Source organism: Sanguibacter sp. Z1732, from assembly GCF_051020515.1.
Classification (GTDB): Bacteria; Actinomycetota; Actinomycetes; order Actinomycetales; family Beutenbergiaceae; genus CALKWS01.
On the sequence record NZ_CP194857.1, the window covers coordinates 3,324,330 to 3,381,763 of the forward strand.

General features: G+C 70.3%; 45 protein-coding genes and 14 pseudogenes (2 of these 59 cut by a window edge). 47 read left to right on the plus strand and 12 right to left on the minus strand.

Annotated elements, in window-relative coordinates; all coding sequences use genetic code 11:
* Window positions 1-227 (minus strand): annotated as a pseudogene (locus tag ACRRRO_RS17345) (IS110 family transposase) (it extends 974 nt beyond the left edge of the window).
* Window positions 228-520: 293 nt separating this feature from the next.
* On the opposite strand from ACRRRO_RS17345, the gene ACRRRO_RS17350 reads away from it, so the two are divergent.
* The 14 genes and pseudogenes from ACRRRO_RS17350 to ACRRRO_RS17415 all read left to right on the plus strand — a co-directional run bounded on the left by ACRRRO_RS17350 (window position 521) and on the right by ACRRRO_RS17415 (window position 14,022).
* Complete coding sequence (locus ACRRRO_RS17350) at window positions 521-1,072, plus strand: hypothetical protein (RefSeq protein ID WP_434080643.1); 552 nt, start codon at window positions 521-523, stop codon at window positions 1,070-1,072.
* Window positions 988-1,911 carry a PrsW family intramembrane metalloprotease gene (locus tag ACRRRO_RS17355; RefSeq protein WP_434080644.1) on the plus strand — a complete coding sequence of 308 codons (924 nt, stop codon included), beginning with the start codon at window positions 988-990 and terminating at the stop codon, window positions 1,909-1,911. The genes ACRRRO_RS17350 and ACRRRO_RS17355 overlap by 85 nt, the downstream gene beginning before the upstream one ends.
* A 110-nt stretch (window positions 1,912-2,021) precedes the next feature.
* Entirely contained in the window at window positions 2,022-2,924 is a 903-nt protein-coding gene (pdxS, locus tag ACRRRO_RS17360; RefSeq protein WP_424796110.1) for a pyridoxal 5'-phosphate synthase lyase subunit PdxS, read from the plus strand.
* A 126-nt stretch (window positions 2,925-3,050) separates the two neighbouring features.
* A pseudogene (locus tag ACRRRO_RS17365) lies at window positions 3,051-3,308 on the plus strand (NUDIX hydrolase); the annotation flags it as partial.
* 181 nt (window positions 3,309-3,489) lie between these two features.
* Window positions 3,490-4,108 (plus strand): annotated as a pseudogene (gene pdxT / locus ACRRRO_RS17370) (pyridoxal 5'-phosphate synthase glutaminase subunit PdxT).
* A 17-nt stretch (window positions 4,109-4,125) separates the two neighbouring features.
* Window positions 4,126-4,881: a YebC/PmpR family DNA-binding transcriptional regulator gene (locus ACRRRO_RS17375; protein ID WP_424786007.1), complete on the plus strand. Its 756-nt coding sequence runs from the start codon at window positions 4,126-4,128 to the stop codon at window positions 4,879-4,881.
* Window positions 4,882-4,947: 66 nt separating this feature from the next.
* Window positions 4,948-5,571 carry a crossover junction endodeoxyribonuclease RuvC gene (gene ruvC, locus ACRRRO_RS17380; protein WP_424796113.1) on the plus strand — a complete coding sequence of 208 codons (624 nt, stop codon included), beginning with the start codon at window positions 4,948-4,950 and terminating at the stop codon, window positions 5,569-5,571.
* 33 nt (window positions 5,572-5,604) lie between these two features.
* A complete protein-coding gene (gene ruvA / locus ACRRRO_RS17385) occupies window positions 5,605-6,216 on the plus strand; it encodes a Holliday junction branch migration protein RuvA (protein WP_424796114.1) in 612 nt (203 codons plus the stop codon).
* Window positions 6,209-7,239: pseudogene (gene ruvB / locus ACRRRO_RS17390) on the plus strand (Holliday junction branch migration DNA helicase RuvB). The gene ruvA and the pseudogene ruvB overlap by 8 nt, the downstream one beginning before the upstream one ends.
* 73 nt (window positions 7,240-7,312) lie before the next feature.
* Window positions 7,313-7,705, plus strand: coding sequence for a preprotein translocase subunit YajC (gene yajC / locus ACRRRO_RS17395; protein ID WP_424796115.1), 393 nt, complete (start codon window positions 7,313-7,315; stop codon window positions 7,703-7,705).
* A gap of 69 nt (window positions 7,706-7,774) precedes the next feature.
* On the plus strand, window positions 7,775-9,844 hold the full coding sequence (gene secD / locus ACRRRO_RS17400) for a protein translocase subunit SecD (RefSeq protein WP_424796116.1): 2,070 nt from the start codon (window positions 7,775-7,777) through the stop codon (window positions 9,842-9,844).
* Entirely contained in the window at window positions 9,841-10,950 is a 1,110-nt protein-coding gene (gene secF, locus ACRRRO_RS17405; RefSeq protein WP_424796117.1) for a protein translocase subunit SecF, read from the plus strand. Before secD ends, secF begins: the two co-directional genes overlap by 4 nt.
* Complete coding sequence (locus ACRRRO_RS17410) at window positions 10,947-11,477, plus strand: adenine phosphoribosyltransferase (RefSeq protein WP_424796118.1); 531 nt, start codon at window positions 10,947-10,949, stop codon at window positions 11,475-11,477. The genes secF and ACRRRO_RS17410 overlap by 4 nt, the downstream gene beginning before the upstream one ends.
* Before the next feature lie 39 nt (window positions 11,478-11,516).
* Window positions 11,517-14,022: pseudogene (locus ACRRRO_RS17415) on the plus strand (RelA/SpoT family protein).
* Window positions 14,023-14,119: 97 nt separating this feature from the next.
* Here ACRRRO_RS17415 and ACRRRO_RS17420 read toward each other — a convergent pair.
* A complete protein-coding gene (locus tag ACRRRO_RS17420) occupies window positions 14,120-15,781 on the minus strand; it encodes a DUF349 domain-containing protein (protein WP_424796120.1) in 1,662 nt (553 codons plus the stop codon).
* Window positions 15,778-16,638, minus strand: coding sequence for a peptidylprolyl isomerase (locus tag ACRRRO_RS17425; protein ID WP_424796121.1), 861 nt, complete (start codon window positions 16,636-16,638; stop codon window positions 15,778-15,780). The genes ACRRRO_RS17420 and ACRRRO_RS17425 overlap by 4 nt, the downstream gene beginning before the upstream one ends.
* 163 nt (window positions 16,639-16,801) lie before the next feature.
* Between ACRRRO_RS17425 and hisS the strand changes: the two genes are divergently transcribed.
* Complete coding sequence (hisS, locus tag ACRRRO_RS17430; RefSeq protein ID WP_424796122.1) at window positions 16,802-18,160, plus strand: histidine--tRNA ligase; 1,359 nt, start codon at window positions 16,802-16,804, stop codon at window positions 18,158-18,160.
* Between the two features lie 69 nt (window positions 18,161-18,229).
* Here hisS and ACRRRO_RS17435 read toward each other — a convergent pair whose 3' ends face one another.
* Together ACRRRO_RS17435 and ACRRRO_RS17440 are read right to left on the minus strand one after the other, a co-directional pair.
* On the minus strand, window positions 18,230-19,471 hold the full coding sequence (locus ACRRRO_RS17435; RefSeq protein WP_434080645.1) for a helicase-related protein: 1,242 nt from the start codon (window positions 19,469-19,471) through the stop codon (window positions 18,230-18,232).
* A 151-nt stretch (window positions 19,472-19,622) separates the two neighbouring features.
* Window positions 19,623-20,168 (minus strand): annotated as a pseudogene (locus ACRRRO_RS17440) (DEAD/DEAH box helicase); the annotation flags it as partial.
* A gap of 292 nt (window positions 20,169-20,460) precedes the next feature.
* Between ACRRRO_RS17440 and ACRRRO_RS17445 the strand changes: the two are divergent.
* The 4 genes and pseudogenes from ACRRRO_RS17445 to ACRRRO_RS17460 all read left to right on the plus strand — a co-directional run bounded on the left by ACRRRO_RS17445 (window position 20,461) and on the right by ACRRRO_RS17460 (window position 26,557).
* Window positions 20,461-22,158 (plus strand): dynamin family protein, encoded by a 1,698-nt coding sequence (locus ACRRRO_RS17445; RefSeq protein WP_424796124.1) that lies wholly within the window; start codon window positions 20,461-20,463, stop codon window positions 22,156-22,158.
* A complete protein-coding gene (locus ACRRRO_RS17450) occupies window positions 22,155-23,876 on the plus strand; it encodes a GTPase (protein WP_424796125.1) in 1,722 nt (573 codons plus the stop codon). Before ACRRRO_RS17445 ends, ACRRRO_RS17450 begins: the two co-directional genes overlap by 4 nt.
* Before the next feature lie 58 nt (window positions 23,877-23,934).
* Window positions 23,935-25,783 (plus strand): annotated as a pseudogene (gene aspS / locus ACRRRO_RS17455) (aspartate--tRNA ligase).
* A gap of 234 nt (window positions 25,784-26,017) precedes the next feature.
* Window positions 26,018-26,557: a GNAT family N-acetyltransferase gene (locus tag ACRRRO_RS17460; protein ID WP_434080646.1), complete on the plus strand. Its 540-nt coding sequence runs from the start codon at window positions 26,018-26,020 to the stop codon at window positions 26,555-26,557.
* A 72-nt stretch (window positions 26,558-26,629) separates the two neighbouring features.
* On the opposite strand, the gene ACRRRO_RS17465 is transcribed toward ACRRRO_RS17460, so the two are convergent.
* The 3 genes and pseudogenes from ACRRRO_RS17465 to ACRRRO_RS17475 form a co-directional block, all read right to left on the minus strand.
* Window positions 26,630-27,487, minus strand: a complete 858-nt coding sequence (locus ACRRRO_RS17465; RefSeq protein ID WP_434080647.1) for an MMPL family transporter — start codon at window positions 27,485-27,487, stop codon at window positions 26,630-26,632.
* Between the two features lie 224 nt (window positions 27,488-27,711).
* Window positions 27,712-28,374, minus strand: a pseudogene (locus ACRRRO_RS17470) (MMPL family transporter); the annotation flags it as partial.
* Window positions 28,374-28,922, minus strand: coding sequence for a hypothetical protein (locus tag ACRRRO_RS17475; protein WP_434080648.1), 549 nt, complete (start codon window positions 28,920-28,922; stop codon window positions 28,374-28,376). The pseudogene ACRRRO_RS17470 and the gene ACRRRO_RS17475, both read right to left, overlap by 1 nt.
* A gap of 69 nt (window positions 28,923-28,991) precedes the next feature.
* Between ACRRRO_RS17475 and ACRRRO_RS17480 the strand changes: the two genes are divergently transcribed.
* Window positions 28,992-30,359: a replication-associated recombination protein A gene (locus ACRRRO_RS17480; protein ID WP_424796128.1), complete on the plus strand. Its 1,368-nt coding sequence runs from the start codon at window positions 28,992-28,994 to the stop codon at window positions 30,357-30,359.
* Window positions 30,360-30,417: 58 nt separating this feature from the next.
* On the opposite strand, the gene ACRRRO_RS17485 is transcribed toward ACRRRO_RS17480, so the two are convergent.
* Window positions 30,418-30,960, minus strand: a complete 543-nt coding sequence (locus ACRRRO_RS17485; RefSeq protein WP_434080649.1) for an MFS transporter — start codon at window positions 30,958-30,960, stop codon at window positions 30,418-30,420.
* A gap of 23 nt (window positions 30,961-30,983) precedes the next feature.
* A pseudogene (locus ACRRRO_RS17490) lies at window positions 30,984-31,718 on the minus strand (MFS transporter); the annotation flags it as partial.
* A 181-nt stretch (window positions 31,719-31,899) separates the two neighbouring features.
* Here ACRRRO_RS17490 and rpsD point away from each other — a divergent pair.
* From rpsD to ACRRRO_RS17535, 9 genes and pseudogenes are all read left to right on the plus strand, one after another.
* Window positions 31,900-32,525, plus strand: a pseudogene (rpsD, locus tag ACRRRO_RS17495) (30S ribosomal protein S4).
* A 123-nt stretch (window positions 32,526-32,648) separates the two neighbouring features.
* Window positions 32,649-33,002 carry a DUF948 domain-containing protein gene (locus ACRRRO_RS17500; protein WP_424785987.1) on the plus strand — a complete coding sequence of 118 codons (354 nt, stop codon included), beginning with the start codon at window positions 32,649-32,651 and terminating at the stop codon, window positions 33,000-33,002.
* Window positions 32,999-33,319, plus strand: coding sequence for a hypothetical protein (locus ACRRRO_RS17505; protein ID WP_424791069.1), 321 nt, complete (start codon window positions 32,999-33,001; stop codon window positions 33,317-33,319). Before ACRRRO_RS17500 ends, ACRRRO_RS17505 begins: the two co-directional genes overlap by 4 nt.
* Window positions 33,320-33,372: 53 nt before the next feature.
* Window positions 33,373-36,091 (plus strand): annotated as a pseudogene (alaS, locus tag ACRRRO_RS17510) (alanine--tRNA ligase).
* Window positions 36,084-36,605: a Holliday junction resolvase RuvX gene (gene ruvX / locus ACRRRO_RS17515; protein WP_424796131.1), complete on the plus strand. Its 522-nt coding sequence runs from the start codon at window positions 36,084-36,086 to the stop codon at window positions 36,603-36,605. Before alaS ends, ruvX begins: the two are co-directional and overlap by 8 nt.
* On the plus strand, window positions 36,602-37,786 hold the full coding sequence (gene mltG / locus ACRRRO_RS17520; RefSeq protein WP_424796132.1) for an endolytic transglycosylase MltG: 1,185 nt from the start codon (window positions 36,602-36,604) through the stop codon (window positions 37,784-37,786). The genes ruvX and mltG overlap by 4 nt, the downstream gene beginning before the upstream one ends.
* Window positions 37,787-37,789: 3 nt before the next feature.
* Complete coding sequence (locus tag ACRRRO_RS17525; protein ID WP_434080650.1) at window positions 37,790-38,536, plus strand: shikimate dehydrogenase; 747 nt, start codon at window positions 37,790-37,792, stop codon at window positions 38,534-38,536.
* Entirely contained in the window at window positions 38,518-38,643 is a 126-nt protein-coding gene (locus ACRRRO_RS17530; RefSeq protein WP_434080651.1) for a hypothetical protein, read from the plus strand. Before ACRRRO_RS17525 ends, ACRRRO_RS17530 begins: the two co-directional genes overlap by 19 nt.
* Complete coding sequence (locus tag ACRRRO_RS17535; protein WP_424796134.1) at window positions 38,643-39,287, plus strand: prepilin peptidase; 645 nt, start codon at window positions 38,643-38,645, stop codon at window positions 39,285-39,287. The genes ACRRRO_RS17530 and ACRRRO_RS17535 overlap by 1 nt, the downstream gene beginning before the upstream one ends.
* A gap of 44 nt (window positions 39,288-39,331) precedes the next feature.
* Here the strand turns inward: ACRRRO_RS17535 and ACRRRO_RS17540 are convergent, their stop codons facing one another.
* Window positions 39,332-40,018 carry an exonuclease domain-containing protein gene (locus tag ACRRRO_RS17540; RefSeq protein WP_424796135.1) on the minus strand — a complete coding sequence of 229 codons (687 nt, stop codon included), beginning with the start codon at window positions 40,016-40,018 and terminating at the stop codon, window positions 39,332-39,334.
* A gap of 3 nt (window positions 40,019-40,021) precedes the next feature.
* Window positions 40,022-41,884, minus strand: a complete 1,863-nt coding sequence (locus ACRRRO_RS17545; RefSeq protein ID WP_424796136.1) for a DUF294 nucleotidyltransferase-like domain-containing protein — start codon at window positions 41,882-41,884, stop codon at window positions 40,022-40,024.
* 125 nt (window positions 41,885-42,009) lie between these two features.
* Here ACRRRO_RS17545 and aroC point away from each other — a divergent pair, with 125 nt between their 5' ends.
* From aroC to coaBC, 18 genes and pseudogenes are all read left to right on the plus strand, one after another.
* Window positions 42,010-43,224 carry a chorismate synthase gene (gene aroC / locus ACRRRO_RS17550; protein WP_424796137.1) on the plus strand — a complete coding sequence of 405 codons (1,215 nt, stop codon included), beginning with the start codon at window positions 42,010-42,012 and terminating at the stop codon, window positions 43,222-43,224.
* Window positions 43,221-43,724 (plus strand): shikimate kinase, encoded by a 504-nt coding sequence (locus ACRRRO_RS17555; RefSeq protein ID WP_424796138.1) that lies wholly within the window; start codon window positions 43,221-43,223, stop codon window positions 43,722-43,724. The genes aroC and ACRRRO_RS17555 overlap by 4 nt, the downstream gene beginning before the upstream one ends.
* Window positions 43,721-44,812 (plus strand): annotated as a pseudogene (gene aroB / locus ACRRRO_RS17560) (3-dehydroquinate synthase). The gene ACRRRO_RS17555 and the pseudogene aroB overlap by 4 nt, the downstream one beginning before the upstream one ends.
* Window positions 44,813-44,821: 9 nt before the next feature.
* Window positions 44,822-45,292 (plus strand): type II 3-dehydroquinate dehydratase, encoded by a 471-nt coding sequence (locus tag ACRRRO_RS17565; RefSeq protein WP_434080652.1) that lies wholly within the window; start codon window positions 44,822-44,824, stop codon window positions 45,290-45,292.
* A 9-nt stretch (window positions 45,293-45,301) separates the two neighbouring features.
* The gene (locus ACRRRO_RS17570) at window positions 45,302-45,931 is read left to right on the plus strand and encodes a hypothetical protein (RefSeq protein ID WP_424796141.1); all 630 of its coding nucleotides are present in this window, start codon (window positions 45,302-45,304) and stop codon (window positions 45,929-45,931) included.
* On the plus strand, window positions 45,928-46,389 hold the full coding sequence (locus tag ACRRRO_RS17575; RefSeq protein ID WP_424796142.1) for a hypothetical protein: 462 nt from the start codon (window positions 45,928-45,930) through the stop codon (window positions 46,387-46,389). Before ACRRRO_RS17570 ends, ACRRRO_RS17575 begins: the two co-directional genes overlap by 4 nt.
* 34 nt (window positions 46,390-46,423) lie before the next feature.
* A pseudogene (gene efp / locus ACRRRO_RS17580) lies at window positions 46,424-46,986 on the plus strand (elongation factor P).
* A gap of 1 nt (window position 46,987) precedes the next feature.
* A complete protein-coding gene (gene nusB / locus ACRRRO_RS17585) occupies window positions 46,988-47,461 on the plus strand; it encodes a transcription antitermination factor NusB (RefSeq protein WP_424796144.1) in 474 nt (157 codons plus the stop codon).
* A 119-nt stretch (window positions 47,462-47,580) separates the two neighbouring features.
* Complete coding sequence (gene pyrR / locus ACRRRO_RS17590) at window positions 47,581-48,141, plus strand: bifunctional pyr operon transcriptional regulator/uracil phosphoribosyltransferase PyrR (protein ID WP_424785970.1); 561 nt, start codon at window positions 47,581-47,583, stop codon at window positions 48,139-48,141.
* Window positions 48,138-49,129: pseudogene (locus ACRRRO_RS17595) on the plus strand (aspartate carbamoyltransferase catalytic subunit). The gene pyrR and the pseudogene ACRRRO_RS17595 overlap by 4 nt, the downstream one beginning before the upstream one ends.
* A 4-nt stretch (window positions 49,130-49,133) precedes the next feature.
* Window positions 49,134-50,456, plus strand: a complete 1,323-nt coding sequence (locus ACRRRO_RS17600; protein ID WP_434080653.1) for a dihydroorotase — start codon at window positions 49,134-49,136, stop codon at window positions 50,454-50,456.
* The gene (gene carA / locus ACRRRO_RS17605) at window positions 50,437-51,663 is read left to right on the plus strand and encodes a glutamine-hydrolyzing carbamoyl-phosphate synthase small subunit (protein ID WP_434080654.1); all 1,227 of its coding nucleotides are present in this window, start codon (window positions 50,437-50,439) and stop codon (window positions 51,661-51,663) included. Before ACRRRO_RS17600 ends, carA begins: the two co-directional genes overlap by 20 nt.
* Window positions 51,663-55,025, plus strand: a complete 3,363-nt coding sequence (gene carB / locus ACRRRO_RS17610) for a carbamoyl-phosphate synthase large subunit (RefSeq protein ID WP_424796148.1) — start codon at window positions 51,663-51,665, stop codon at window positions 55,023-55,025. Before carA ends, carB begins: the two co-directional genes overlap by 1 nt.
* A gap of 65 nt (window positions 55,026-55,090) precedes the next feature.
* Window positions 55,091-55,915, plus strand: a complete 825-nt coding sequence (pyrF, locus tag ACRRRO_RS17615) for an orotidine-5'-phosphate decarboxylase (RefSeq protein ID WP_434081602.1) — start codon at window positions 55,091-55,093, stop codon at window positions 55,913-55,915.
* Window positions 55,916-56,027: 112 nt separating this feature from the next.
* Entirely contained in the window at window positions 56,028-56,339 is a 312-nt protein-coding gene (gene mihF / locus ACRRRO_RS17620) for an integration host factor, actinobacterial type (protein ID WP_424785964.1), read from the plus strand.
* On the plus strand, window positions 56,323-56,913 hold the full coding sequence (gmk, locus tag ACRRRO_RS17625) for a guanylate kinase (protein ID WP_434080655.1): 591 nt from the start codon (window positions 56,323-56,325) through the stop codon (window positions 56,911-56,913). The genes mihF and gmk overlap by 17 nt, the downstream gene beginning before the upstream one ends.
* 50 nt (window positions 56,914-56,963) lie before the next feature.
* Complete coding sequence (gene rpoZ / locus ACRRRO_RS17630) at window positions 56,964-57,227, plus strand: DNA-directed RNA polymerase subunit omega (protein WP_424796151.1); 264 nt, start codon at window positions 56,964-56,966, stop codon at window positions 57,225-57,227.
* A gap of 7 nt (window positions 57,228-57,234) precedes the next feature.
* Window positions 57,235-57,434, plus strand: partial view of a bifunctional phosphopantothenoylcysteine decarboxylase/phosphopantothenate--cysteine ligase CoaBC gene (gene coaBC / locus ACRRRO_RS17635; protein WP_424796152.1) — the 5' portion only. The gene runs 1,075 nt beyond the window's last position; the window shows 200 of its 1,275 coding nt (coding positions 1-200); its start codon is at window positions 57,235-57,237; its stop codon lies beyond the right edge, outside the window.

Consider the following 57,434-nt stretch of genomic DNA (forward strand, 5'->3'; position numbering starts at 1 on the left):
GCCAGCAATGCCAGCAACAGGCCCGACATCGTTCCGGTGACGTCCACAGCCCACGTCACATGAGCAGCACGAGAGCGGACCTCGTTGATCACCTCACAGATCGTGGTCTCGTCGTTGATCACCTTGCTCGACCACAACATCTCACCGGACTCATCGTTCAGAGACACCCAGTGATGCCCCTTGCCGACATCGACTCCAGCCCAGCCCTGAGAAACTGACTCTTCCATCCTTACCAACCCCTCCTTCGCCGACTCAACTTCATCATCGGCCCGAAGGGGGCTCCTCGCTGGCAGATCCGTAAACAGCGACCGAAACGCGCATCTCAATCAGCAGCCAAGGCACCCCGGAGGAGCCGGGCGGCCCATTCCACCGGAGCCACCCCAAAGGCGATCAAGGCTCAGCCACACCCGACCCTCCCGGGCCACCCAACAACTTACGGATCGAGGCTAAGGTATTCCCCATGTCGGAGAACCTGCCGCCCCGGCAGAACGGCTTGGGGGCGCGGAATGATGCGCCGAGCATGCATGAGGCACGCCCGGGGGCCGCGCATCAGCACGGGGATCAGCCCGCCGGGGCGCCCTACCCACCACCGGCCCCCGCGCCCGGGCCCACCGGCCAGCAGTACCCGCCGCCGCCGGTCCAGCAGACTCCCCAGCCACAACAACAGGGCGGGGTACGGTCGGCCGCTACCGGGCACACCTATCCCCGAGCGGTACGCCCCGGTGGGTTCGCCCCATCTCCGGCCCAGTACGGCAGCATGGCCGCCGGCCACGCACCGCCGCAGAACACCACCGGGGAACTGGAGCAGGTGTGGTGGTCCGGGCAGCCGGAGAGCAACCGGTGGGTCTTCAACTGGGTGGCCTACGCCGCCGGTGGGTTGATGATGCTGATCCTGATCGGGATCATCATGTACAACACCGGCACCTCGGCCACCCTGGCCGGCTTCCTGCTGGCGTTGGTTCCCCTGACGATCGTGCTCGCCGCCGTGTGGTGTGGCTGGACCGTTGGGAACCAGAGCCCAAGTCGCTGCTGCTGGTGGCCCTGTTGTGGGGTGCGGGCGTATCCACGCTGACCTCTTACTGGCTGAACACCGCAGTGGTCATCCGGATCTTCGAGGCTACCGGCGATCCGGAGCAGGCCACCCTCATGGGTGCGGTGGTCGTTGCCCCGGTGGTCGAGGAGATCACCAAGGGCCTGGGCATCCTGCTGATCTTCCTGCTCCGCCGCGAACACTTCGACGGCCCAGTGGACGGTGTGGTCTACGCTGCGACCGTCGGTGCCGGCTTCGCCTTCACCGAGAACATCCTGTACTTCGCCCAGAGCGAGGACGTGGTCTGGCTCGTGTTCGTGATGCGGGGCCTGGCTTCGCCGTTCGCGCACGCGCTGTTCTCCGCGTGCGTGGGTATCGCCCTGGGACTGGCGGCCCGCCGGTCCACCGCGGTTGCGGTCGGGCTCGCCTTCCCCGCCGGTCTGGTGGCCGCGATGGGCCTGCATGCACTGTGGAACGGCAGCGCCAGCCTGGGCAACACCTTCCTGCTGTTGTACTTCGTGGTGCAGGTGCCGCTGTTCATCGCGACCATCGTGCTCATGGTGTGGCTGCGACGGCAGGAATCGGATGTGGTCCGGGCCCGGTTGTCCGAGTACGCCCACGCCGGTTGGTTCGCCTGGCACGAGGTGGACATGCTCGCCTCGCTGCGCACCCGCAGCCAGGCCCGGCAGTGGGCAGGGACCTTCGGTGAGTCGGCCAAGCAGGCGATGAAGGCCTTCCAACGCGACGCCACCCAACTGGCCTATCTGCGTCAGCACGTGCTCACCGGGCGCGGAATGAAGCGAGCCCACCGCAGCGAGCACGAGATCCTCAACCAACTCCAGCAGGACCGGCACACGTTCGTCTCCCGCGCCCAACGCTGATCGGTCCGCCACCGCTGATCGGCCCCGCCCGGCGAGCCCCGGGCGGGGCGCAGTAGAGTAGTAGGTGGTCACCTACCCCCCCACATCAACTCACGCGGAGGTTCACACCCGTGGCAGACGTCCCTGTTTCCCCCACCACCGGCACCGCGCGCGTCAAGCGCGGCATGGCGGACATGCTCAAGGGGGGTGTGATCATGGACGTGGTCACCCCCGAGCAGGCCAAGATCGCTGAGGACGCCGGTGCGGTGGCGGTGATGGCACTGGAACGGGTACCCGCCGACATCCGGGCTCAGGGCGGCGTCTCCCGGATGAGCGACCCGGACATGATCGACGGGATCATCGAGGCGGTCTCCATCCCGGTGATGGCCAAGGCCCGGATCGGTCACTTCGTCGAGGCGCAGGTGCTGCAGGCCCTCGGCGTGGACTACATCGACGAGTCCGAGGTGCTCAGCCCGGCCGACTACACCCACCACATCGACAAGTTCAACTTCACCGTGCCGTTCGTGTGCGGGGCCACCAACCTGGGTGAGGCACTACGGCGCATCAACGAGGGCGCGGCGATGATCCGTTCCAAGGGGGAGGCCGGCACCGGGGACGTGTCCAACGCCGTGCAGCACATGCGCACCATCCGCACCGAGGTTGCCCGCCTGGCCTCCCTGCCGGCCGATGAACTATACGTGGCCGCCAAGGAGCTCCAGGCGCCCTACCCCCTGGTCCGCGACGTCGCCGAGGCCGGTCGGTTGCCGGTGGTGCTGTTCACCGCCGGGGGTATCGCAACCCCGGCCGACGCGGCCCTGATGATGCAACTCGGGGCCGAGGGCGTCTTCGTGGGCTCGGGAATCTTCAAGTCCGGTAATCCCGCCGAGCGCGCAGGGGCGATCGTCAAGGCCACCGCCGCCTACGACGACCCCGACGAGTTGGCGAAGGTCTCCCGCGGGCTGGGGGAGGCCATGGTCGGGCTCAACGTCGACGACATCCCGGCCCCGCACCGGCTGGCCGAACGCGGCTGGTGAGGCCCCGGGCAACCAACCTCGGCCCCGGCTGGAGCCTGGGCGAGGACGGGCTGTTCCGGCGCCGGGCCGCGCGGGGTGCTGCTGGTTGATGAGCACGACCGGTTACTGCTGGTGCGCGGCCATGACGTGGACCAGCCCGAGCGCACCTGGTGGTTCACCGTCGGCGGCGGCATCGACCCGGGGGAGAGCGCGCGGGAGGCGGCGGTGCGCGAGGTCAGGGAGGAATCCGGACTGGCCGTGAGCGCAGCGGACCTGGTGGGCCCGGTCCTGACCCGCTCGGCGATCTTCGACTTCCAACGAGAGCACGTGCGTCAGGACGAGGAGTTCTTCCTGGCCCGGATCGAGCGGGCCGGCGCCGTCCGCACGGACGGCTGGACCGCCGTCGAGCGGAGTTTCATGGACGAGGCGCGTTGGTGGGGTCTGGCCGAACTGGCTCGGGTGCAGGTGGAGGTGTTTCCGGAGAACCTCGCCGAGTTGACCGCGCAACTGTTGGGCGGGTGGGACGGCCGGGTGCGTCACCTCGGCCTGGCCACCGGGACCGACGACGCCGCCACCACGCCCCGCCGTGAGCACGCCACGGGTGGGGGTGCTCGCCGTCCAGGGGGACGTGCCCGAGCACCTGCGTGCCCTGGAGGCGGTGGGCGCACGTGCGGGCACGGTGCGCCACCGCGCCGACCTGGGGACCATCGACGCGCTGGTGCTGCCGGGCGGGGAATCCACCGCGATCGCCACGCTCCTGGTGCACCGGCAGATGATGCAGCCGATCCGCGAGGCGATCGCCGCCGGGATGCCGGTGTACGGGTCCTGCGCCGGCATGATCCTGCTGGCCGATGAGGTCCTGGACGGGGTTGCCGGCCAGCACGGTATCGGTGGCCTGGACATCACGGTGCGCCGCAATGCCTTCGGCTCGCAGGTGCACTCCTTCGAGACCGAGCTGCTCGCGCCGGAGGTCCTCGGAGGGCACAGCGACGAACCGCTGCGGGCGGTGTTCATCCGCGCGCCCTGGGTCGAGCGTGCCGGTCCGGAGGTGCAGGTGCTTGCCCGTGTGGGTGCCGGCCCTGCTGGGTAGAATCGTGGCCGTCCGCCAGGGTGTGTTGATGGCGACGGCATTCCATCCGGAGATCGGATCGGACCTTCGCATCCACCGCGCATTCGTCGACATGGTCGCCACGCACCTGGGTTGAGCGCAGGAGAGGAAGATATGGCCGGTCACTCGAAATGGGCCACCACCAAGCACAAGAAGGCAGCCAACGACGCCAAGCGTGGCAAGTTGTTCGCCAAGCTGGTCAAGAACATCGAGGTGGCTGCTCGCACCGGGGGTGGTGACCCGGCCGCGAACCCCACCCTGTACGACGCGATCCAGAAGGCCAAGAAGACCTCGGTCCCCAACGACAACATCGACCGGGCGGTCAAGCGAGGGTCCGGCCTGGAGGCCGGCGCCGCCGACTACGAGACCATCATGTACGAGGGGTACGCGCCCGGTGGTGTCGCGGTACTGGTGGAGTGCCTGACCGATAACCGCAATCGTGCGGCCTCCGATGTGCGGGTCGCCTTCACCCGCAACGGCGGCTCCCTCGCCGACCCCGGCAGCGTGTCCTATCTGTTCAACCGCAAAGGTGTGGTGATCGTTCCCAAGGCGGACGGCCTGACCGAGGACGACGTGCTGCTGGCGGTCCTGGAGGCCGGCGCCGAGGAGGTCAACGATCTGGGAGAGGCCTTCGAGGTGCTCAGCGAGGCCACCGACTTCGTGTCGGTGCGCTCCGCGCTGCAGGAGGCCGGGATCGACTACGACTCGGCCGAGGCGTCCTTCGTGCCGACCACCCAGATCGAGGTCGACGCCGACGGCGCCAAGAAGGTGCTCAGCCTGATCGAGGCGCTGGATGACTCCGACGACGTGCAGAACGTCTACGCCAACTTCGACGCCTCCGATGAGGTGCTCGCCGCCGTCGAACTCTGAGACCGCGGCGGGAATGCACCCGTGTCGCTGCGGCCCGGTGTGGGCGCGCGGTGACACAGTGCAGACATGACCTATCGCATCCTGGGCGTGGATCCGGGCCTGACCCGGTGCGGGATCGGGGTGATCAGCGTGGGCCCGGGCCGCAGCGTGCAACTGGTCGAGGTCGAGGTGCTACGCACCGACGCCGCCGACCCGCTGGCCCACCGTCTGACCGCGCTGGACCGGGCGCTGACCCAGTGGCTGACCCGGCTACGGCCGGACGCGGTGGCGGTGGAGCAGGTCTTCGCCCAGCACAACGTGCGCACGGTTACCGGGACCGCGCAGGTGGCCGGTCTGGCGATGGTGGCCGCCACCCGCGCCGACATTCCCGTGGCCACGCACACGCCCAGTGAGATCAAGGCCGCGGTCACCGGCAGCGGACGAGCCGGCAAGGACCAGGTCCAGGAGATGGTTCGGCGGATCCTGCGCCTGGCCGACAAACCCCGCCCGGCCGACGCCGCCGATGCCCTGGCACTGGCGATCACCCATGCATGGCGAGCGGGCGCCGCCGGGCCGCGGCCCGCTGTCACGATGACCCCGGCCCAACGTTCCTGGACCGAGGCCGCCGCACGCAGCCGTCGCACACCGGCCGCACCGCGCACCGGCGCCGGTGCGGCGGGTCGGCTACCCGCCGGCGGTGCGATCGGTTAGCCTCGTACGCATGTTCGTCGCTGGAAGTTCCTCATGATCGCCTCTCTGCGGGGGCCGGTCCGCCACATCGGGCTGGAGTCCTGCGTCCTGGATACCGGGGGAGTCGGCTACCGGGTGCACGCCACCCCCGGGACGTTGGCCACCCTGCGTACCGGCGCCGAGACCGAACTGGCCACCTCGATGGTGGTCCGGGAGGACTCGATGACGCTGTACGGGTTTGCCGAGCCGGACGAGCGGGATATCTTCGAGCGGCTGCAGAGCGTGAGCGGCGTGGGTCCGCGGTTGGCGCTGGCGATGCTCGCGGTGCACACACCCGATGGCCTGCGCGGCGCACTGGCCACCGAGGACGTCAAGGCCCTGACGAAGGTCCCCGGGATCGGGGAGAAGGGTGCCCGGCGCATCATCGTCGACCTGGGCGACAGACTCGGGCCACCGCGTTCCGGTGCCGCACCGGCACAGGCGGCTGTCCCGGGGGCGCGTTCGCGTGCCCAGGAGGACGTGTCGGCCGCGCTGGAGGGGCTGGGATGGCCCGCCAAGACCGCGGCCAAGGCCGTGGACAAGGTGTTCACCGAGGACCCCGGCTTGGAGACGGCAGCGGCGTTGCGCATCGCGCTACAGCACCTGGGAGGCGGCGGGAATGGCTGAGGAGGACACCGAGGGTCTGCTGGCCACCGAGGCCGACGAACTCGAACGCGCCGCCGAGGCGGCCCTGCGCCCGCGCCGGCTGGAGGAGTTCATCGGACAGGCCGTGGTGCGCGACCAGCTCTCCCTGGTCCTGGACGCGGCCAGGGCCAGGCGGCGCAGCCCCGACCACATCCTGTTCGCCGGCCCTCCGGGGCTGGGTAAGACCACCCTGGCCATGATCGTGGCGGCCGAGGTTGAGGGGTCCTTGCGGTTGACGTCGGGGCCGGCGATCCAGCACGCCGGCGACCTGGCGGCGATCCTGTCCTCCCTGATGGAGGGGGACGTGCTGTTCATCGATGAGATCCACCGCTTGGCCCGTCCCGCGGAAGAGATGCTGTACCTGGCGATGGAGGACTTCCGGGTTGATGTGGTGGTCGGCAAGGGCCCCGGAGCGACCGCCATTCCGCTCACGTTGCCACCGTTCACGGTGGTGGGGGCCACCACACGGTCCGGGCTGTTGCCGGCACCGCTGCGGGACCGGTTCGGGTTCACCGCACACATGGACTTCTACTCCCCGACCGAACTGGAACAGGTGTTGACCCGGTCCGCACGGCTGCTGGACGTGCACCTGCAGCCCGAGGCTGCCACCGAGATCGCCACCCGCTCCCGGGGCACCCCGCGGATCGCCAACCGATTGCTGCGCCGGGTCCAGGACTGGGCCCAGGTGCGCGGCACCGGGGCGGCGGACCTGCAGGCGGCGAAACGCGCCCTGGAGGTCTTCGAGGTCGACGCCGCGGGCTGGACCGGCTGGACCGGGCCGTGCTTACCGCGCTGTGTCGCCGGTTCGGTGGCGGTCCCACCGGTTTGGCCACCTTGGCGGTCGCGATCGGGGAGGAACCGGAGACGGTGGAGACCGTGGTCGAGTCGTTCCTGGTGCGGGAGGGGCTGATCGCCCGGACCCCCCGCGGCAGGGTCGCCACGCCCGAGGGATTCGCCCATCTGGGCCTGTCCCCACCGGCGCCGGAAGGGACCCTGTGGTCCTGACCGGCGCCCCGATGGCCTAGAATCGGCCAGACCCTTTCCGTTCGCTGGTGGAGACGTGCCCATGGATCCCGTAATGCTCATCTTCCTTGTTGTCATCTTCGGGCTGTTGCTGTTGATGATGAACAAGAATCGCAAGCGGCAGCGCGATGACCTGGAGATGAGGCGTTCGTTGTCGGTGGGCGATGAGGTGATGACCTCCTCGGGCATGTACGGCACCGTGACCTCCGTCGATGGCAACGTGGTCACGATCGAGTCGACCCCCGGGGTCCCCTCGCGCTGGTATCTCCCGGCGATCGGCAAGAAGGTCGACCCGGCAACCGAGTACGCCAGCGCCGATGATGAGACCACCGCATCGGAAGCGGAAGCCACCGAGTCCGATGCGGGCGGCACCGGGACCTCGACCCCGGACGGATTCCTGTCCGAGGACCAGGTGCGCCGCCCGTACCGGGACGACAAGAAGGACTGATCCACTCGGCCCGCCACCGGGCCGCTGACACCGGTACCGCGGGTGCCGGACGGGAAGAAGACGACGTTCGTGGCGAAACCAACTCCCTCAGCCGTGCGCCCGGTGCGCACGCTGGTGATGTTCTTCATCGTGTTCGGCATGCTGTTCGGCACCCTCACCGCCGGCACCGTGCTCAGTGACGCGACATGGCGGCCCAACCTTGCGCTGGACCTGGAGGGCGGCACGCAGATCATCCTGACCCCGCGCACCGATGACGCCGCCGAGATCACCGAGGAGCAGGTCGGCCAGGCCATCGAGATCATTCGCCAGCGGGTGGACTCCTCGGGTGTGGCCGAGGCGGAGATCTCCAGCCAGGGTGGCTCCAACATCGTGGTCGGGCTGCCCGGGGAGCCGACCGAGGAGACGCTGAACCTGGTGCGCCAGAGTGCGCAGATGCGGTTCCGGTCCTTCCTGGCCGAGACCGGCCCCGGACCGATCGACCCGGACATGCTGACCCAGGCTCCCGAGGACCTGGACCTGGGGGATCTCGACCCCGAGGACCTGGACCTGGGGGATCTCGACCCCGAGGACCTGGACCTGGAGGACCTCACCGGGTCCGACGGCGTCGAGGAGGAGCAGGGCACCGAGGACACCGGCGCCGATGGCGCCACCGGTGGCGTCGTGGCGGCCACCACGGAGGACCAGGGCACCGAGGACGAGAGCGTGGGGGAGGGGGCCGAGGAGGAGGCCGCACCGACACCGCCGACCCGAGAGGAGATCGAGGAAGCGGCTTTCGCGGCTGCGGACCTGGACGGTGACGGTGAACTCTCCGATACCCCGGAGTCAACCCCGACCGATGCCTCCGACCAGGCGTGGGTGACCGAGCAAATCCTGTTCGACTACTACACCCTGGACTGCACCGACCCGGAGAACCTGGTCGGTGGGGGCGGGGACGATCCCGATGCCGCCCTGGTCGCCTGCTCGGTGGATGGCACCTCCAAGTTCATCCTGGGGCCGATGGAGATCCCCGGTACCGACATCGAGAGCGCCAGTTCGGGCTTCCGCGTCACCGAGGGTGGCGTGGTGACCAACGAGTACGCGGTGTCGATGCAGTTCAACAGCGAGGGTGCGGCCACGTTCCTGGAGGTCACCCAGCGCATCTCCCAGCCGCAGTACGTCCAGTCCGGAACCCACCGCTTCGCGATGGTCCTGGATGGTCTGGTGCTGATGGCACCCACCGTGCAGAACCCGATCCCGGGCGGTTCGGCTGAGATCAGCGGCAACCTGACCCGGGAATCGGCCCAGCGCCTGGCCAGCCAGCTCAACTTCGGGGCACTGCCGATCGAGTTCGAGGTGCAGAGCGAGGAGCAGATCTCGGCCACCCTGGGTTCAGAGCAGTTGCAGCGAGGGCTGCTTGCCGGTCTGATCGGGCTGGGCCTGGTGGTGGTCTACGCCCTGATCCAGTACCGGGCGCTGGCGATCATCTCCCTGGCCAGCCTGGTACTCGGCGGCAGCCTGACCTACCTGGTGGTCGCGCTGATGTCATGGCAGATGGGTTACCGCCTGTCGCTGGCCGGCGTTGCCGGGTTGATCGTGGCGATCGGGATCATCGCCGATTCCTTCATCGTGTACTTCGAACGCATCCGGGACGAGGTCCGAGAGGGCAGACGCCTGGAGGACGCGGTCGATCAGGGTTGGAAACGTGCCCGGCGCACCATCGTGGCCTCCGATGCGGTGAACCTGATGGGTGCGGTGGTGCTGTACTTCGTGGCCGTGGGCGGGGTCCGCGGCTTCGCGGTCATGCTGGGCCTGATCACCCTGATCGACCTGCTCGTGTTCGTCTTCTTCACCCACCCGTTCATGAAGGTGCTCGTCCGCACCCGCTTCTTCCAGGAGGGTTCGAAGATCTCCGGGCTCGATCCCGAGCATCTGGGTGCGGTCGTCTCGGCCTACCGTGGCCGGGGCCAGATCCGCTCCCGCGCGGAGCGTGAGGCCATCAAGGACAACGCCGCGGCCGGTCAGGGGACCATCGCCGAACGACGCCGGGCCGAGGCCCTGGCAGCGGTCTCCGCACGTGCCTCGGCGAGCGCGGACGAGCCCATCGGCGCTGAACCCGAGGATCCGGATTCGGCCACCACGAGCGAAGGTGAGGACCGATGAGGAAGTTCTCCGAGTTGGGCAATGAGTTGTACACCGGGAAGAAGTCCTTCCCGATCGTGCAGAACCGGCGCCGGTGGTTGAGTATCGGTCTGATCCTGATCGTGGCCTCGCTGTTGGTGCTGGGCATCCGCGGGTTGAACCCGGGAATCGAATTCCGGGGTGGTTCGGAGTTCACCGTCTCCGGGACCCAGATCACCGACCAGCAACCCGCCCATGATGCGGTCGCGGAGATGGATTCCGGCCAGGTACCGCGTGTCTCCAACATCGGTTCCGACACCATCCGCGTCCAGACCGAGCAACTCGATGACGCCGAGACGACCCGGTTGCGCGAACTGCTCGCCGAGGCCTATGAGGTGCCGGTCAATGACGTGACCAGTTCGTTCGTGGGACCCACCTGGGGTCAGGACGTGACCGCCAAGGCGTTGCAGGGCATGCTGATCTTCCTGGTCCTGGTGGCGGTGGTGATGGCGGCCTACTTCCGGCACTGGAAGATGGCGGTCGCCGCCCTGACCGCACTGGTCCACGACCTGCTGGTCACCGTGGGCATCTACGCCCTGGTGGGCTTCGAGGTGACCCCGGCCTCGATGATCGGGTTCCTGACCATCCTGAGTTACTCGCTCTACGACACGGTGGTGGTTTTCGACAAGGTCCGGGAGAACACCACGCTGTACTCCGAGCAGACCAAGTACACCTACGCCGAGGCCGCGAACCTGGCGGTGAACCAGACCCTGGTCCGTTCCATCAACACCTCGATCGTGGGTCTGCTGCCGGTGGGTGGGATCCTGTTCGTGGGCGCCTTCCTGATGGGTGCCGGAACGTTGCGTGACATCGCGCTGGCCCTGTTCATCGGGTTGGCCGCCTCCACGGTCTCCTCGATCTTCATCGCCACGCCCATCGAGGTGGCGCTGCGCGAGCGCGACCCGGCCGTGCGCAAGCACACAGCCAAGGTCCTGGAACTCCGGGAGCGTCGAGTCGCCCAGGCCGAGGCCGAGGGCACAAGCGTGGACTCCTCACTGACCGCGGCCCGGGCCGGTGGCCTGGTCGCGGGGGAGCACCTTGGCCAGGCAGCCCAGCCCAGGCGCCGCAAACCTCGGGGGCGCGGGTGAGCCCCGATGCCCTGGCGGCCTCGATCCGTGCTGGGTTGCGCCAGGTACCGGATTACCCTGAGCCCGGCGTGCTGTTCCGCGACATCACGCCGCTGCTGGCCGACGCGAAGGCATTCGGCTCGGTGATCGAGGCCTTCGCCGGCTTCTTCGACGGACAGGTCGATGTGGTGGCCGGGATCGAGGCGCGCGGGTTCCTGCTCGCCGCCCCGCTGGCGGCGGTCCTCGGCACCGGCGTGCTCGCGGTACGCAAGGCCGGCAAACTGCCCCCACCGGTGCACCAGCAGCGTTATGACCTGGAGTACGGCAGCGCCGAACTGGAGGTCTCCGGCGTCGGGATCCGGTCCGGGCAGCGGGTCGCGCTGCTCGACGACGTGCTCGCCACCGGTGGCACCGCGCGGGCCGCGGCACAGTTGCTCGAGCGTATCGGCGCTCGGGTCCAGGGCATCGCGGTTCTGCTGGAGTTGGCGGAACTAGGTGGCCGGGGCAATCTGACCGACTGGCCGGTGCACGCGCTGCTGACGGACTGAGGCGGGCTCAATCGGCGCAAGGTTGCGTACCATGGGTAGATGGATGAACGCACCCCGGTGAGCACCACCACCCCCGCCCCGGCGGACCCGGTGGTGCCCGGATCGCGTGTGCGATCTGCGCTGGGCAGGTTCGGTGCCCGGACCACCACCACCCCGAAGGCGCTGGAGCCGCTGCTGGCCGTGGTGCGGTCCAACCATCCCAAAGCGGATCTGTCCCTGATCGAGCGCGCCTACCAGGTTGCCGCCCGCTCCCACGAGGGCCAGTCGCGCAAGAGCGGGGACCCCTACATCACCCACCCGGTAGCGGTGGCCACGATCCTGGCCGAGCTGGGGCTGACCCCGCCCACGCTGGCCGCCGCGCTGCTGCACGACACGGTGGAGGACACCAGCTACAGCCTGGAGCAGTTGCGGGAGGAGTTCGGCGACGAACTCGCGCTCCTGGTCGACGGCGTCACGAAACTGGACCGCGTCTCCTACGGCGAGGCCGCCCAGGCCGAGACGGTGCGCGATGGTGATCGCGATGGCGCGAGACATCCGGGTGCTGATGATCAAGCTCGCTGACCGTCTGCACAACGCCCGGACGTGGAAACACGTCTCGGCCAAGTCCGCGGCCCGCAAGGCCCGCGAGACGATCGAGATCTACGCCCCGCTGGCCCACCGGCTGGGCATGAACACCATCAAGTGGGAGTTGGAGGACCTGTCCTTCGCCACCCTCTACCCGAAGGTGTACGAGGAGATCGTGCACCTGGTGGCCGAGCGCGCGCCGGCACGCGAGGAGTTCCTGAACAAGGTCCGCACCCAGGTGATCGATGACCTCAAGGCGGCGAAGATCAAAGCCACGGTCACCGGGCGGCCGAAGCACTACTACTCGATCTATCAGAAGATGATCGTGCGTGGGCGTGACTTCGCCGATATCTATGACCTGGTCGGGGTGCGGGTGCTGGTGGAGTCGGTGCGGGACTGCTATGCGGTGCTGGGTGCGCTGCACGCGCGCTGGAACCCGGTGCCGGGGCGGTTCAAGGACTACATCGCGATGCCGAAGTTCAACATGTACCAGTCCCTGCACACCACGGTGATCGGCCCCACGGGCAAGCCGGTGGAGATCCAGATCCGCAGTTATGACATGCACCGCCGGGCCGAGTACGGCGTGGCCGCGCACTGGAAGTACAAGCAGGCTGCGCGCAGTGCGGGCAGGCGCAGCGACGAGGCCGACGAGATGCCGTGGCTGCGCCAGTTGGTGGACTGGCAGCGCGAGACCGCTGATCCCGGTGAGTTCCTGGACTCCCTGCGGTTCGAGATGTCGGGAACCGAGGTGTACGTGTTCACCCCCAAGGGGGACGTGCTGGCGCTCCCGTCCGGGTCCACGCCGGTCGACTTCGCCTACGCGGTACACACCGAGGTGGGTCACCGCACGGTTGGCGCCCGTGTGAACGGGCGGTTGGTGCCGCTGGAGTCCGGGCTGGAGCACGGCGACACCGTGGAGGTCTTCACCTCCCGGGCCGAGGGCCCCGGCCCGAGCCGGGACTGGCTGGGTTTCGTCAAGAGCCCCCGTGCCCGCAACAAGATCCGCCAGTGGTTCACCAAGGAGCGCCGCGAGGAGGCGATCGAACAGGGTAAGGGCGCGATCGCCCGCGCCCTGCGCAAGCAGAACCTGCCCATCCAGCGCATGCTCAGCCACGACACACTGATCGTCCTGGCCGATGAGATGCAGTACCAGGATGTCTCCGCGTTGTACGCGGCGGTGGGGGAGGGGAACATCTCCGCCAGCACCGTGGTGCGCAAACTGGTGGCGGGTCTGGGCGGTGAGGACGGTGCTGAGGAGGATATGGCCGAGGTCGCCCGCCCGGGGGCGGCCAGGACGCGATCCCGCACCGGGGAGTCCGGCATCATCGTGGCCGGTATGGACGACGCCGATGTCTGGACCAAGCTGGCGCGCTGCTGTACGCCGGTGCCGGGCGACCCGATCGTCGGGTTCATCACCCGCGGCTCGGGGGTCTCGGTGCATCGTGAGGACTGCGGCAACCTGGAGGGCTTGCGCGATCAACCGGACCGGATCGTGGCGGTGGAGTGGTCACCCTCGGCCCAGAGTGTCTTCCTGGTGCAGATCCAGGTGGAGGCACTGGACCGCAGCGCCCTGCTCTCCGACGTGACCAAGGTGCTCTCGGACAATCACGTGAACATCCTCTCGGCGAACGTGACGACCTCCCAGGACCGGGTGGCGATCCTGAAGTTCGTGTTCGAGATGGCCGAGCCGTCACACCTGGGCCACGTCCTGCGCGCGGTGAACCAGATCGACGGTGTCTTCGACGTGTTCCGTCTCACCGGAACCAAACCGGCCGGTCCGCCGCAACGCGCAAGCACCGGGGCTGAGGCGCCGGAGCGGCCGGAGTCGCCCGATCCACCTCCGGCGAAGGTGTCCTCTGGCGCCAAGGCGGACCAGGACAAGCCTGCCAAGAAGCCACAGGGTGCCGAGGGCGAGCGCGTTGTCCCGCCGGTGCGCACGCCCCGCGAGGTGCTCACCGGACGCAGCGTCGAGGAAACCTGAACCGGTTCGCCGGCGGGTGGGTCCGGTCAGCACCCACACCGGCCGTCGTCGCCGAACTGTGTCGCCGCTGCCGGTGCACCCTCTCAGCGGCGCAGTCTCAGCGGGCGTCGTCGGCGGCCTGCAGTACCTGTTCGAGCCAGGCCTTCCGGGCGGCCAGAGCATCGGAGGCCTTGGTGATCGCCTTCTCGTCGCCGCTCGCCTCGGCCCGGGCCAGGTCCTTCTCCAGGCCCTCGATCGCCGCCTCCAACTGGGCCGCGGCGCCTTCGGCACGGGCCCGCACCCTCGGGTTCGACTTGCGCCACTGCGCCTGTTCCACGTCCCGGATCGCCTGCTCCACCGCCCGGAGGCGCCCTTCGACCCGGCCGATATCGGCGCGGGGCACCTTGCCGGCGGCCTCCCAGCGGTCCTGGATGTCGCGCAGTGCCGCCTTGGCCCGGTCCAGGTCGCGCACCGGCACCAGGGCCTCGGCCTCGCTGAGCAGCTGTTCCTTGACCTTCAGGTTCTCGCCGTACTCGGCGTCGATCGCGTTGTTCGCGGCCTGCCTGGCCTCGAAGAACACGTCCTGCGCGGCGCGGAACCGTGCCCACAGGGCGTCGTCGTCCTTACGGGAGGCACGGCCGGCGCGCTTCCACTCCTCCATCAACTCACGGTAGGCGGCTGAGGTGCCGCCCCAGTCGGTCGAGGTGTTCATCGCCTCGGCGCGGGCGATCAGTTTCTCCTTGGTGGCCTTGACCTCGGCGTGGACGCGGTCGAGTTCGGCGAAGTACTGGCGCCGCACCCGGTCGAAATGGGTGCGGGCTGCGGAGAAGCGCTTCCAGAGCGCGTCCTCGGTGCCACGGTCCAGTCGTGGCCCCGAACGCTGGGCCTGCTTCCACTGCTCGAGCAGGTCCCGCAGTCGCTGCCCGTCCTGGCGCCACTGGATGCGGGCCGGGTCGCGCTCGGCGATCTTCTCCGCCCGCTCCACGATGGTGTTGCGTTCGGCCAGCGCCTTCTCCTTGGCTGCGGCACGGTCGGCGGCCAGTTCGGCCTTGCGCAGTTGGGCCTGGGCCTCCAGGGCGGCCACCTGGTCGCGGAGGGCCTGCAGATCGCCCACCACAGCGGGTTCGGCAATGGCCTCACCCAGGGTGGCCAGCGTCGCATCCAGGTCCTTGGCCCCGAGTTGACCCAACCGTGCGGCGAACAGGTCCACCTGAGCCTTCAGGTCCAGGTACCGGCGGATGTACAGTGCCATGGCCTCCTCGGCGGAGACTCCGGGGTACTGGCCCACCACCCGGTCACCTGAGGGTTCCTTGACGTAGACGGTGCCATCGTCGTCGATCCTGCCGAACTCCGCGGCCGCCGCGACCTGCTCGGGGTCCATCGGTGCCTCGGCACCGCCGGGCTGCGCGGCAGTGGCCCGAGCGGCAGGCGGGCTCGGAGCGGCCGCAGCCACCGGTGCGGGCGGACCACCGGGGCGGGGCCGGGCGAGCATGCTCGGCTTGGGTACCGAACTCGGCTTGGGCGTCGGCCTTGGCTCTCGCGCGGGCGACTCCTCGGCCGCAACCGGCTCGGCTCCTGCGTCCTCGGTGCCGTCAGCCTCGTCCGTGGCTGCGCCCGCTTCGGCGCCTGTGTCCTGCTCGGTGGCTGCGGCTACATCGCCTCCATCAGCCGGTGCGCTGACGGCGTCGGCATCGTGGATCACCTGATCTGCTCCGTCGTGTGTGGTTCCCAAGGGCTCGGGCTGCGCCTCGGGGGTGCTGGGGTGCTCCGGTGCACTCATTGGATCTCCACATTCTCGATGATCACGTCGATCGCAGGTCGTTCGCCCTCGGTCCCGAGTCCGGCGGCCCCGACCTCGGCAAGGAGATCCAGACCTTCGGTGACAGTACCGAACACGCTGTACCCACCGGCGTCGTCGGCCGGCAGCGGCACGTCGGCGAAGACGAGGAAGAACTGGGAGCCCATGGACTCCCCATCCCCGCCCACGCGGGCCATCGCCACGGTACCGGCGGGATAGACGTCGTCCTCGGGTGCGTTCTCGATGGGGCCGAAGCTGTACCCGGGCCCACCCGTTCCGGTTGCGGTGGGGTCACCGCACTGCAGGAGGGACTCGGGCAGCAGCCGGTGGCAGGCGGTGCCGTCGAAGTACCCGTCCGATGCCAGGTGCACGAAGTTGGCCACCGCCTGGGGTGCCGCAGCACCGTCGAGTTCGAGTTGGACCGTGCCCACACTGGTATCGATGGTGGCCTGCCAGGTCCGGTCCTCGGCCAGCGAGGCGTCCGGCGCGGCGTCGTACTGGGGGGCGTCGATGCTCGCCAGGGGCTCGGGATCGGCCGGTGGCGCGTCCTGGTCGGCTTCATCGATCGGATCGGTCTGCGCGCCGGGGTCGGTCGGGGTCTCGGCCTGATCGGAGTCGTCACCACCGAAGCCATAGGTAAGCAGAGCGATGACCAGACCGGACAGCACCAGGGTGCCCACCACCACGATTGCGATGGTGCGCTGACGCCGGACTTTGGCCCGTTGCTGGCGACCGAGGCGCTTGTCGTGCAACTGGCGCGCCCGTTCGCGCTCTCGTTTGCTGGGGCTCAAGCCCGGTTCCTCCTGTAGTGCGTCGGTGCTGGCGCTTGCTGAGCGCACACCAGTCTAGATAGACGCTGCCATATCTGCGGCCGCCACTAGCGCTCTTATGGGTCACGGGATGGTCACAAAGCACGGTGCGTGCCGGTACCGCCGGTTCCGGGCACGGCCCACGATGCGGCCGATGCGTCGGGGCCGGCCGCTTCGGTGCCAGAATGTGCCCATGGCCCGTCCCGCACCACTGTCCGGATTCCCCGAACGCCTCCCCGGCGAACGCATCGTGGAGGAACACATCACCGCCACCGTGCGGCGCGTGTTCAGCCTGCACGGCTACGCCGGCATCGAGACCCGGGCCGTGGAGCCCCTGGACCGGCTGGTGGCCAAGGGCGAGACGTCGAAGGAGGTCTACCTGCTGCGGCGGCTGCACGCGGACGAGACCGACACCACCGACGACCGCACGCTGGGCCTGCACTTCGACCTGACGGTGCCGCTGGCCCGCTACGTGGTGGAGAACGCCGCCCGGTTGCAGTTCCCGTTCAAGCGTTTCCAGATCCAGAAGGCCTGGCGCGGGGAGCGGCCCCAGGAGGGCCGCTACCGGGAGTTCCTGCAGGCCGATATCGATGTGGTCGGCGCCGATGAACTGCCCTTCCACTACGAGGTGGAGGCGGTGCTGGTGGCCGCGCACGCGCTGAACGCGCTCACCGGCGACGGCCTACCGGCAGTGCGCATCGGAGTGAACAACCGCAAGGTCTCCCAAGGGTTCTACGAGGGCGTCGGGGTCACCGACGTCGAGGGCACCCTGCGCACCATCGACAAACTGGACAAGATCGGCGACGACGGCGTACGTGCCATGCTGACCGACCAGATCGGGTTGACCCGGTCCCAGGCCGAGGCTGCCCTCGAACTGGCCCGGATCAGTGGCTCCGGCGCGGAGGTGGAAGCCCGGGTGCGCAACCTCGGGGTGAGCCACCCCCTGCTGGAGGAGGGCCTGGGGCAACTGCGCGCACTCGTCGACGCCGCCGAGGCCGAGGTGCCGGGCGTGGTCACCGCCGATCTGCGGATCGCCCGTGGCCTGGACTACTACACCGGGACCGTCTACGAGACGGTGCTGGTGGGGCACGAGGACCTCGGGTCGATCTGTTCCGGGGGCCGGTATGACTCCCTGGCCACCGACGGACGGCGCACCTATCCGGGGGTGGGCCTGTCCATCGGAGTGTCCCGGCTGACCTCCAGGGTCCTCTCAGCGGGCCTGATGCACGCCACCCGGTCGGTACCGGCCGCCGTGCTCGTGGCGGTCACCGATGAGGACGAGCGTGCCCGCAGCAACGCCGACGCGGCAGGGTTGCGTGCCCGTGGCATCCCGGCGGAGGTGGCTCCCAGCGCGGCGAAGTTCGGCAAGCAGATCCGGTACGCCGACCGGCGGGGCATCCCGTTCGTGTGGTTCCCTGCCGGGACCCAGCGCGAGCGCGCCGAGGTCAAGGACATCCGGTCGGGGGAGCAGGTCGCCGCCGACGCCGCCGCGTGGACACCGCCGGCTGACGACCTGTGGCCCCGGGTGCTGCCGGGACCGGCTCCGGCCTGATCGCAGGGCCCGATCCGGCGCAGCCGGCCGGGCATAACCCGCGGCCGCGCACACCGAACCCGCCCGTGGTCAGCGCTGCCGGCCGGGGCGCGTCCGCGCAGCGGTGTGCCGGGGCTTGCGGCCCTGCTTGGCGGCCGTGGGGGCTTTGGCTGCCCTCGCCGGCTTCGTCATCGCACGCCGTCCGCTGCCGGCGTCATGCCCGCGACGGGGCCGGGCGCCGCCCCGATCGCCGGTGCCGCCGGGTGCTCCGGTGTCGGGACGAAAGTGCATCGGCCGGCCGGCCACGACCGCGCGGTCGAGGCGACGAGAGGCCTCGTCGGTGACCTGTGCGTTGACCTCCACGAGCGAGAAGCGGGAGAAGATCTCGATCTTGCCCAGGTCGGATCCGCGCAACCCGCCCTCGTTCGTGATCGCACCGACGATCGCCTCGGGACGGGCGCCGTGGGTGTGCCCGACGGCAACCCGGTAGACCGTGCCCCGAGAGGTGCGCCCGGGGGTGCGCCGGGTCATGGGCCGGTCGGCCCCGGAACGGGCGGAGTCGAACCTGGCACGCGCCGGCCGCTCATCGCGGCCGCTGTGTGCCGATGCTGCCTCGGTGTCCTGGCGCCGAGCGGTGCCGGAACGCTCGCCGCCGGCCACCCCGACCGAACCGGACTCGCCTCCGGCGCGGTCCTGGCGGGGGGCCGGGCCGTCGTCACCCACCTGCAGTGCCAGCAGTGCCGCCGCCACCTCGAGGGGTTCGACCGCGCCGTCGTCGGTGTAGGCCTGTAACTGCTCGCGGTAGAGGTCCAGGCGGCCCCGGCCGATCCGCTCGCCCAGTTCGGCCAGCACGCGCTGGGCGCGGTGCTTGCTCACCTGGGCCGGAGTGGGGATGTCCACCTCCTGCAGCGAACTGCCGGTGACCCGCTCGATCGCGGTCAGCCGGCTGCGCTCGCGCGGGGTGAAGAACGTCAGTGCGGTACCGGAGCGTCCGGCCCGACCGGTGCGCCCGATCCGGTGCACGTAGGCCTCGACCTCGCGCGGCACATCGAAGTTGACCACCAGGCCGATCCGGTCCACATCGAGGCCACGAGCGGCGACGTCGGTGGCGATCAGCACGTCCAGGCCGCCGCTGCGCAGTCGTTGCACGATCCGCTCGCGTTCCCGCTGGGGCACGTCCCCACTGATCGACGCCGCGGGGGTACCGCGGGCGGTCAGCTCCAGGGCGACTTCCTCGGCGGTGTCGCGGGTGCGCACGAAGACCAGGGTGGCATCGGCCGCCGTCGTGGCCAGCACCCGGGACAGCGCCCCCACCTTGTGCCGGAACGGCACGACGGCGTAGGTCGGGTGTGATCATGGTGGTGGTGGAGGACGGAGCGGACGTGGCCAGTTCGACCGGGTTGTTCAGGTGCTCCCGGGCCACCTTGCGGATCGCGGAGGGCATCGTGGCGGAGAACAGGGCGACCTGTTTCGGGGTGTCGGTACCGGTGTGGGTGAGGATCACCTCGACGTCCTCGGCGAAACCCATCCGCAGCATCTCATCGGCCTCGTCCAGCACCAGATAGGAGACCCCGCTCAGGTCCAGGCTGCCGCGCTCGGCCAGATCGATCACCCGGCCGGGGGTGCCCACCACCACCTGTGTGCCGGACTTGAGGGCACGGAGCTGGGTGACATAGGAGGCGCCGCCGTAGATGGGAAGCACGTCCAGGCCGGGGGAGGTCGAGGCCATCTGGGTCAGGGCGTCGGCCACCTGGATCGCCAGTTCCCGTGTGGGGGTCAGCACCAGGGCCTGCACGCCCGCCAGGTCGGGGTCGACGGCGGCCAGCAGGGGCAGGCCGAAGGCGGCGGTCTTGCCGGTCCCGGTCTGGGCGACACCGGTGACGTCGCGTCCGGCCAGCAGCGGCGGGATGGCCGCGGTCTGGATCTGGGTCGGCTCGCGATAGCCCATCTCGGTGATCGCGATGAGCAGGTGCGGGGCAAGACCCAGGTCCGCGAAACTGTTCGTGGCAGGGGTGCGGGCGTCAGGCATGGCGGTGTCCAATCGCAGACGAGGTGGAACTGTGCGGACCCGGTTGGTCCGCGTCCGCCTCGGCCCGACGCCGCCGATGCGCTTCTCGCACCACGGTCGATGGCCACGAAGGTGCCATCGGAGGGCCTGTGCGCGGCTCGTGCGCTCCAGAAGCCACCACTGTATCGTCCAGCGCTCCGCCTGCCCCGGCAGTGTGCGCAACCTCACCGGCCTTCGCGCGGCCACATCGCAGGGCCGGCGAGCGGGTCGGCACGCGTGTGCCGCGACGACGCCCGGCTGGCATGATCGCAGTATGGAGGCAGCGCTGGGACAGTTGCGTGCGTCGATCGCCCGCGCGGAGTTTCCGCTGACCACCGCGACCAGTGCGGCGGCCACCCGGGACCGGTCGCGGCTGCTGGATCAGATCGACGACTACCTGTTGCCTCGTTACGCGGACGTGGACGCACCGCTGCTGGCGGTGGTGGGCGGGTCGACAGGGGCGGGCAAGTCCACCCTGGTCAACTCCCTGATCGGTGCCCCGGTCAGTGCCTCCGGAGCCCTGCGGCCTACCACCCGCAGCCCGGTGCTGATCCACCACCCGCAGGACCGGGAATGGTTCGCCGGGAACCGGGTGCTTCCGACCCTGGTGCGCACCCACGGCGAAGGGACCACCGCACAACCCGGCTCCGAGGACGTAGCCCCGGGGCGCGCCGCCCTGCGGATGGTGACGTCGGAGGCACTGCCCGCGGGTCTGGCGCTGTTGGACGCCCCCGACCTGGACTCGGTGGTCGAACAGAACCGGGAACTCGCTCATCAACTGCTCGCCGCGGCCGACCTGTGGCTGTTCGTGACCACAGCCCACCGGTACGCCGACGCGGTGCCGTGGGAACTCCTCAACCTGGCGGCCGAGCGCAACGTGGTTATCGCGGTGGTGCTGGACCGGATCCCGCCCCGGGTGCGGCAGGAGGTGCACACCGACCTGACCCGGATGCTCCGCGCCAACGGCCTGGCCGAGGCGACCCTGTTCGACATCCCCGAGTCCGACCTGACGAGCCAGGGCCTGCTGCCGGCCGGCGCGGCGCAACCGGTGCGCGACTGGCTGCACGGATTGAGCGCGGACGCCCAGGCCCGGGGTGAGGTGGTGCGCCGCACCCTCACCGGGGCCACCGGCCACGCCCTGGGCCAGGCCGAGACCCTGATCGAGGCACTCACCGACCAGGACGCCGCAGCCCAGCATCTACACACCCTTGCCACACAGGCCTACCGCACCGATGCGGTGCGCGAGGCCCTCAGCGACGGCGCGATGCTGCGCGGGGAGGTGCTGGCCCGCTGGCAGGACCTGGTCGGCGCCGGGGAATTCTTCCAGAAACTGCAGTCCCGGATCGGCCGCGCCCGGGACCGGGTCAGTGCCTATGTGACCCGGAGGCCCCCGCCGGAGCAGCAGGTCGAGGTGGCGATCACCGACGGGCTGCACGCACTGCTCACCGCCCACGCCGATGCCAGTGCCGAGCGGGCCCGCACGGCATGGGCCAGGGACGGCGCCGGACGTGATCTGGTTGCCCGGGCCCTGCCCGGGCGGGCGAGTGCGGACTTCTCCGAGCGGGCCGCCGAGCAGATCCGCGCATGGCAGCGGCACCTGCTCGAACTGGTCGGCTCCGAGGGTGCCGGGAAGCGCACCACCGCCCGGTTGCTGGCCTTCGGGGTGAACGGCGTCGGAGTGGCGCTGATGGTGCTCGTCTTCGCCTCCACCGGCGGCCTGACCGGAGGGGAGGTGGCCGTCGCCGGTGGCACCGCCGTCGTCGCCCAGAAGGTCCTGGAGGCGGTCTTCGGCGACGACGCCGTGCGACGGCTGACCACCGCCGCGCGTACTGATGTGCTCGCGCGGGTAGAGGACCTGATGGCCGCCGAGGTCGCCCGGTTCACCCAACTTGTGCCCACGGACCAGCCCCGAGACGCCCGCGCCCGGCTCACCGAGGCAGTGGCGCAGGTGCGCGCGAGGATGGACACGTGAGGCGCGGTCGCGACGACCTGACGTCGCGTATCGGCGCACTGGAGCAAGCCACCGCCCTGGTGGAGGGGTTGGACCCCGCCACCCTGCCCACACCCGGCCCGGTGCAGCAGGCCCGGGCGGTGCTGGAGCGGGTGGCGGCCCGGCAGGGTCTGTCCACCGCGCACACGGTCGTCGCCTTCGCCGGCGCCACCGGGTCGGGCAAGTCCTCGCTGGTGAACGCCGTCAGCGGAACCAAGGCGGCCACCGTGGGAGCCCGCCGGCCCACCACGGCCACCGCGGTGGGGGTCTTCTCCGGCGACGCCGAGGGGGCCGCCTTGCTGGACTGGCTCGCGGTGGACCAACGCCGGCACGAGCCCGACCTGGCCGAGGGCTTGATCCTGCTGGACCTGCCGGACGTCGATTCGGTCCACACTGACCATCACCGCATCGCCGACGCGCTGATCGAGGCGGTGGATGTGCTGGTCTGGGTGCTGGACCCCCAGAAGTACGCCGACGCTGTGGTGCACACTCGGTACCTGCGCCCGATGGCACAGCATGCTGAGGTCACGGTGGTGGTGTTGAACCAGATCGACACGCTCACCCCGGGAGACCTCAAGGCGGTGCTGGCGGACCTGGACCGACGCCTGGCCAAGGACGGGATCGCCCCGGCGCACGTGCTGGCCACCTCCGCAACCACCGGAACCGGCGTGGCGCGGCTGCGGCAGGTGGTCACCGACTTCGCCGGTGCCCGCACGGCGGCGCACGCCCGCCTGGCGGCCGAAGTGACCGCCGCCGCAGACGAACTCGCGTGGGCCTACCCGCCTCCGCCGTCGGCATCACTGAGCACGGCCCAGATGCGCGACGTGCACACGGCCATGGCGCAGGCGGCCGGGGTCGACCGGGTCGGTGCGGCCGTGGCGGGTTCGTTCCGGCACCGCTCCCGGGCGCGCACCGGGTGGCCGTTGACCCGCTGGCTGCGGCGGTTGCGACCCGACCCGCTCAGCAGGCTCCGCCTGCCCACCACCGAGCCGGACCGGGCCAGGCAGATCATGCCCCGGGGGCCTGACCGGAGCGAGGAGCAGGAACCGGTGACCACCGTCACCTCACGCCCGGACCCGGGGGCGGTCGAGGTGGCCCGGGTGGACGCGGCCCTGTCACGGATCGGACGCACCCTCGCCCAGGATGCGCACGAGCCCTGGTACACCTACCTGCGCACCGCAGCACAGGTGCCCGCTGAGGCGCTGACCGACACCCTGGACGCCGTGGTGGTACGCAGCACCCCGCGACCCCGGCCGGCCCGGTGGTGGCCGGCGGTCTCCTTGCTGCACTGGGTGCTGCTGGCGGTGCTGGCCGCCGGCGCGTTGTGGCTCGGTGTGCTGGCAGCGGCCGGCTACCTGCAGATTCCCACCGGTCCACCGCCCCGACTCGGCCCGGTTCCGCTCGGCCAGCACGGCGCCGTGCTGCCGGCGATCCCGTGGCCCACCGCACTGTTCCTGGCCGGCCTGGCCGGCGGTCTGCTCCTCGCCGGGATCTCCCGGATCGCAACCAGCATCGGAGCCCGACGGCGGGGCGCTCGCGCCGTGCGCGACCTCACCCGGGCGGTGGGTTCCCGGGTGGATGAGGCCGTCCTGGCGCCGGCCCGGCGCGCCGCGCAGATCGGGGCACGCTACGCCGAGGCGGTGCAGGCCGCCCGGGAGGGGCCACGGGCCGGACGGCGAGCCGGCTCGGCGGTGATCTAGGATCGTCGGTGCGCCGCGTCAAGCCGTGACCGGTGCACCGATGAGGAAGGACCACCCGTTGCTACGCACCCACTCCGCAGGTGCCCTGCGCACCACCGACACCGGTTCCCCGTGACCTTGGCCGGGTGGGTGGATCGTCGCCGTGACCACGGCGGGGTGGCGTTCATCGATCTGCGCGACGCCAGCGGCATCGTGCAGGTGGTGATCCGGGACGAGGAGGTAGCCCACCCCCTGCGGAGCGAGTACGTGCTCTCGGTGACCGGTACCGTCGGGGCGCGACCGGCGGGCAACGAGAACCCGGCCCTGGCCACGGGTGAGATCGAGGTCACCGCGACCGACGTCGTCGTCCTCAACTCCGCAGCCGCGCTGCCATTCCAGGTCTCCACGGCACTGGAGGAGAGCGCGGCGGTGGGGGAGGAGGCGCGGCTGAAGCATCGCTACCTGGACCTGCGCCGCCCGGGCCCGGCGCGCGCGCTGCGGCTGCGCTCGGCGGCGGGCGCGGCGGCCCGGGATGTGCTGGCCGCCCACGACTTCGTCGAGGTGGAGACTCCCACGCTGACCCGGTCCACCCCCGAGGGGGCGCGGGACTTCCTCGTGCCGGCGCGGCTGCAGCCCGGCTCGTGGTACGCGCTGCCTCAGAGCCCGCAACTGTTCAAGCAGCTGCTGATGGTGGCCGGGATGGAGCGCTACTACCAGATCGCCCGCTGTTACCGGGATGAGGACTTCCGCGCCGACCGGCAGCCGGAGTTCACCCAACTCGACATCGAGATGGCCTTCGTCAGCCAGGAGGACGTGCTCGCCCTCTCGGAACGGATCGTCACTGCCCTCTGGGCGCTCATCGACGTGCCCATCACCACCCCGCTGCCGCGGATCACCTACGCCGAGGCGATGGCCCGCTACGGCACCGACAAGCCGGACCTGCGCTTCGACCTCGAGCTGACAGAGTGCACCGAGTACTTCACCGACACTCCCTTCCGGGTGTTCCAGGCCCCCTACGTCGGCGCCGTGGTGATGCCCGGTGGCGCCGACCAGCCCCGCCGGCAGTTCGATGCCTGGCAGGAGTGGGCCCGCCAGCGCGGGGCCAAGGGCCTGGCCTACGTCACGGTTGGCACCGACGGCACCCTCGGAGGCCCGGTGGCCAAGAACCTCTCCGACACCGAACGGGACGGCCTGGCCGCACACGTGGGCGCCGCACCCGGGGACGCGATCTTCTTCGCCGCCGGACCGGTCAAGGCGTCCCGGGCCCTGCTCGGTGCGGCCCGGGTGGAGATCGCGCAACGGTGCGGGTTGATCGATCACGACGCGTGGTCGCTGCTGTGGGTGGTGGACGCTCCGGTGTTCGAACCCGCCGGTGAGGCCGTCGCTGCCGGGGACGTGGCGGTGGGTACCGGTGCCTGGACCGCGGTGCACCACGCCTTTACCGCACCGAAGCCGGAGTTCCTGGAGACTCTCGAGGACGACCCGGGCGCAGCCCTGGCCCACGCCTACGACCTGGTCTGCAACGGACACGAGATCGGGGGCGGCTCGATCCGGATCCACCAGCGCGAGGTGCAGGAGCGCGTCTTTGCGATCATGGGCCTGTCCGAGGAGGAGGCGAACGAGAAGTTCGGTTCCTGCTCGAGGCGTTCGCCTACGGGGCGCCCCCGCACGGCGGCATCGCCTTCGGCTGGGATCGGGTGGTGGCGCTGCTGGCCGGTAGCGAGTCGATCCGCGACGTGATCGCCTTCCCCAAGTCCGGCGGTGGGATCGACCCCCTCACCGACGCGCCGGCACCGATCACCGCCCAGCAGCGCAAGGAGGCCGGCGTGGACGCCCGCCCGGCACCGGCGGGTGCGCGTGGCGACGACGGGGATCGGGACGGCGGCAGGGACGAGGGCGCATCCGCTGGAGCAGGCGGTGGGCGGTAGCCCGACCCCGCCCGCACCACCCCTGACCGACCTGCCCGCGCAGTGGGCGCAGCACCCGTTCGTGATCGGGGACCGGTGGCGCTGGCACGAGGCCCGGTTCCTGTGCGCCACGGGTGCGCTGGTGGTGGGCATGGCTTCCCGGGCCGGTCACCACCCGGGGCGGGCCCGCTCGATCACGGCGCTCGGGGATCCCGGCGCGCGTGGGCCGAGTTGGTGGCGAACCGGAGCGAGGAGGTGCTGCACGGGTTCGCGCCGCAGAGCGTGTCCCTGCCACCGGGCGCTTGGGACCTGCTGCCGGCCGCTCTCCGTGACCGGTGGAACCTGCCGCGCCGGGGGCGCTGGGACTGGATGTGGACCGAGCAGGTACCACCGGCGCACCCCCTCGAGGACCAGGTGGTGCCCCTGGAGATCCCCCGGCACCTCGAGCAGATCCACGCGGTGCAGGCGGTGGCTTTACCCGGAACCCACTTCGGGCCGGACCGGCCCGGGAGCACCTGGTTCGGCATCTGGCGGGGCGCCGCCGAACTGGCCGCGGTGGCCGGGTCCTTCGACTGGGTGAGCGCGGTGCACCTGGGCGGCATCGGAACCCGCCCGGACCTGCGCGGCTCCGGCCTGGGCAGTGCCCTGACCGCCGCCATCACCCGCGCCGGGGTGGCCCGATTCGGGCGGGTCAGCCTCGGTGTGTACGCCGACAACCTTCGGGCCAAGGCGCTCTACGCCCGGATCGGCTACGCCGTCGGGCATGAGCTGGACTCCCGGCACGTCGCCGCCTGAGGCGGCGAGGCACCGCGACGGAACCGCGGGCACCTGAGGTGCCGCGGTCCACCTGGAGGTGGCACGGCGAGATCAGTGCGTGATGCCGAACCGGGCGTACAGGGCGCGCATCGGGCGCGGCGCCCACCAGTTGTAATGACCCAGCAGTGTCATCGAGGCCGGCACCAGCAGCATCCGGACCAGCGTGGCATCGATGAAGACCGTCACGGCCAGGGCCACGCCCGCCTGCTTGATGGCCAGCAGGTCACCGGTCACGAACCCCAGGAACACCACGATGATGACCAGTGCGGCGGAGGTGATGATCCGCCCGGACCGCTGCAGGCCGTACTTCACCGCGTGATCGTTGTCGCCGGTGGCGTCGTAGATCTCCTTGATCCGGGCGAGCAGGAACACCTCGTAGTCCATCGCCAGGCCGAACCCGAACGCCACTGCCACCGCCACCACGTAGGACTCCAGCCCACCCACCGAGGTGAAGTTGAGCAGGCCCTCCAGATGCCCCTCGGCGAAGATCCAGGTGGTGATCCCCAGCGAGGCAGCCAGCGAGAGCAGGTTCACCACCAGGGCCTTGGCCGGGATCAGCAGGGATCCGGTCATCAGGAACAGCAGGATGAAGACGGCCAGGACAACCACGGCGGCGGCGTAGGGCAGCCCGTCCAGCAGGGCCTGGGTGAAGTCAACCTGGTTGGCACCCTCCCCGTAGACCCAGAACGTCGGCAGCGACGGCTCGCTCTCGCGCAGTTGCCGGATCTGTTCGACCACGTCCGTGGCCAGGGGGCCACCGGGGTCGTCGGTATCCACACGCACCCCGAGCAACACGTAGTCCGCGCCGACCTGCTGGCCCGGGTCGATGCCCAGGACCTCGGGGATGTCGGTGATCCGGTCACCCAGGCCGTCCGCCTCGGCCTCGGTGCCCTCCACCAGCACCCCCATCGTGGGGGCGCTGCGGCCAGCGGGTAATCCTCGTTCACGATCGTCAGGAAGTCGCGCTGGTCGGAGTCGCTGGGCAGCAGCTCGGTGGTGGAGTTGCGCAACTGCAGGTTCATCAGCGGTGAGGCGGCCAGCACCAGCAGCATCGAGACCAGCACCAGCACCAGCCACGGACGGCGTTGCACCCGTCCGGCCAGGCGGGAGAACATCCCATCGGCCGGGGGCACGTCGCCCAGACCCGCCACGATCCGCCGCAGGCCGGGGACGCGCCGCAGCAGGGGCGGTTTCAGCATCCGCCGGCCCATGAGCACCAGGAGGGCCGGCACCAGCGTGATGGCGGTGAGTAGGGCGATCAACACCACCGCCACGCCGGCCGCTCCCAGGGAGCGCAGGATGTCCGGGCGCAGCAGTAGCAGGCCCAGGATCGAGATCGCGACGATCAGGGCCGAGTAACTCACCGTGCGGCCCGCAGTCCTCAGCGTGGCCCGGACGGCGGTCCGCACCACGTCATCGCCCCCGGTGGAGCGGCGCCGTCGCCGGCGGTCGGGTACGGCGTCGGCCGCGGCGGCCGCGGCGGACAGCTCGGCGCTATGGGCGTGGAAGAGTTCCTCCCGGAAGCGCGAGACCACCAGCAGGCCGTAGTCGATGGACAGGCCCAGACCCAGGATGGTCACCACGTTGACCACCACCGAGTCCAACTCGATCACGTGGCTGAACGCCAGCAGCGCTCCCAGTCCGCCGGCGATGGAGGCGAGCGCGCCGGCCAGGGGCATCCCCGCGGCCAGGAAGCCACCGAAGACCACCACCATGATCAACAGCGAGACCGGCAGGGCGACCAGCTCCCCGGTGATCAGGTCCCGCTCCATCTGGGAGATCACCGCCTCGGTCATCAGGTCGCTGCTGGCCACGATCCCGGAGGCCACCGGTGAGACCCGCCCGGGGAAGTCCCGCAACAGGTCGGTGACCTCGGCCACCGCGGCGTCGTGCACCTCGGGGTCCAGGCGACCTGCAGGGTGACTGTCAGCAGGAACCCGTCGGCGTCGGCCGAGGTCAGTGCCGCCGCCCGGGGATCGGACAGCCCGCCGGGGAACACGAACGGGCTGAGGACGCCGTCCACCCCATCGATGTTGAGCAACCGGGAGTTCAGCGTCGCTGCGGCCCGGCCGGCCTCGGCCACCCCGTCGGGGTTGTCCAGATCCAACCCCAGCACGATCAGGGAGATCTCCTCGCCGCTGGGGGAGTGCTCATCGAGGAGTTCGCGGGCCTCGGTGCTCTCCGAACCCGGCACGGTCGGCTCCCCGGAGTGCAGCCGCTCGAACAGGCCCTGGCCACCGAAGCCGGTCATCGTCAGGGTGAAGAGGAACGCCGTGAGGAGGAACCACGCCAGGACGATCCTGCGCGGATAGCGGGCTGCCAGCCGCCCCAGTCGGTCGAACACGATGTGATTCTATGGCGGCCGGGGCGCGCGCGGGACCGGTGCCGTCACGGGGCGGCCTAGGCTTGGGTCGTGGACCTGTTCGACTCAGTCAGCACCGATGAGGCCGGGGTGCCCCGGGTGGATGACCGGGCACCGCTGGCGGTGCGAATGCGCCCCGCCGGAATCGATGAGGTGCTCGGCCAGGACCACCTGCTGGCCCCGGGCGCCCCGCTGAACCGCCTGGTGACGCCGTCGGAGGCGGGCTCGCTGCCGCCGTCGTCGGTGATTCTTTGGGGTCCGCCCGGTACCGGAAAGACCACTATCGCCTACCTGGTGGCACGTGCCGGTGGGCGGCGGTTCGTCGAACTCTCCGCCGTGACCGCCGGGGTCAAGGACGTACGGGCGGTGATCGATGACTCCCGGCGCCGGCTGGCCGGCAGCGTGGAGACGGTGTTGTTCGTCGACGAGGTGCACCGGTTCTCCAAGACCCAGCAGGACGCGCTGCTGCCGGCGGTGGAGAACCGGTGGGTCACCCTGGTGGCGGCCACCACCGAGAACCCGAGCTTCTCGGTGATCTCCCCGCTGCTGTCCCGGTCGTTGATGCTCACCCTGCACCCACTCGCCCCCGAGCACGTCGACGAGTTACTCACCCGGGCCCTGGCCGACGAGCGTGGTCTGAAGGGCCGGTTCAGCCTGGCCGCCGACGCCCGGGCGCACCTGCGCCGGCTGGCCGGTGCGGATGCGCGCAAGGGCCTGACGATCCTCGAGGCCGCCGCGGGCACCGCCAGCGCCGGCGGGCAGACCGAGATCGACCTGTCCGCGGTGGAACGGGCCATCGACGTGGCCGCGGTGGCCTACGACCGGGCCGGGGACCAGCACTACGACGTGGCCTCGGCACTGATCAAGTCGATGCGTGGCTCCGACGTCGATGCCGCGCTGCACTACCTCGCCCGGATGGTCCACGCCGGGGAGGATCCGCGTTTCATCGCCCGGCGGATCGTGATCGCGGCGAGTGAGGAGGTCGGCATGGCCGACCCGAGCGCGCTGCAGACCGCGGTCGCCGCCGCTCAGGCGGTGGCGATGATCGGGATGCCCGAGGCCCGCATCATCCTGGCCCAGGCGGTGGTGCACGTGGCCACCGCCCCGAAGTCCAACCGCTCCTACCGCAGTATCGACGCCGCGCTGGCCGATGTGCGGGCCGGCCGGTCCGGTTCGGTCCCGGTGCACCTGCGCGACACCCACTACGCCGGCGCGGAGCGCCTGGGTCACGGCGCCGACTACGTCTACGCCCACGACCAACCGCACGCGGTCGCCGCCCAGGAGTACCTGCCGGAGGAGTTGCGCGGTGCGCGGTACTACCGGCCCAGCGACCGCGGGTACGAACGCTCCATCAGCGAGCGCCTGGAGAGGATCGAGACCTTGCTCGGCCGCACCGAGCCGGAGGCTCCCGACACCTAGTCCGATCGCACCGGGGTGAACGGGACCGATCCCGCCGGGTGGTGCGCCCCGGCCCCGCTCAGGGGTCCGTGCGACCCGGGTCGCGGGGGATGAACAGCGCGCCCAGCACCCCGATGATCGCGATACCGACGAACACCGGCAGCCGGGTGCCGGTGGCCTCGGTCACGAACCCGGCGATGACCGGGCCCACGGCCGAACCCAGTCCCCAGATCATCGAGTACAACCCCAGGAACAACCCGATCAGGCGCACCTGCACCACCTGGGCCGAGTAGATGCTCTCCAGGGTCGAGGAGGCACCGACGGAGGCACCGGCGACGACGGCGAAGGCCACGGCCACCACCACATTGCCCGAGACCAGCAGCAGCAGGGAGGAGACGCCCACCAGCGCCAAGCCCACCTGGAACACCTGCCGGGCGCCGTACCGGTTCACCAGCCACGGCAGTGGCAGCCTGCCGAGCAATTGGAACAAGCCACGCAGGCCGGCCAACGCCGACGCCAGGCCGAGGACGAGACCGGCGGAGACCATCGCCGGGACCTGGTAGAGGAACAGCACCGAGGAGGCCACTCCCGAGCACACCGCCACGTACAGCAGGCGGCGCATCGTCTCATCTCGGATCGATTCGGCAGAGCGGCCCGCAGTGTGCCCGCCTCGCCCCGGGAGACCCCGGTGCCCGACGGGCTCACCGCGGCCCCGAACAGGAAACTCCCCGTGACCAGCACCCCGGACAGCACCATCGCGGTTCGCCAACCCCAAGCCTGGGCAACGAAACCCAGCAGCGGCAGGAACACCGGGCTGGCGAAGGCGCCCCACATGGTGTTGACGGTGATCGCCCGGGTCCGATCGGCCGGGACCCGCCGGGCGATCGTCGCGTGCACCACGGTGTAGTAGCCGGCAGTGCCGACGAAGCCCTGGGTCAGGACCGCCCCGGCACCGAAGGCCAGGGGCGTGTGGGCGGTGACCACGAGGGCGGTGCCGGCGATCACTCCGGCCGCGGACACCACGAAGACAGGGCGCGGCCCAACGGTGTCCACCACCCGGCCGGCGGTGACGGTGCCCAGCCCCACCGCGAGCATGCCGATGCCGTAGGCCGATGACAGCACCGACTCGCTCCACCCGGTGTCGACGCGGATCGGTTCCAGTAGCACCCCGTACCCGTACAGCCATGAACCGAAGGCACAGATGACCACCAGGCCGAAGGCGATCGTGGTGGTCAGCGGGAGTCGATCCGGCCGTGCTTGCCTCACGCGGGCCACTATCGCACGGCCGTGGGCGGGTCCCGCGCTGGGGGATGCCGCCGGGCCGACCGGCCGGCCCGGGTGAGCACCACCACGTCCGAGGCTGATCGAACGGCGTGCCACGGTGCGCTAAACTAGGGAAGTTGCCCAGTCCGGGCACACCTGGGGTCCTAGCCAGCAGCGGCGAGAATCGACCGGCCGAGACAGCCGGTGTCCTTCCGCTCAGAGTCGGCCCCACACCCGCGCCGCCAGCGGATCCGCGGGTGTGACGTCACGAGAACACGACAGGAAGAACACAACACACATGGCCAGCAAGAACCAAACCCGCCGTCAGGTCCGGCTCTCCCGGGCCCTGGGTATTCCCCTGACCCCCAAAGCGGTCAAGTACTCGAGAAGCGACCCTACCCGCCGGGTGAGCACGGGCGCGCTCGCCGCCGGACCGAGTCCGACTACGCCGTGCGACTGAAGGAGAAGCAGCGTCTGCGCGCCCAGTACGGTCTGCGTGAGGCTCAGATGCGCCGCGCCTTCGAGGAGGCACGCCGCGAGCAGGCCCTGACCGGTGAGTCCCTGGTGGAGTTGCTGGAGATGCGTCTGGACGCCCTGGTGCTGCGCGCCGGGTTCGGCCGCACCATGGCCCAGGCCCGTCAGGCTGTGGTGCACCGTCACATCCTGGTGGACGGCAGGGTGGTGGACCGTCCCTCCTACCGGGTCAAGCCCGGTCAGGTGGTGCAGGTCAAGCCCCGCAGCCAGACCATGGTGCCGTTCCAGGTCGCCGCGGCCGGCGCCCATCGGGACGTGCTGCCCGAGGTTCCGGCCTACCTGGACGTGCAGTTGGAGAAGCTCAGTTTCGAACTGGTGCGCCGACCCAAGCGGGTCGAGGTCCCGGTCACCGCCGACGTGCAACTGGTGGTGGAGCACTACTCCCGCTGATCCCGCGGGCACCCGATCTGTCCGGCGCCCTGGTTCATGGCCCTTGCCGTGTACCGGGGCGCCGGTGTCTATAACCCGGGTAGTGTCTGACCAGTTGCCCGGATCGTGAGTATTGGAGGAGTCATGTCCGTAGGAGACATCGCCGGCCTGATCGCTGCCGTGGCGTTCGTGGCGTTGGTGGGGTTTCTGGCCGTGCCGATCCTCAAACTCGGGCGGGTGCTGGACGAGGCCCGCCTCTCGGTCCGGAACATCACCACCCAGACACTGCCGGTCATCGATGAGACCGCCGAGACGATCCGCTCCACCAACAGTCAGTTGAGCAAGGTGGACACCGTCACGACCGCGGCCGCGGAGGTGAGCACGAACGTCTCGGCCCTGACCTCCCTGGTGGCCGCCACCATCGGCGCTCCCCTGGTCAAGGTGGCCGCGTTCTCCCTGGCGGTCCGGTCCATGTTCGGCCGCAAGGGCACGCCGTGAAGCGCCTCTTCTGGATCGGAGTGGGAGTCGCGGCCTCGGTGGTGGTGCTGCGCAAGGTCCAGCAGGTGAACAGCCAGATCGGCGAGGTTGCCCACGCCGTCAGTCCCGCCGGCATCGCCGACTCGGTGAGTTCAATGGCTCGCAACCTCAAGGAGGCCGTCACCACCCTGCGTGAGTCGATGGCCGAGAACGAGGCGGCCCTGTCTGCGGCCCTGCTGCCCAGCGAAGCAGAACAGGAGCGCGCCCGGGCCCACCGTCGCTCCGCCCGGGCCGAGGAGCCCCGCGGCTGGGACGACGACGAGGACGCCTTCTTCTGACGCCGGGCCATCCCCCCTGACGATCGACAAACCAGAGCACCCATCGAGGACGTATGCGTACCGCCGAGATCCGCAACCGCTGGCTGGAGTTCTTCCGGCAGCGTGACCACGCGATCGTGCCGAGCACGTCGCTGGTCTCGCCCGACCCGTCGATCCTGTTCACGATCGCCGGGATGGTGCCGTTCATTCCCTACATCCTGGGCACCCAGAAGGCACCCTGGCCGCGCGTGGCCAGCGTTCAGAAGTGCCTGCGCACCAATGACATCGAGAACGTGGGCCGGACCACCCGGCACGGCACGTTCTTCCAGATGCCCGGCAACTTCTCCTTCGGTGACTACCACAAGGAAGGGGCGATCAACCTTGCCTGGGAACTGCTGACCGGCTCGGTCGCGTCCGGTGGTTACGGGTTCGATGCGGACCGTCTCTGGGTGACGTTGTGGGACCAGGACGCCGAGTCCTTGGAAGTGCTCACGAAGGGTCTGGGCCTGGACCCGGGCCGCATCGTGCGCCTGCCCCAGCAGGAGAGTTTCTGGGACACCGGACAGGGCGGCGGGCCGGCCGGTCCGACCGCGGAGTGGCATTACGACCGCGGCCCCGAGTACGGTCCCGAGGCGGCCGGTGGTGCCCAGGCGGTCTGGCCCGGCAGCACCGAGGGCGAGGACCGCTACATCGAGGTGTGGAACCTGGTCTTCGATGAGTTCATCCGGGGGGAGGGCACCGGCAAGGACTACCCGCTGGTCGGGACGTTGGAGCAGAAGTCCATCGACACCGGCGCCGGCCTGGAACGGATCGCCTACCTGCTCCAGGGCAAACAGAACATGTACGAGATCGACGAGGTCTTCCCGGTCATCTCCCGGATGGAGGAGATCTCCGGCAAGCGCTACGGCGCCGACCCCGAGAGTGACGTGCGGCTGCGGGTGATCGCCGACCACGTGCGTTCGGCCCTGATGGTCATCGGTGACGGCGTCCGTCCGGGCAACGAGGGCCGTGGGTACGTACTGCGGCGCCTGGTGCGCCGCGCCGTGCGGGCCGCACGGCTGCTCGGTGTGGACACGGCCGCGCTGCCCGAACTGCTCCCGGTCTCGCGTGACGCGATGAGCCCGTCCTACCCCGAATTGGCGCAGGACTTCGACCGGATCAGTCAGGTCGCCTACGCCGAGGAGGAGGCCTTCCTGCGCACACTCACTACCGGGACCACCATCCTGGACACCGCGGTGTCGCGCGCACGGTCCGAATCCGGCTCGGGAACCCCGGAACTGTCGGGAGACCAGGCGTTCGCACTGCACGACACCTACGGTTTCCCGATCGACCTGACCTTGGAGATGGCCGCCGAGCAGGGTGTCCGCGTGGACGAGGCCGGGTTCGCCGACCTGATGGCACAGCAGCGCCAACGCGCCCGTGCCGATGCCTTGGCGAAGAAGACCGGCCAGGTCGAGGTCGCCACCTACGCCGACCTGGCTCGCCGGCTCGATGCACCGGTGCAGTTCCTCGGGTACACCGACGCTGTGGCCGAGGCCCGTGTGATCGGGCTGCTGGTGGACGGCGAACCGGTGCGTTCGGCCCAGGCGCCGGCCGATGTGGAGGTGGTGCTGGACCGTACCCCCTTCTACGCCGAGGCCGGCGGTCAGCTCGCCGACCAGGGCACCATCAACTTCTCCGGCGGCGGGATCGATCGTCGACGTCGCCGACGTGCAGAGCCCGGTCACCGGGCTGTCGGTGCACCGTGGCCGGTTGCTGGAGGGCACCCTGGCGCTGGACGAGACCGGCGTGGCCGCGATCGACACCGAGCGCCGCCGCCAGATCGCCCAGGCCCACACCGCCACCCACATGGTGCACAAGGCGCTGCACGAGTTCCTGGGCACCCAGGCCACCCAGGCCGGATCCGAGAACGCCCCGTCCCGGATGCGGTTCGACTTCCGGCACGGCTCGGCAGTACCGGCTTCGGTGGTCTCCGAGATCGAGGAGCGGGTCAACCTGCGCCTGATCGAGGACCTGGACGTCACCGACGAGGTGATGAGCCAGGACGAGGCGCGCGACCAGGGGGCCATCGCGCTGTTCGGGGAGAAGTACGGCGACCGGGTCCGGGTGGTCTCCATCGACGGGGACTGGTCCAAGGAACTGTGCGGAGGCACCCACGTGCGCCGCTCCGGCGAGGTCGGGCAGGTGACCCTGCTCGGGGAGTCCTCGATCGGCTCCGGGATCCGTCGCGTCGATGCCCTGGTGGGTTACGGCGCCTACGCCCAGGGAGCCAAGGAGCGCGTGCTGCTGGGCCAGCTCACGCAATTGGTCGGGTCACGGCCGGAGGAGCTGCCCGAGCGGATCTCGGGCCTGCTGGGCAAGCTCAAGGAGAGCGAACGGGAACTGGACAAGATGCGTTCGGCCCAGTTGCTGGCCGGGGCCGGGGAACTGGCCGGACGCGCCCGGAAGGTCGGTACGGTGCAGGTGGTCGCCGCCGACACCGGACAGATCTCCGGTACCGACGCACTGCGCTCGCTGGTCCTCGACGTGCGCGAGCGGCTGGGCGCCGACACCCCGGCGGTCGTGGCGCTGGCCGGGGTCAGCAACGACCGTCCGGTCATCGTGGTGGCCACCACGGGGCCGGCCCGTGCTGCCGGCGTCAAGGCCGGCGCCCTGGTGCGTACCGCGGCCCGGGTGCTCGGCGGCGGTGGCGGCGGTAAGGATGAGATCGCCCAGGGTGGCGGTACCGACCCGGGGGCGGTAGGCGCCGCACTGTCCGCACTGATCAGCGATCTGGGCGGTGATGATGCCTGAGACGCCAGACCATCCGGCCCCGGTGCGCACCGGCGTGCGTCTCGGCGTGGACGCCGGCAAGGTCCGGGTGGGCCTGGCGTTGTCGGACCCCGAGGGCTTGCTCGCCACGCCCGACCGAACCCTGGTACGGGCCCGGGACGACGACGGCGTGGCCGCGATCGCGCAGCAGGTCGCCCAGGCCGGGGTGATCGAGGTCGTGGTCGGCCTGCCCCTGCACATGTCGGGTCGGGAGGGAACTGCGGCCCGGGATGCCCGGACGTACGCCGCACGGGTTGCAGCCGCGATCGCCCCCGTACCGGTGCGCCTGGTCGACGAGCGGTTGAGCACCGTCACCGCGCACGCCCAACTTCACAGCGCCGGGCGACGTCAGAAGCAACACCGCAAGGTGGTGGACCAGGTCGCGGCCACTGTGATCCTGCAGAGCGCCCTGGACGCCATGCGTGGCGGTCGGGAGGTCGGTGAAGTCGTTAAGGTGTGTGAGGATCCACCGGTCGATGAGGAGGCGCGGACGTGACCGACTTGTTCGATGAACAATTCGGCACCGAGGAGACCCCCGCTGCCGAGACATCCACCGGGCACCGCCGGGCCAGTCGGGAGCGTGCCGCGAAGCGCCGGGCCCAGCGGCGGCGCAACGCTATTACCTTCGTGGTGATGGTCGCATCGATCGCGCTGCTGTTGGGCGGTGCGTTCGTGTTGATCCGCCCCCTGTTCCAGGGGTCTCCGGAGGAGCCGGAGGTGACCGACTTCCCCGGTCCGGGATCCGGCGAGGTCGAGGTCGTGGTGAACACCGGCGACACTGGCACCGACATCGGGCGCACACTCGTGGAGGCCAACGTGGTGGCCACCGTCGGCGCCTTCACTGAGGCGTACAACAACAACCCCCAGGCCGTCCAGATCCAGGCCGGCACCTACACCATGCGCGAGGAGATGGCCGCGGTCGATGCGGTGCAGGCACTGCTGGACCCCGGCAGTCGCGCGGACCTGACCGTGACCATCCCGGAGGGCTGGCGGGCAACCCAGATCTACGAACGTGTCGCCGCCCGGCTGGAGGTGCCGCTGGAGGATGTGGAGGCCGCCGCCGAGGAGTTCGCAGCCTCCGAACTCCCGGATGCGGCCGAGGGTGAGATCGAGGGTTGGCTGTTCGCGTCCACCTACACCGTGGAGACCGACACCGAGCCGGCGGAACTGCTGCAGCAGATGGTTGACCTGACCGTGCGCCAGCTGGAGGAGCGGGAGGTCCCCGAGGACGAGTGGCAGGACACCCTGATCATTGCCTCCATCCTGGAACTGGAGGTGAACAACCCGGAGCACTGGGGCCAAGTGGCCCGCGTGGTCGAGAACCGCCTGGCCGGCTGCTCCGGTGACGGCACCCTGGGGATGGACACCACCTACGCCTACGGTCTGAACAAGCCGGCCTGGGAGATCACCCGCAGTGAGTGGCAGGAGGACCACCCCTACAACACCCGTCGCGTGGCGGGCCTGCCCCCCACCCCGATCGGTGCACCGGGCGAACCGGCTATCGACGCTGTGCTGAACCCGCCGGAGGGTGACTGGTGCTACTTCGTCACCGTCAACCCCAACACCGGCGAGACCCGGTTCACCGACGACATCGACGAGCACCGGCATAACCAGGAGTTGTACCGGGAGTGGCTCGCCCAGCAGGACGGGGACGAGGACGAGGACGGCGAGGACTGAGCAATGCCCGACCCGCGCCGCGCAGCGGTGCTCGGCCATCCGGTGGCGCACTCGCTCTCACCGGTGCTGCACCGGGCCGCCTATGCCGAACTGGGCCTGACCCACTGGACGTATGAGCGGCACGACGTGACCGAGGATCGGTTCACCGCTTTCCTTACCGGGCTCGATCCCAGCTGGGCCGGGCTGTCGGTGACGATGCCCCTGAAGCAGGTGGCGCTGCGCTCGGTGGATCACATCGAGCCGCTCGCCGAGGTGGTCGGGGCGGTCAACACCGTGCTGTTCCCCGGTGGCGGGGTCCGGGTAGGAACGAACACCGACGTATACGGCATCGTGACCGCACTGACAGAGGTGGCGCCCACACAGTGGCAGCCGCGTACCGGGGTGATCCTGGGTGGGGGAGCCACTGCGAGTGCAGCGTTGGCGGCGCTGGGCCAGCTGGGAATCACCTCCCCTGCGGTGGTGGTGCGCTCACCCGGGCGCGCAGGCGCCGTGGTGCGGGCCGCGGCACGGATGGGGGTGTCGCCGTCGTTGCTCACCTGGGGCACACCCAGGGCCGACGAGGCGCTGCTGCGCGCCGACGCGGTGGTCAGTACCGCACCCCGGGGCGCAGCAGACTCCCTGGTCCCGTTGATCGTCGAGGCCGACCTGCATCCCGGGCAGGTGCTGCTGGACGTGGTGTACGAGGGCTGGCCGACCGCGATGGGCGGGCGTGGGCCGCGCGGGGTGCGCCGGTGGCCGGCGGACACCTGATGCTGCTGCACCAGGGCGTGGAACAGGTGCGCCTGATGACCGGACGCAGCGCCCCGACCGAGGTGATGCGCGTTGCGTTGGAGCGGGCACTGGCGGAGCGGTCCTGATGGGGCCGGTGGTGGTCGTCGGGGTGGCCGGGCTGTTCGGCCTGACCGCGATGGCGCTCACCCCCTGGCTGGTCTCCCTGGCCCGGACCGAGTCGGTCTGGTTGCGCAGCGGGCTGCACCCGCTGTTGGCGACGCTGGGTGGTGCCGGGGCGGCCTCCTGGGCTGATAGCGTGTTGGAGCTTCTCGTGCTGGGTACAGTGGCACTGGCCTGTTCCCTGCTGGTGGTGGTGGACCTGGCCGCGCACCGGTTGCCCGACATCCTCCTCACTCCGCCCTATCCGATCGCGCTGGGCTGTTTCGCGGTGCTTGGTGTCGTGGAGGGGGACTACTCCGACCTGTGGCGTTCCGTCCTCGCCGGTGCGGCACTGGCCGCCGGCTACCTGGTGCTCGCGCTGATCTCTCCTTCCGGGATGGGGATGGGGGATGTGAAGCTCGCCGGCCTGCTCGGCGTGGTGCTCGGTTGGTACGGCTGGGAGGAGGTACTCACCGGCACGATCGCTGCGTTCGTGCTCGGGGGGTTGTTCGCCGTGGTGTTGCTGGTCACCGCCCGGGCCGACCGGAAGACCCAGGTGGCGTTCGGACCATGGATGGTCCTCGGGTCAGTGGTGGGCCTGGTCTGGGGCGGCGCGGTATTCGGCGGATGAGGAGACAAGGGCCATGACGGCGCACCGGCCCGCAAGCCGACGGCTCAGCGGAGCCTGAGCGTCCGCAGCGTCGGCCCGCCCGAGGTGCCCCAGTGGGAGAGTTGGGCCAGGAACAACTCGGCGCAGGCGATCGCGTCGGTCAAGGCGTCGTGGGCGGCGTACCGGGGCAGCCCGTACCGCCCGCGCGCCGCCGCCAGATTCAGGCCCGTGTTCTCCTGATCGCCCCGGTTCCAGCCCAGGATCCGGCGCTGCAGCGCGAGCGTGTCGATCACCGGCGGCACGAACGGGGCGCCGTAGAGCAGTTCGCACGCACGGGAGAGCAGGGTGGTCTCGATGGTGGCGTGGTGGGCTACCAGGACCCGTCCGGTGCATGCGTGCAGCATCTGTTCGACCGCCTCCGGCAGCGGCGCTCCCGCGGCCACCACATCGTCGGTGAGGCCGTGCACGGTCACGTTCGGCCCCACCTCCCGGCCCGGGTTGACCACCACCCGGCGGCCGCGGCCGAGCAGGATGCGCCGCTCCTGCACCGGCACCCAACCGATGCTGAGGATGTCGGCGGAGTCCAGGTCCAGACTCGTGCACTCCAGATCCAGGGCCAGCACGGCGAGGTCGCCGGCGGGGGTGGAGTCCGCGGGCGCCGGCTCGCGGTAGTAACGCGCCAGGGGACCGCGTGCATCCTGTGCGGCCCTGGCCCGGCGGCGACGCAGGGAGTCGGCGAACCAGGTGACCATGATCTAGGAGACCATCTCGGTGCGGTACAGGTAGGGGAGCGTGGCCTGGACGCGCCGCACCACGGCGAAGGCACCCTTGAGGTGGCGTCGTTCGAACGGGGACAACTGCGCGGGCAGCACCCGGGAGTTCAGCGACTGCCCGCGCGCATGCTGCTCGACCTGGTGCCTGGTGCGCAGGGCGGTGACGAACTCGTGGGCATCGACCAGATCCGCGGCGTGGTCCGCCGAGAGAACTCGGGTACCGGCTGCGGCCTGCAACCGGTCCACGGTGCTCAGCGCACGCCGTCCCAAGGCCAGCGCGGACAGCCGGGCGATCTGGGTGATCGGCGCCAGTGCGCCGGCCTTGATGTCCAAGGTGGCACGCTGCTCCCCCGAGCGCTCCAGGACGAACTCGCGGAAGAATCCCAGTGGTGGCTTGGTCCGCTGGGCGGCATGGGCGAGGTGGGCCAGGAAGAGCCGGGATTGCGGGGCCCGTTCGAGCTCGACCTGTCGGATCGGCTCGAACAGGGAACGATCGCCGGACACCGGGCGCATGTCGAAGAAGATCTGGGCGTGCAACAGGGCCTGCGGCTCCGGATCCCCGATCCAGTGAATGAGGTAGTTGCGCCACTGGTCCACCGGAACCCGGAACCGGGGGTTGGTGGCCATGATGTCGCCCGGGCACCTCGGGTACCCACTGGCTTCCAGGCCATCGACCACACGCTCGGCCAGTTCGGCGAAGTAGCGGCTCTCGGCACGGTCCGGCCTGCGGGCCAGGACCAGGGCGTTGTCCTGGTCCGAGTGCAACCCGGTCTCCATCCGGCCCTGGGACCCCAGGACCACCCAGCAGTACCGTATCGGGGGCGGGCCCAGGTCGGATTCGGCCAGGTGCAGCAACCGGCGGGTGACGCCGTCGGCCACCGCGGTGATCAGCCGCGACACATCACCCGGCGCGGCGTGCGTACTCGTGGCGGAACTGACCACCTGCGGCAGCCGCGAGACCACCGCCGCCAGGGCGCGCGTCGAGGTCTGCTTCGTGATCTCGGTCAGTAGCAGGGTGGGGTTGTCGCGGGCCAAGCGCATCAGGTCCCCGGCGGTGATGACACCGAGGAGCCCGCCGTTGTGGATCACCGGGAGGTGATGGAAGCCGTGCAGGGTCAACTCCGCCAGCGCCTCCATCGCCAGCCGGTCCGAGGGGATCGTGACCGGGTCGGGCGTCATCACCGTCGAGACCGCGGTGGAGACCGGCAGGCCACGGGCCACCACCCGCGAGCGCACGTCCCGGTCGGTGAAGATCCCGACCAGGTCCTGCTTCTCCGTGACCAGGAGCGCGGAGACCCCTTCTGCCTCCATCAAATCGGTGGCCTCGGCAACGGTGGCCGTCGGGGTGGTGGTGACCGGGGCGCGGTGCACGAGTTGACTGATCCGGGTCCGCAGCAATGCGCTGCCCGGGTCCTGCACGTGGACGGTGGGAACCGTATCGCGCAGCCGGCCAACCTGCTGGCGCATGAAGAACTGGGCGAACGCATCCGATCGCGCCATCAACCGCCGGAAGTCCCGGGCGGGCAGCAGGTAGCACAGCGAGTCCTCCACCGCCACGATCCGGTAGAGCGAGGGACCGGCGGTCAGCACCGAGGACAACCCGAACGAACTGCCCGGCTCGTCCCGATCGGCCAGGGCACCCAGGGAGTCCAGGATGTCCACGGCCCCGGAGCGCAGGATGTGCACGTAATCGTTCCCCGCTCCGAGCTCGACCACGACCGTTCCGCGTCGGAAGTAGGCCACCTCCAGGGACCGGGGCAGTTCGTCCAGCAGTTCGGGGGGGAGATCCTGGTACGGCTCGTGTGCGGCCAGGAAGTCCCGGATCTCGGCCAGTTCGGCGTCCATGTCCCGATCCAACCGCATCGATCGTGCCGGGGCGATCCGCCGTGCCGTCGGGAAGCCGGTACCGGCCTGGTCCACAGCGCGGACGGCGGGTGATCGGGCCGGCCCCGGCGTGGGAGGATGGACGGATGCTCAGATGGTTGACCGCAGGCGAGTCCCACGGACCGGCGCTCGTCGGGGTGATCGAGGGAATCCCGGCAGGGGTGGAACTGACTACCGCGCAGATCCAGGACCGCCTGGCCCGGCGCCGGCTGGGGTACGGCCGGGGCGCGCGCATGTCGTTCGAGGCCGATGAGGTGCGACTGCTCGGTGGGGTGCGCCATGGCCGGACCCAGGGTGGACCGGTGGCGATCGAGATCGGTAACAGCGAGTGGCCCAAGTGGGAGCACGTGATGGCGGCCGACCCTGTCGATCCGGCGCTGCTGCAGGTCGACGCCGGGACCGGCGACGCCCGCGAGGTGGCCCGCAACAGGCCGCTGACCAGGCCCCGGCCCGGCCACGCCGACCTGACCGGGATGATCAAGTACGGCTTCGACGAGGCCCGCCCGGTGCTCGAGCGGGCCTCAGCGCGTGAGACCGCCACCCGGGTTGCCCTCGCCACCGTGGCCGAAACCCTGCTGCGGCAGAGCGCCGGGATCGAACTGGTCTCCCAGGTGGTGGCCGTGGGTGAGGTGGAACTGCCGGACGACGCCGCGCGCCCCACCCCGGCGGACGTGCCGGCACTGGACGCCGACCCGATCCGGTGCTTCGACCCGGAGACCTCGGCGAGGATGGTGGCCGAGATCGACGCCGCGAAGAAGGACGGGGACACCCTCGGGGGAGTGGTGGAGGTACTGGCCTACGGACTGCCGCCCGGGCTGGGCTCCTACGTGCACGGGGACCGCAAGCTCGACGCCCGCCTCGCGGGCGCGCTGATGGGCATCCAGGCGTTCAAGGGCGTGGAGATCGGTGACGGTTTCGCCACCGCGCGACGGCGTGGCTCAGCGGCCCACGACGAGATCGAGCGGGTTGGTGGCCGCGTGCGGCGGCGCACCAACAGGGCCGGCGGCGTCGAGGGCGGGATGAGCAACGGGGAGGTGCTGCGGGTCCGTGGGGCGCTGAAGCCGATCTCCACCGTGCCTCGCCCGCTGGACACCATCGACACCACCAGCAGCGAGGCGGCCAAGGCCATCCACCAGCGCAGCGACGTCTGCGCCGCTGCGCCCGCGGCGGTTATCGCCGAGGCGATGGTGGCGCTGGTGTTGGCCGAGGCGCTGACGGAGAAGTTCGGCGGCGATTCCCTCCCCGAGATCCGCCGCAACCTCGAGCATTACCTGCAGACGATCCCGGAGCACCTGCGATGACCGCCGCGGTGCTGGTCGGCCCGCCGGGCGCGGGAAAGTCCACCATCGGACGCATGGTCGCCGAGGTGCTCGAGGTTCCGTTCGCCGACACCGACGCCATCGTGGAACAGACCTCCGGGCGGACCATCTCCGACATCTTCATCGTCGATGGCGAGGAGACCTTCCGGGAGATGGAACGCCGCGCGGTTCAGGAGGCGTTGGCCACCCACGAGGGCGTGCTGGCCCTGGGCGGTGGCGCGATCCTCGACGAACGCACCCGCGCCGATCTGGCTGCGCATACGGTGGTCTTCCTGTCCGTGGGCCTGGCCGATGCGGCCAAACGGGTCGGGCTGAACACCGCCCGCCCGCTCCTCCTGGGCAGCCCGCGCCGCCAGTGGCAGGAGTTGATGCAGGCCCGGCGCCCGCTCTACATGGAGGTGGCCGACGCGGAGGTCTCCACCGCAGGGTTGAGCCCCACCCAGTCCCGCGACGCGGTCCTGGCGGTGCTGGAGCACCGATGAACACCATCTGGGTCGATGCCGAGCACCGCTACCCGGTGCAGGTGGGAACCGGGTTGCGCACCGCGCTGCCCGGGCACCTGCCCGGCGCAGCCGCCCAGGTGCTGCTGGTGCACGCCCGGGCACTGGGCGGCGGCGCCGCCGCCGACCTGGCCGACCAGGTGCGGGCCACCGGTCGCAGCGTGGTGTCGATGGAACTGCCGGACGGCGAGGCCGCCAAGGAACTACCGGTGATCGCCCGGGCGTGGGATCTGCTCGGCGAGCACGCGTTCACACCCGCGCCGACGTCGTCGTCGGCCTGGGTGGGGGTGCGGTCACCGATGCGGCCGGGTTCATCGCCGCGTCCTGGTTGCGGGGCGTGGGGGTGGTGCACCTGCCCAGCACGTTGCTGGGGATGGTGGACGCTGCGGTGGGAGGCAAGACCGGGATCAATACCGCGGCCGGGAAGAACCTGGTGGGCGCCTTTCACTCACCGCTGGCGGTGTTGTGCGACACCGCCCTGCTGGGCACCCTGCCCGAGGCGGACCTGCGTGCCGGGATGGCCGAGGTGGTCAAGTGCGGATTCATCGCCGACCCGGCGATCCTGGAATTGATCGAGTCCGACCCCGCTGCGGCACTGGACCCGGCCGGTGCGGTCCTGACCGAGCTGGTGCACCGGGCGATCACGGTGAAGGCCCGGGTGGTCAGCGCCGATCTGCGCGAGGCCGACCAACGCGAGATCCTCAACTACGGGCACACCCTGGCCCACGCGATCGAGAACGCTGAGTCACCGGTGGCGCCACGGCGACGCGGTCGCGGTGGGGATGGTCTTCGCGGCCGAACTGGCCTGGCGCACCGGCCATCTTGGTGCGGACGTGCTGGAGCGGCACCGTCGGGTCCTGACGAGTCTCGGGCTTCCGATCCACTACGACGGGGCGCCCTGGACACGGCTGGCCGAGGCGATGCGCCGCGACAAGAAGGCCCGGGGTGGTGTGCTGCGGTTCGTGATCCTGGAGGGCATCGGTGCCCCGGTACGGCTGCAGGGCCCGGATGAGGAGGAACTCGTGGCCGCATTCGAGTCGGTCAGCACCTCCGGGGCTGTGGCGCCCTAGGATTCGAGGGTGGCTACCGTGCTGGTCCTGAATGGACCCAACCTGTCCCGGCTGGGCGCCCGGGAACCCGAGATCTACGGGCGCTGGGACGCCGAGCGCCTCCGTTCCGCCGTGACCGGGTGGGCCGCGGAGCTCGGCCTGAGCGTGCAGTGGCACCAGAGCGATGACGAGGCCAAACTGGTGCGGTTGCTGCACACCGCAGCCGATGACGGCACCGACGTGGTCATCAACCCGGCCGCCTTCACGCACTACTCCTATGCGCTGCGCGACGCGGCCAAACAGGTCACCGACGCCGGCGGGCGGTTGATCGAGGTGCACCTGTCCAACCCGGCGAGCCGGGAGGTCTTCCGACACACCAGCGTCATCGCCGGTGTGGCCTCGGGCACCGTAGCCGGGTTCGGGGCGCACTCCTACCGGCTTGCCCTGCATGCGTTGAGCGATCAAGGACAAGACGTTGATTCCATCGAATCAAGCCTCTAGCCTGCTCACATGTTTGTGATCACGGCTGACCAGGACGCCTCCAGCAGGACCGGTGACAAGGTCGAGCAGATCCTGAGGCGGATGGCCGGGACGATCCCGGCCCAGGACGTGGTGCTGCCGTTCCAGCGGACGGTGGGCGATGAGATCCAGGCGGTGTTCGACTCCGCGCCGGTGGTGCTGGCTTCCGCGCTGGAGCTGACCCGGGCCCAGGACTGGGCGGTGGGCATCGGTATCGGTGCGGTGGACCTGGCCGAGGAGGCCCGATCCTCCTCCGGCGCGGCGTTCGTGTGCGCCCGCACCGCGGTGGAGCGGGCCAGCAGCAAGGCGGTCACCGTACCGCTTGCGGTGGTGGCCGACGGCGTCGATGAGGGGGCCGCCGATGAGGTCGAGGCGCTCGTGCAGCTTCTCGCAGCGGTGGTGCGCAGGCGCAGCGACGCCGGATGGGAGGTGGCCGACCTCCTGCGCGATGGCGCCGGGAGTCAGCGGGCGGTTGCGACCGAACTGGGCATCACCCCGCAGGCGGTCGGGCAGCGGCTGCGGGTGGCGCTGTGGAGCGAGGAGCAGGCGGTGCACCCACTCGCCGCACGCCTGCTGGCCGGACTGGACCGGTCCGCCGACACCCACGGGGAGGGGCGATGACGGTGCTGTTCACCGTACTGGTGGTGCTGGCGGCACTGGGCTCGTCGGCCGGGGTGGGTTACCCGGTGACGGTCTGGGTGCTTCGACGAGCCGAACGCGTCGATCGGGCAGAACGCGTCGACGGGGAAGCCGAGGTCCCTGCTGACGATGGCCCTCCTGCCGCAGCCGGTGCTGCGCACCCCGGGGCCTGCCGTGCACCGATGATGCGCCCGGAGGAGGTGCTGCGCGGGGGCACCTGGGTCGGCATCTTGGAGCGACTGGCGATCACCGGAGCCATTCTGGCCGGGTACCCGGCCGCGATCGCCGTGGTCGTCGCGGTCAAGGGGCTGGGCCGCTTCCCCGAACTCAACACCGCCACGGGGGTCTCCGAACGCTTCATCATCGGCACCCTCGCCTCGGGACTCTGGGCGGCCGCGGTGGGCCTGGGCGCACTGTGGGGCCTGGACGCGTTAGGCTGAGGCGCCCTTTCCCCTCCACGACGAAGGACCACGTGTGGCCACGACGAACGACCTGAAGAACGGCATGGTGCTCAAGATCGACGGACAGTTGTGGTCCTGGTCGAGTTCCAGCACGTCAAGCCCGGAAAGGGACCGGCCTTCGTGCGTACCAAGATCAAGGGCGTGCTCTCCGGCAAGACGGTCTCCAAGACCTTCAATGCCGGTGTGAAGGTGGAGACCGCCAACGTCGACAAGCGGGACATGCAGTACCTGTACGCCGACGGCGAGGACTACGTCTTCATGGACACCAGTGACTACGAGCAGTTCCCGGTACCGGGCTCGATCGTGGGCGATGCCGCGAACTTCATGGTCGAGGGCCAGGAGGTCATCGTGGCGATGCACGACGGGACCCCGCTGTACGTGGAGCTCCCGCCGTCGGTGAACCTGACCATCTCCTATACCGAGCCCGGCCTGCAGGGCGACCGTTCCTCCGCCGGGACCAAGCCGGCCACGCTGCAGACCGGATACGAGATCCAGGTACCGCTGTTCGTGGACGCCGACACCACGGTGAAGGTGGACACCCGGAGCGGGGAGTACCTCGGTCGCGTGAGCGGCTGAGGTGAGCGCCCGCAGCAAGGCCCGCAAACGGGCCCTCGACGTGCTCTACGAGGCCGATCAGCGCATCCGCAGTTCCGCCGGCGAGGAAGCCGGAGAGGGCGCACCCCCGGTTGGCGACGTGCGGGCGGTGATGGTCCAGGTCCTGGCGGACCGAATCGCCCACCCGGGTACGCAGACCTCGCTGCCGGAGTACTCGGTGCAGATCGTCGAAGGCGTCGCTGAGCACGTGGACCGCATCGATGAGGCGCTGAGCACCTTCTCGCAGGGCTGGACCCTGTCCCGGATGCCGGCCGTGGACCGGGCCGTGCTGCGGCTGGCGAGCTGGGAGATCCTCTATCACGAGGAGGTCCCCGACGCGGTCGCGATCGATGAGGCGGTGCGGCTGGCCAAGTCGCTGTCCACCGATGAGTCACCGGCGTTCGTCAACGGGTTGCTCGGACGGATCGCGCAGATGGGTTCCAGCCTACTGGATTGAGACGGGTCGAGGTCCGGACACCTCCCGGGCGGCGTGATCGCCTCCGGCGAGGCGGTAGGGTGTTCCTCGGCACTGATCCTTTAAGCCCGTCCCGTGAGGCGGGGAAGGAGGCACGCCGGATGAACTCTGGCAGCCCGGGGACCGAGGTTCTCGGTCCCGGCGATATCTCCCGGGCACTGACCCGGATCGCACACGAGATCCTGGAACGCAACAAGGGCGCAGCGGACGTGGTGCTGCTGGGCATCCCCACCAGAGGTGTCCCACTGGCGCAGCGACTGGGCCGCCGCATCGTGGAGGCCGAACCCGACCTCGGCCCGGCCGGGAACACCGAGCAGTTGGTCGGGGCGGTGGACATCACGATGCACCGCGACGATCTGCGCATCAACCCGACCCGCGCGCTGACCCCCACCCACCTGCCGGCACGGGGGATCGACGACGTCGTCGTCGTGCTGGTCGACGACGTGCTCTACTCCGGCCGGACCGTACGCGCGGCCCTGGACGCGATCTCGGACCTGGGCCGTCCGCGTGCGGTCCAACTGGCGGTCCTGGTGGACCGCGGCCACCGGGAGCTGCCCATCCGAGCCGACTACATCGGCAAGAACCTGCCGACCTCACGCGCAGAGCGGGTGAGCGTGCACCTGGAGGAACTGGACGGGCGGGACGCGGTGGTACTGGCATGAGGCATCTGCTCTCCACCGCCGACCTGTCCCGGGCCGAGGCGATCGGTATCCTCGATACCGCCGAGACGATGGCCCAGACCCAGTCGCGCCAGATCAAGAAGTTGCCGGCGCTACGTGGCCTGACCGTGGTGAACCTGTTCTTCGAGGACTCCACCCGGACCCGGATCTCCTTCGAGGCGGCTGCGAAACGGCTGTCCGCTGACGTGATCAACTTCTCAGCCAAGGGATCCTCGGTGTCCAAGGGCGAGTCGCTCAAGGACACCGCGATGACACTGCAGGCCATGGGTGCCGACGCGGTGGTGATCCGGCACGGTGCCTCCGGCGCTCCGCACCGGCTCGCGCGCGCGGGGGGTGGATCGACGCCCCGGTGCTCAACGCCGGCGACGGCGCGCACCAGCATCCCACGCAGGCCCTGCTCGACGCTTTCACGATGCGCCGGCGCCTGCTCGGCGGGCAGCCGCGCGGGGCGGACCTGGCCGGGCGACGGGTGGTGATTGTGGGGGATGTGCTGCACTCCCGGGTGGCGCGGTCCAACGTGGACCTGCTGCACACCCTGGGGGCGCAGGTGCTGCTCGTGGCGCCGCCCACGCTGCTCCCGGTGGGGGTGCGGGCCTGGCCCTGCCAGGTCACGTTCGACCTGGACGGCGCGATCGCGGAATTCGAACCCGATGCGATCATGACGCTGCGCGTGCAGCGGGAGCGGATGTCCAGCGCCGGGGGAGGTTTCTTCCCTTCTCCGATGGAGTACGCGCGGCGTTACGGCCTGGACGCCACCCGGGTGAACGCCCTGCCCGAGCACGCGATCATCATGCACCCCGGACCGATGAACAGGGGCCTGGAGATCAGCGCCGCGGCCGCGGACTCACCGCGTTCGACGATCGTGGAACAGGTCACCGGCGGTGTCGCGGTGCGGATGGCAGTGCTCTTCCTGCTGCTCGCCGGCGCCGATCCGTCCGACCGAACCGAAGTCTCGCTAGAGGAGTCCTGAGTCGATGCCGAACAGTTACCTGGTGCGTGGTGCCGCGCTCGTGGGGGGTGAGCCCACGGATCTGTTTCTGACCGAGGGTGCCATCGCCGCCGTCGGCGCCGAGGCCGGAACGGCCGCCGGCGGCAGCACGCAGGTGGTCGATGCTCGTGGCCTGATCGCCCTGCCCGGGCTGGTGGACCTGCACACCCACCTTCGGGAGCCGGGCCGGGAGGACGCCGAGACGGTGGCCTCCGGGACCAGGGCCGCCGCGGCCGGAGGCTTCACCTGCGTGCACGCGATGGCCAACACCGATCCCGTGGCCGATACCGCCGGCGTGGTCGAGCAGGTGCTGCACCTGGGCGATGCGGCCGGCTGGGCTCAGGTACGACCGGTGGGCGCGGTCACGGTCGGTCTGGCCGGGACACAACTGGCCGAACTCGGCGCGATGGCCGACTCGGCGGCTGCGGTGCGGGTCTTCTCCGACGACGGAAAGTGCGTGTCCGACCCGGTGCTGATGCGCCGGGCACTGGAGTACGTCAAAGCCTTCGACGGCGTGATCGCTCAGCACGCCCAGGAGCCCCGGCTCACCCAGGACGCGGTGATGCACGAGGGGCGGGTCTCCTCCCGGCTGGGCCTGACCGGCTGGCCGGCTGTCGCCGAGGAGGCGATCATCGCCCGCGACGTGCTGCTCGCCGAGCATGTCGGCTCCCGGGTGCACATCTGCCATCTGTCCACGGCCGGGTCGGTCGATATCGTGCGCTGGGCCAAGGCCCGCGGCATCGCGGTGAGCGCCGAGGTCACTCCGCACCACCTGCTGCTCACCGATGACCTGCTCACCGACTACGACCCTGCGTACAAGGTGAACCCGCCGCTCCGGACGCCCGAGGACGTCGCCGCGGTGCGCGCGGGCCTGGCGGACGGCACCATCGACATCGTCGCGACCGACCACGCGCCGCACACGGTGGAGGACAAGGACTGCGAGTTCGCCGCGGCCGCCTTCGGGATGACCGGCCTGGAAACGGCCGTGAGCGTGGTGGCCGAGGCGATGATCACCTCCGGCGAGCACGATTTCGGTTGGTCCGATATCGCCCGGGTACTCTCCAGCGCCCCGGCGCGGATCGGCGGGGTCACCGGGCAGGGCCAGGATCTGGTGGCCGGCGCTCCGGCGAACCTGACCCTGATCGACCCGGGCGCACGCACCGTGGTGGACCCGCTGACCCAGGCCACCGCCAGCCCGAACAGCCCCTATGCGGGACAGACCCTTCCCGCGGCGGTGGTGGCCACGTTCTTCCGCGGACGGCCCACCGTCCTGGACGGGCAGCCGCAGGATGACCGGAGGACCTCATGAGCAACCCGATCGACCCGGCCTACGGCGAGCGCGCGAGGCACTCCTGGTGCTGGAGGACGGCACCACCGCCCGCGGGCGGGCCTACGGAGCCCGGGGCACCGCCCTGGGAGAGATCGTGTTCGCCACCGGGATGACGGGCTACCAGGAGACGCTCACCGACCCCTCGTACCACCGTCAGATCGTGATGATGACCGCCCCGCACGTGGGCAACACGGGCATGAACAGCGAGGACCCGGAGTCCCAGCGGATCTGGGTGAGCGGATTCGTGGTGCGCGACCCGGCCCCGCGGGCCTCCAGCTGGCGGGCCGACGCCGAACTCGAGGATGAACTGCGCGAGCAGGGTGTGGTGGCCATTGCCGAGATCGACACCCGGGCCCTGACCCGGCACCTGCGCGAACTCGGCGTGATGCGCGCCGGTATCTTCTCCGGGTCCGACCTGCCCACCGTCCCCGGGGCCCAGGGTGTGGCCGCACTCGTCGAGCGGGTCCGGGCCATCCGGCCGATGGCCGGGCAGAGCCTGTCCGAGGAGGTCAGCACCTCCCGGGCCTATACCGTGGAACCACCCGAAGGAACCCCGGTGCGCGGCACCGTGGTCGCGGTGGACCTGGGCATCAAGGCGATGACGGCGCAGCGACTGACCGAGCGGGGGCTGCGGGTGCACGTGGTACCCGCGTCCACCACCCTCGACGAGATCCTGGAGCACCGCCCGGACGGGGTGTTCTTCTCCAACGGTCCCGGTGACCCTGCCGCTGCCGACGCGCAGGTGGACCTGCTCCGCGGTGTGCTGGAGGCCGGCATCGGCTTCTTCGGCATCTGCTTCGGCAACCAGTTGCTGGGCCGCGCCCTGGGCTATGACACCTTCAAGCTCGACTACGGGCACCGTGGACTGAACCAACCGGTCCGGGATGTCCTGACCGGGAAGGTGGAGATCACCACCCATAATCACGGCTTCGCCGTCGACGTTCCGGTGGGTGAGCCCTCGAACTCCCCGTATGACGGCGGCCGCTACGGCCGGGTCCGGGTCTCGCACGTCTCCCTGACCGACGGTGTGGTCGAGGGCCTGCAGTGCCTGGACATTCCCGCCTTCTCCGTGCAGTACCACCCCGAGGCCGCCGCCGGACCGCACGAGGCGGCCTACCTGTTCGACCGGTTCGTGGCGATGATCGCCCCCGAGACGGCGGCCATGTCCGCCGGTGAGGACACCTGATGCCCCGTCGCACCGACATCTCCAGCGTGCTGGTGATCGGCTCCGGGCCGATCGTGATCGGCCAGGCCGCCGAATTCGACTACTCCGGGACCCAGGCCTGCCGGGTACTGCGCGAGGAGGGCCTGCGCGTGATCCTGGTCAACTCCAACCCGGCCACGATCATGACCGATCCCGAGTTTGCCGACGCGACCTACGTCGAACCGATCACCCCCGAGGTGGTCGCCTCCATCATCGCCAAGGAGCGGCCGGACGCGGTACTGCCCACACTGGGCGGACAGACCGCGCTCAACACCGCGATCGCCCTGGACGAGGCCGGGGTGCTGGCGGAGTACGGCGTGGAGATGATCGGGGTCAATACCGCCTCGATCCACCTGGCCGAGGACCGTGAGGCGTTCAAGGAGGTGGTGGAGCGCTGTGGTGCCGAGAGCGCCAGGTCCACCATCGTGCACACCCTGGAGGAGGCTGTCGCGGCGGTTGAGGACCTGGGCTACCCGGTCGTCGTGCGCCCCTCCTTCACGATGGGCGGGCTCGGCTCGGGCATCGCCTTCGACGAGGAGCAGTTGCGCCAGATCGCCGGCACGGGCCTGCACTACTCGCCTACCACTGAGGTGCTCCTGGAGGAGTCGATCCTGGGGTGGAAGGAGTACGAGCTCGAACTGATGCGCGACTCCGCGGACAACGTGGTCGTGGTCTGCTCGATCGAGAACGTCGACCCGGTGGGGGTGCACACCGGTGACTCGGTGACCGTGGCGCCGGCGATGACGCTGACCGACCGGGAGTACCAGAAACTGCGGGACGTGGGCATCGCGGTGATCCGCGAGGTCGGTGTGGACACCGGCGGCTGCAACATCCAGTTCGCCGTGCACCCGCGCACCGGCCGGGTCGTGGTGATCGAGATGAACCCGCGGGTGTCGCGCTCCTCCGCGCTGGCCTCCAAGGCCACCGGTTTCCCGATCGCCAAGATCGCCGCGAAACTGGCCACCGGGTACACCCTGGACGAGATCCCGAACGACATCACCTCACCCGGAGGAGCGCTGCCGCCTGGGTCGGCACGGGAAGGCAGGCCCCCGAGCACGACCGCGGCGTTCGAACCCACGCTGGACTACGTGGCTGTCAAGGTGCCCCGGTTCGCCTTCGAGAAGTTCCCCGCCGCCGATCCGCTGCTGACCACCACCATGAAGTCGGTGGGGGAGGCGATGGCGCTGGGACGCAACTTCACCGAGGCCCTGCAGAAGGGGTTGCGTTCGATCGATGCCCCGGAGATCGCCTTCGACTACTCCGGTCCCGCACCGGACGCGGACGCCACGGCCGAGTTGCTCGAGGCGATGTCCACCCCGACCCCGGACCGCCTGATGCAGGTGCAGCAGGCGCTGCGCGGAGGCGCCACCGTGGAAGCGATCGTCGAGGCGACCGCGATCGACCCGTGGTTCCTGGACCAGCTGGTCCTGCTGCAGGAGGTGGCCGAAGAGCTCGCCGGGTCCCAGCGCCTGGACCGTGACGTGCTCGCCCGAGCCAAACGGCACGGGTTCTCCGACGTCCAGATCGGCGCGATCCGCGGCCTGAGTGCCGCGACGGTGCGGGAGTTGCGCAACGCCTTCGACCTGCACCCGGTGTACAAGACGGTGGACACCTGTGCGGCGGAGTTCGCGGCGCGCACTCCCTACCACTACTCGACCTACGAGTCCGAGACCGAGGTGGTACCGCGGGACCGTCCCGCCGTGCTGATCCTGGGATCGGGACCGAACCGGATCGGGCAGGGGATCGAGTTCGACTACTCCTGCGTGCACGCCGCACTCGCGCTGCAAGAGCAGTACGAGACGGTGATGATCAACTGCAACCCCGAGACCGTCTCCACCGACTACGACACCGCGGACCGGCTCTACTTCGAGCCCCTCACTCTCGAGGACGTGCTGGAGGTCTATCGCGCCGAGTGCGCGGTGGGCGAGGTTGCCGGGGTGATCGTCCAACTCGGTGGGCAGACCCCGTTGTCGTTGGCGGCGGACCTGGAGGCCGCCGGCCTGCCGATCTGGGGCACCCCTCCGGCTGCGATCGACGCCGCCGAGGACCGCGGCCAGTTCGGCCAGGTGCTGGTCTCGGCCGGACTGCCCGCGCCCGCGTTCGGGACCGCGATCTCCCTCAACCAGGCCAGGGAGGTGGCCGACCGGATCGGCTACCCGGTGCTGGTGCGGCCCTCCTACGTGCTGGGGGGACGCGGCATGGAGATCGTCTACGACGAGGCGCAGCTCGGGGACTACCTCTCCCGCGCCACCGGTGTGCACGGGGAGCACGCTGAATACGCCGCGCTGCCGGCCCCGGTCCTGGTGGACCGGTTCCTGGACCAGGCCATCGAGGTCGACGTCGACGCCATCTACGACGGCGAGGAGTTGTTCCTGGGCGGGGTGATGGAGCACATCGAGGAGGCCGGGATCCATTCCGGAGACTCATCCTGCGTGCTCCCCCCGATCACGCTCTCGGACTCGATGGTGCAACGGATCCGCACCTCTACCGAGGCCATCGCGGCCGGGGTCGGGGTACGGGGGCTGTTGAACATCCAGTTCGCCCTGTCCGCGGACGTGCTCTACGTGCTGGAGGCCAACCCGCGTGCCTCCAGGACCGTTCCGTTCGTGTCGAAGGCCACCGGCGTTCCACTCGCCAAGGCCGCGGCACTGGTGATGTCGGGCACCACGATCGCGCAGTTGCGCGCCGACGGCCTGTTGCCCCAACAGGACGCGGCGGCCACCGGTGTGCATGCACCGATCGCGGTGAAGGAGGCGGTGTTACCGTTCAAGCGGTTCCGCACCGCCCAGGGCAGGGTGGTCGACACCGTGCTCGGGCCGGAGATGCGCTCCACCGGTGAGGTGATGGGCTTCGACGTGGACTTCCCGTTGGCCTTCGCCAAGTCCCAGTCGGCCGCTTTCGGTGGGCTGCCGGAGAGCGGCACCGTGTTCGTCTCCGTGGCGGACCGGGACAAGCGCTCCCTGGTGCTGCCGGTCAGCCGGCTGGTCGAACTCGGCTTCACGATCCTGGCCACCAGCGGCACCGCCAGCGTGCTGCTGCGCAACGGGATTCCGTGCACCGTGGTGCGCAAGGCCTCCGACGGCCCGGGCCCGGGCGGTGAGGGCACCATCGTGGACCTGATCAACGCCGGCGGCGTGGACATGGTGGTGAACACACCCGGCTCCCGGCGAGCCCGCGCCGACGGGTATGACATCCGTGCCGCGACCACCGCGGCGGATAAGGCCATCGTCACCACCACCCAGCAACTCAGCGCCGCCGTACAGGGCATCGAGGCCCGCCGGCGCGGCCCGTATGAGGTGCGGTCCCTGCAGACCTACGCCCAAGTCGACCGGGTCGGGCCGTGAGCGCGGACTCCGCCGCGGCGCCGGCTCCGGGAAGCACCGGGTTCGGCAGCAGGCTGGCCGCGGCGATGGACGCGCGCGGTCCCCTGTGCGTGGGGATTGACCCGCACCCGCAACTGCTGGCGCACTGGGGCCTGGACAACGGAACGAGCGGCGTGCGTGAGTTCTCCCTGCGCGCCCTGGAGGCGGTCGGCCCGCACGTGGCCGCCGTGAAGCCGCAGGCGGCCTTCTTCGAACGGCTCGGCAGCGCGGGCCCGGCCCTGCTGGCCGAGGTGGTGCAGGCGGCTCGCTCGGCCGGGGTGCTGTGCATCGTCGATGCCAAGCGCGGTGACATCGGCTCCACCATGGCGGCCTACGCGCAGGCCTTCCTCGGCGACGACTCGGATCTGGCCGGCGATGCAGTGACCCTTTCCCCGTTCCTGGGCTATGAGTCCCTGGCACCTGCACTGGACCTGGCCGGCCGCACCGGCCGTGGGGTGTTCGTGCTCGCCCTGACCTCCAACCCCGCCGGTGCGACCATCCAGCACGCCCGCGCCGAGGACGGACGCACCGTGGCTGCCACGATCGCCGCCCACGCCGCTCGCAGCAACGCCACCGAGGTGGCCGCCGGTGCCCCCCTGGGCAGCGTCGGACTCGTGGTCGGAGCCACCGTGGCGAACGCTCCGGAGATCACCGGAACCGACCTGGCCGCCGTGCGGGGCCCGTTGCTCGCCCCGGGGCTGGGCGCCCAGGGCGCCAGCGCCGCCGACCTGCCCGGCACCTTCGCAGACGCGATCCCGGCGGTGCTGGCCACCGCCTCCCGCAGTGTGCTCGGTGCCGGACCCGACCCGGCCGCGATGGCCCGGACTGCTCGTGCCCTGGCCGGGGAACTGGCCGAGGTCACCGGTCGCTGATGCCGGCAGACCCAGCGACCGCCGCCGCGGGCGTGCGCGGTTCGATTGAACTGCCTACCCGCAGTGGGCTAGGTTGCAACTCATCCCATTCGTCGAATCGAGGTCGAGCACCGTGGCCCTACCGCCGTTGACACCCGAACAACGAAGCGTGGCGCTGGAGAAGGCAAAAGCCGCACGTGCCGCGCGCGCCGAGGTGAAGAACCGCCTGAAGTACTCCGGAGCCACCCTCTCGGAAATCCTGGAGGAGGGACGCAGCGTCGACGCCGTCGGAAAGTTGAAGGTCCTCGCCCTGCTGGAGTCCCTGCCCGGAGTCGGCAAGGTGACCGCACGCTCGGTGATGGGTGAGATCGGCATCTCCGAGTCCCGCCGGGTACGTGGACTCGGTCCGCACCAACGTGCCAAACTGGTTGAGAAGTTTGGCTGAGCACGACCTACCCGCCACCACCCACTCCCGCCTGACCGTCCTGGCCGGCCCTACCGCGGTGGGGAAGGGCACCATCTCAGCCGATGTGCGTCGCCGCTATCCCCGCGTCTGGCTCTCGACCTCGGTCACCACCCGCCCGCCCCGGCCCGGGGAGGTCGAGGGCGTGCACTACCACTTCGTCAGCCCCGAGCGCTTCACCCAGATGCAACAGCAGGGGGAGTTGCTGGAGTGGGCGGTGGTGCACGGCCGGAACTCCTACGGAACCCCGCTGGCGCCCCTGCAGGAGCGGCTGCGGGCCGGGGAGCCTGCGCTGCTGGAGATCGACCTGCAGGGTGCCCGCCAGGTGCGGATGCGCATGCCCGATGCCCGGTTCGTCTTCCTCGCCCCGCCCAGTTGGGCCGAACTCGTGCGCCGCCTCACCGGACGGGGCACCGAGGACGCCGAGGAGCGCGAGCGCCGTCTCGCCACCGCGAGGGTGGAGATGGCCGCGGTGGATGAGTTCGACCACATCATCGTCAACGACGATGTGGCGCGCGCCACCGATGAGTTGGTTTCCCTCATGACCGACGGGTAGGATGGGTCGTTGGACCATCTATCGACGTCGCGTGAGGATCACTGAACACCATGGCAGGAACTGTCGCTGCACCCGAGGGCATCACCGACCCACCCATCGACGAACTGCTCGAGGCTGCTGACTCCAAGTACGCCTTGGTCATCTACGCGGCCAAGCGCGCCCGGCAGATCAACTCCTACTACGCCCAGCTCAACGAGGGGCTGCTGGAGTACGTGGGTCCGCTGGTGGAGACCGAGCTCCAGGAGAAGCCGCTCTCGATCGCGATGCGGGAGATCAACGAGGGCCTGCTCACGGTCGAACCCAACAAGGTCTGAGTCCCTCGTGCGCATCATCCTCGGTGTCTCCGGGGGGATCGCCGCGTACAAGGCAGTCCTCGCGCTTCGCCTCCTCACCGAGGCCGGCCACCAGGTGCGGGTCATCCCGACCGAGGCCGCACTGGCGTTCGTGGGGAGGCCCACCTGGGAGGCACTGTCGCACCAGCCGGTGACGACATCGGTCTTCGACGGCACGGACACCGTCGA

What these genes read in the sequence shown, in the direction of transcription:
- ACRRRO_RS17350 (WP_434080643.1), top strand. Translation starts at nt 521, where the DNA reads ATGCATGAGGCACGCCCGGGGGCCGCGCATCAGCACGGGGATCAGCCC.
- ACRRRO_RS17375 (WP_424786007.1), top strand. Translation starts at nt 4,126, where the DNA reads ATGGCCGGTCACTCGAAATGGGCCACCACCAAGCACAAGAAGGCAGCC.
- ruvC (WP_424796113.1), top strand. Translation starts at nt 4,948, where the DNA reads ATGACCTATCGCATCCTGGGCGTGGATCCGGGCCTGACCCGGTGCGGG.
- ruvA (WP_424796114.1), top strand. Translation starts at nt 5,605, where the DNA reads ATGATCGCCTCTCTGCGGGGGCCGGTCCGCCACATCGGGCTGGAGTCC.
- yajC (WP_424796115.1), top strand. Translation starts at nt 7,313, where the DNA reads ATGCTCATCTTCCTTGTTGTCATCTTCGGGCTGTTGCTGTTGATGATG.
- secF (WP_424796117.1), top strand. Translation starts at nt 9,841, where the DNA reads ATGAGGAAGTTCTCCGAGTTGGGCAATGAGTTGTACACCGGGAAGAAG.
- ACRRRO_RS17420 (WP_424796120.1), bottom strand. Translation starts at nt 15,781, where the DNA reads ATGAGTGCACCGGAGCACCCCAGCACCCCCGAGGCGCAGCCCGAGCCC.
- hisS (WP_424796122.1), top strand. Translation starts at nt 16,802, where the DNA reads ATGGCCCGTCCCGCACCACTGTCCGGATTCCCCGAACGCCTCCCCGGC.
- ACRRRO_RS17445 (WP_424796124.1), top strand. Translation starts at nt 20,461, where the DNA reads ATGGAGGCAGCGCTGGGACAGTTGCGTGCGTCGATCGCCCGCGCGGAG.
- ACRRRO_RS17465 (WP_434080647.1), bottom strand. Translation starts at nt 27,487, where the DNA reads ATGGGGGTGCTGGTGGAGGGCACCGAGGCCGAGGCGGACGGCCTGGGT.
- ACRRRO_RS17485 (WP_434080649.1), bottom strand. Translation starts at nt 30,960, where the DNA reads ATGCGCCGCCTGCTGTACGTGGCGGTGTGCTCGGGAGTGGCCTCCTCG.
- ACRRRO_RS17500 (WP_424785987.1), top strand. Translation starts at nt 32,649, where the DNA reads ATGTCCGTAGGAGACATCGCCGGCCTGATCGCTGCCGTGGCGTTCGTG.
- ruvX (WP_424796131.1), top strand. Translation starts at nt 36,084, where the DNA reads ATGCCTGAGACGCCAGACCATCCGGCCCCGGTGCGCACCGGCGTGCGT.
- ACRRRO_RS17525 (WP_434080650.1), top strand. Translation starts at nt 37,790, where the DNA reads ATGCCCGACCCGCGCCGCGCAGCGGTGCTCGGCCATCCGGTGGCGCAC.
- ACRRRO_RS17535 (WP_424796134.1), top strand. Translation starts at nt 38,643, where the DNA reads ATGGGGCCGGTGGTGGTCGTCGGGGTGGCCGGGCTGTTCGGCCTGACC.
- ACRRRO_RS17540 (WP_424796135.1), bottom strand. Translation starts at nt 40,018, where the DNA reads ATGGTCACCTGGTTCGCCGACTCCCTGCGTCGCCGCCGGGCCAGGGCC.
- ACRRRO_RS17545 (WP_424796136.1), bottom strand. Translation starts at nt 41,884, where the DNA reads ATGGACGCCGAACTGGCCGAGATCCGGGACTTCCTGGCCGCACACGAG.
- aroC (WP_424796137.1), top strand. Translation starts at nt 42,010, where the DNA reads ATGCTCAGATGGTTGACCGCAGGCGAGTCCCACGGACCGGCGCTCGTC.
- ACRRRO_RS17555 (WP_424796138.1), top strand. Translation starts at nt 43,221, where the DNA reads ATGACCGCCGCGGTGCTGGTCGGCCCGCCGGGCGCGGGAAAGTCCACC.
- ACRRRO_RS17570 (WP_424796141.1), top strand. Translation starts at nt 45,302, where the DNA reads ATGTTTGTGATCACGGCTGACCAGGACGCCTCCAGCAGGACCGGTGAC.
- ACRRRO_RS17575 (WP_424796142.1), top strand. Translation starts at nt 45,928, where the DNA reads ATGACGGTGCTGTTCACCGTACTGGTGGTGCTGGCGGCACTGGGCTCG.
- pyrR (WP_424785970.1), top strand. Translation starts at nt 47,581, where the DNA reads ATGAACTCTGGCAGCCCGGGGACCGAGGTTCTCGGTCCCGGCGATATC.
- ACRRRO_RS17600 (WP_434080653.1), top strand. Translation starts at nt 49,134, where the DNA reads ATGCCGAACAGTTACCTGGTGCGTGGTGCCGCGCTCGTGGGGGGTGAG.
- carA (WP_434080654.1), top strand. Translation starts at nt 50,437, where the DNA reads ATGACCGGAGGACCTCATGAGCAACCCGATCGACCCGGCCTACGGCGA.
- carB (WP_424796148.1), top strand. Translation starts at nt 51,663, where the DNA reads ATGCCCCGTCGCACCGACATCTCCAGCGTGCTGGTGATCGGCTCCGGG.
- pyrF (WP_434081602.1), top strand. Translation starts at nt 55,091, where the DNA reads ATGGACGCGCGCGGTCCCCTGTGCGTGGGGATTGACCCGCACCCGCAA.
- rpoZ (WP_424796151.1), top strand. Translation starts at nt 56,964, where the DNA reads ATGGCAGGAACTGTCGCTGCACCCGAGGGCATCACCGACCCACCCATC.